The 57,671-nt window shown below is 69.7% G+C and carries 47 protein-coding genes and 2 tRNA genes (2 of these 49 running past the window's edge); 32 read left to right on the top strand and 17 right to left on the bottom strand.

Annotation, left to right across the window (positions count from 1 at the left end; translation table 11 throughout):
• The 5 genes from EY822_RS02510 to EY822_RS02490 form a co-directional block, all read right to left on the bottom strand.
• Positions 1-735, bottom strand: the 5' portion of a protein-coding gene (locus EY822_RS02510) for a dicarboxylate/amino acid:cation symporter (RefSeq protein WP_150306832.1). The gene continues 573 nt to the left of window position 1, outside the view; 735 of the gene's 1,308 nt are visible here — the first part of the coding sequence; its start codon is at positions 733-735; its stop codon lies beyond the left edge, outside the window.
• A 270-nt stretch (positions 736-1,005) separates the two neighbouring features.
• Positions 1,006-1,077: transfer RNA gene (locus EY822_RS02505), tRNA-Gln, on the bottom strand.
• Positions 1,078-1,180: 103 nt separating this feature from the next.
• Complete coding sequence (locus EY822_RS02500; RefSeq protein WP_150306831.1) at positions 1,181-3,580, bottom strand: glycoside hydrolase family 127 protein; 2,400 nt, start codon at positions 3,578-3,580, stop codon at positions 1,181-1,183.
• A gap of 237 nt (positions 3,581-3,817) precedes the next feature.
• Entirely contained in the window at positions 3,818-4,738 is a 921-nt protein-coding gene (locus EY822_RS02495) for an aldose 1-epimerase family protein (RefSeq protein ID WP_150306830.1), read from the bottom strand.
• Complete coding sequence (locus EY822_RS02490; RefSeq protein ID WP_150306829.1) at positions 4,735-6,582, bottom strand: glycoside hydrolase family 2 protein; 1,848 nt, start codon at positions 6,580-6,582, stop codon at positions 4,735-4,737. The genes EY822_RS02495 and EY822_RS02490 overlap by 4 nt, the downstream gene beginning before the upstream one ends.
• A 162-nt stretch (positions 6,583-6,744) precedes the next feature.
• Between EY822_RS02490 and mobA the strand changes: the two genes are divergently transcribed.
• Genes mobA through EY822_RS02475 form a run of 3 tightly spaced genes read left to right on the top strand, consistent with a single transcriptional unit; the run spans position 6,745 to position 8,968 of the window.
• The gene (gene mobA / locus EY822_RS02485; RefSeq protein WP_150306828.1) at positions 6,745-7,437 is read left to right on the top strand and encodes a molybdenum cofactor guanylyltransferase; all 693 of its coding nucleotides are present in this window, start codon (positions 6,745-6,747) and stop codon (positions 7,435-7,437) included.
• Positions 7,434-7,712, top strand: coding sequence for a DUF6457 domain-containing protein (locus EY822_RS02480; protein WP_150306827.1), 279 nt, complete (start codon positions 7,434-7,436; stop codon positions 7,710-7,712). Before mobA ends, EY822_RS02480 begins: the two co-directional genes overlap by 4 nt.
• Complete coding sequence (locus EY822_RS02475) at positions 7,709-8,968, top strand: molybdopterin molybdotransferase MoeA (protein WP_150306826.1); 1,260 nt, start codon at positions 7,709-7,711, stop codon at positions 8,966-8,968. The genes EY822_RS02480 and EY822_RS02475 overlap by 4 nt, the downstream gene beginning before the upstream one ends.
• Positions 8,969-9,220: 252 nt before the next feature.
• Here EY822_RS02475 and EY822_RS02470 read toward each other — a convergent pair whose 3' ends face one another.
• From EY822_RS02470 to EY822_RS02460, 3 genes are read right to left on the bottom strand one after another with little or no spacing between them, the layout of a single operon-like run.
• A complete protein-coding gene (locus EY822_RS02470) occupies positions 9,221-9,802 on the bottom strand; it encodes an MOSC domain-containing protein (RefSeq protein WP_150306825.1) in 582 nt (193 codons plus the stop codon).
• A gap of 14 nt (positions 9,803-9,816) precedes the next feature.
• Positions 9,817-10,212 (bottom strand): DUF3592 domain-containing protein, encoded by a 396-nt coding sequence (locus EY822_RS02465; protein WP_150306824.1) that lies wholly within the window; start codon positions 10,210-10,212, stop codon positions 9,817-9,819.
• Positions 10,213-10,244: 32 nt separating this feature from the next.
• Complete coding sequence (locus EY822_RS02460; RefSeq protein ID WP_150306823.1) at positions 10,245-10,883, bottom strand: MBL fold metallo-hydrolase; 639 nt, start codon at positions 10,881-10,883, stop codon at positions 10,245-10,247.
• Positions 10,884-10,949: 66 nt separating this feature from the next.
• Between EY822_RS02460 and EY822_RS02455 the strand changes: the two genes are divergently transcribed.
• Both EY822_RS02455 and EY822_RS02450 read left to right on the top strand, forming a co-directional pair.
• Positions 10,950-11,918, top strand: coding sequence for a diacylglycerol/lipid kinase family protein (locus EY822_RS02455; RefSeq protein ID WP_150306822.1), 969 nt, complete (start codon positions 10,950-10,952; stop codon positions 11,916-11,918).
• A 104-nt stretch (positions 11,919-12,022) separates the two neighbouring features.
• Positions 12,023-12,095, top strand: a tRNA-Glu gene (locus tag EY822_RS02450).
• Positions 12,096-12,232: 137 nt separating this feature from the next.
• Here the strand turns inward: EY822_RS02450 and EY822_RS02445 are convergent.
• Both EY822_RS02445 and EY822_RS02440 read right to left on the bottom strand, forming a co-directional pair.
• Positions 12,233-13,630, bottom strand: a complete 1,398-nt coding sequence (locus EY822_RS02445) for an MFS transporter (protein ID WP_150306821.1) — start codon at positions 13,628-13,630, stop codon at positions 12,233-12,235.
• Between the two features lie 67 nt (positions 13,631-13,697).
• The gene (locus EY822_RS02440) at positions 13,698-14,300 is read right to left on the bottom strand and encodes a TetR/AcrR family transcriptional regulator (protein WP_150306820.1); all 603 of its coding nucleotides are present in this window, start codon (positions 14,298-14,300) and stop codon (positions 13,698-13,700) included.
• Between the two features lie 630 nt (positions 14,301-14,930).
• Between EY822_RS02440 and EY822_RS02435 the strand changes: the two genes are divergently transcribed.
• The 9 genes from EY822_RS02435 (at position 14,931) to EY822_RS02395 (ending at position 25,159) form a co-directional block, all read left to right on the top strand.
• Entirely contained in the window at positions 14,931-15,962 is a 1,032-nt protein-coding gene (locus EY822_RS02435) for a TerC family protein (RefSeq protein WP_150306819.1), read from the top strand.
• 68 nt (positions 15,963-16,030) lie between these two features.
• On the top strand, positions 16,031-16,978 hold the full coding sequence (locus EY822_RS02430) for a PP2C family protein-serine/threonine phosphatase (RefSeq protein ID WP_150306818.1): 948 nt from the start codon (positions 16,031-16,033) through the stop codon (positions 16,976-16,978).
• 11 nt (positions 16,979-16,989) lie between these two features.
• A complete protein-coding gene (locus EY822_RS02425; RefSeq protein ID WP_150306817.1) occupies positions 16,990-18,141 on the top strand; it encodes an FHA domain-containing protein in 1,152 nt (383 codons plus the stop codon).
• 560 nt (positions 18,142-18,701) lie between these two features.
• On the top strand, positions 18,702-20,219 hold the full coding sequence (gene leuC, locus EY822_RS02420; RefSeq protein ID WP_150306816.1) for a 3-isopropylmalate dehydratase large subunit: 1,518 nt from the start codon (positions 18,702-18,704) through the stop codon (positions 20,217-20,219).
• Positions 20,219-20,815: a 3-isopropylmalate dehydratase small subunit gene (gene leuD, locus EY822_RS02415; protein WP_150306815.1), complete on the top strand. Its 597-nt coding sequence runs from the start codon at positions 20,219-20,221 to the stop codon at positions 20,813-20,815. Before leuC ends, leuD begins: the two co-directional genes overlap by 1 nt.
• 46 nt (positions 20,816-20,861) lie before the next feature.
• The gene (gene murA / locus EY822_RS02410; RefSeq protein WP_150308722.1) at positions 20,862-22,190 is read left to right on the top strand and encodes a UDP-N-acetylglucosamine 1-carboxyvinyltransferase; all 1,329 of its coding nucleotides are present in this window, start codon (positions 20,862-20,864) and stop codon (positions 22,188-22,190) included.
• Between the two features lie 73 nt (positions 22,191-22,263).
• Complete coding sequence (locus tag EY822_RS02405) at positions 22,264-23,016, top strand: lysophospholipid acyltransferase family protein (protein WP_150306814.1); 753 nt, start codon at positions 22,264-22,266, stop codon at positions 23,014-23,016.
• On the top strand, positions 23,009-24,034 hold the full coding sequence (locus EY822_RS02400) for an NAD(P)H-dependent glycerol-3-phosphate dehydrogenase (protein WP_227496960.1): 1,026 nt from the start codon (positions 23,009-23,011) through the stop codon (positions 24,032-24,034). Before EY822_RS02405 ends, EY822_RS02400 begins: the two co-directional genes overlap by 8 nt.
• A 3-nt stretch (positions 24,035-24,037) precedes the next feature.
• Complete coding sequence (locus EY822_RS02395) at positions 24,038-25,159, top strand: D-alanine--D-alanine ligase family protein (RefSeq protein ID WP_150306812.1); 1,122 nt, start codon at positions 24,038-24,040, stop codon at positions 25,157-25,159.
• A 462-nt stretch (positions 25,160-25,621) separates the two neighbouring features.
• On the opposite strand, the gene EY822_RS02390 is transcribed toward EY822_RS02395, so the two are convergent.
• Entirely contained in the window at positions 25,622-26,152 is a 531-nt protein-coding gene (locus EY822_RS02390) for a DUF3515 family protein (protein ID WP_150306811.1), read from the bottom strand.
• Positions 26,153-26,175: 23 nt separating this feature from the next.
• Between EY822_RS02390 and EY822_RS02385 the strand changes: the two genes are divergently transcribed.
• Positions 26,176-27,246 (top strand): thiamine-phosphate kinase, encoded by a 1,071-nt coding sequence (locus tag EY822_RS02385; RefSeq protein ID WP_150306810.1) that lies wholly within the window; start codon positions 26,176-26,178, stop codon positions 27,244-27,246.
• A gap of 64 nt (positions 27,247-27,310) precedes the next feature.
• On the opposite strand, the gene rsmD is transcribed toward EY822_RS02385, so the two are convergent.
• Complete coding sequence (gene rsmD / locus EY822_RS02380; protein WP_150306809.1) at positions 27,311-27,901, bottom strand: 16S rRNA (guanine(966)-N(2))-methyltransferase RsmD; 591 nt, start codon at positions 27,899-27,901, stop codon at positions 27,311-27,313.
• Between the two features lie 272 nt (positions 27,902-28,173).
• Between rsmD and EY822_RS02375 the strand changes: the two genes are divergently transcribed.
• The 7 genes from EY822_RS02375 to EY822_RS02345 all read left to right on the top strand — a co-directional run bounded on the left by EY822_RS02375 (position 28,174) and on the right by EY822_RS02345 (position 40,585).
• On the top strand, positions 28,174-29,886 hold the full coding sequence (locus tag EY822_RS02375; RefSeq protein WP_227496959.1) for an acyl-CoA dehydrogenase family protein: 1,713 nt from the start codon (positions 28,174-28,176) through the stop codon (positions 29,884-29,886).
• Positions 29,887-30,023: 137 nt separating this feature from the next.
• The gene (locus EY822_RS02370) at positions 30,024-31,067 is read left to right on the top strand and encodes an AAA family ATPase (RefSeq protein WP_150308721.1); all 1,044 of its coding nucleotides are present in this window, start codon (positions 30,024-30,026) and stop codon (positions 31,065-31,067) included.
• An 8-nt stretch (positions 31,068-31,075) separates the two neighbouring features.
• Positions 31,076-32,380 carry a DUF58 domain-containing protein gene (locus tag EY822_RS02365; protein ID WP_150306807.1) on the top strand — a complete coding sequence of 435 codons (1,305 nt, stop codon included), beginning with the start codon at positions 31,076-31,078 and terminating at the stop codon, positions 32,378-32,380.
• Complete coding sequence (locus EY822_RS02360; RefSeq protein WP_150306806.1) at positions 32,377-34,698, top strand: transglutaminase family protein; 2,322 nt, start codon at positions 32,377-32,379, stop codon at positions 34,696-34,698. The genes EY822_RS02365 and EY822_RS02360 overlap by 4 nt, the downstream gene beginning before the upstream one ends.
• A gap of 51 nt (positions 34,699-34,749) precedes the next feature.
• Positions 34,750-36,039, top strand: a complete 1,290-nt coding sequence (locus EY822_RS02355; protein ID WP_150306805.1) for a DUF58 domain-containing protein — start codon at positions 34,750-34,752, stop codon at positions 36,037-36,039.
• Complete coding sequence (locus EY822_RS02350) at positions 36,026-38,386, top strand: transglutaminase family protein (RefSeq protein ID WP_150306804.1); 2,361 nt, start codon at positions 36,026-36,028, stop codon at positions 38,384-38,386. Before EY822_RS02355 ends, EY822_RS02350 begins: the two co-directional genes overlap by 14 nt.
• A gap of 9 nt (positions 38,387-38,395) precedes the next feature.
• Positions 38,396-40,585: an ATP-dependent DNA helicase RecG gene (locus EY822_RS02345; RefSeq protein WP_150306803.1), complete on the top strand. Its 2,190-nt coding sequence runs from the start codon at positions 38,396-38,398 to the stop codon at positions 40,583-40,585.
• 92 nt (positions 40,586-40,677) lie between these two features.
• Here the strand turns inward: EY822_RS02345 and EY822_RS02340 are convergent, their stop codons facing one another.
• Positions 40,678-41,067 (bottom strand): VOC family protein, encoded by a 390-nt coding sequence (locus tag EY822_RS02340; RefSeq protein WP_150306802.1) that lies wholly within the window; start codon positions 41,065-41,067, stop codon positions 40,678-40,680.
• 155 nt (positions 41,068-41,222) lie between these two features.
• Here EY822_RS02340 and coaD point away from each other — a divergent pair, with 155 nt between their 5' ends.
• The 5 genes from coaD (at position 41,223) to mutM (ending at position 44,382) form a co-directional block, all read left to right on the top strand.
• On the top strand, positions 41,223-41,714 hold the full coding sequence (coaD, locus tag EY822_RS02335; RefSeq protein ID WP_150306801.1) for a pantetheine-phosphate adenylyltransferase: 492 nt from the start codon (positions 41,223-41,225) through the stop codon (positions 41,712-41,714).
• A 93-nt stretch (positions 41,715-41,807) separates the two neighbouring features.
• Positions 41,808-42,395 carry a YceD family protein gene (locus tag EY822_RS02330; protein WP_150306800.1) on the top strand — a complete coding sequence of 196 codons (588 nt, stop codon included), beginning with the start codon at positions 41,808-41,810 and terminating at the stop codon, positions 42,393-42,395.
• A 2-nt stretch (positions 42,396-42,397) separates the two neighbouring features.
• Positions 42,398-42,601, top strand: a complete 204-nt coding sequence (rpmF, locus tag EY822_RS02325; RefSeq protein ID WP_150306799.1) for a 50S ribosomal protein L32 — start codon at positions 42,398-42,400, stop codon at positions 42,599-42,601.
• A 27-nt stretch (positions 42,602-42,628) separates the two neighbouring features.
• Entirely contained in the window at positions 42,629-43,333 is a 705-nt protein-coding gene (gene rnc, locus EY822_RS02320; protein ID WP_150306798.1) for a ribonuclease III, read from the top strand.
• A 2-nt stretch (positions 43,334-43,335) separates the two neighbouring features.
• Positions 43,336-44,382, top strand: coding sequence for a bifunctional DNA-formamidopyrimidine glycosylase/DNA-(apurinic or apyrimidinic site) lyase (gene mutM / locus EY822_RS02315; protein WP_150306797.1), 1,047 nt, complete (start codon positions 43,336-43,338; stop codon positions 44,380-44,382).
• Between the two features lie 85 nt (positions 44,383-44,467).
• On the opposite strand, the gene EY822_RS02310 is transcribed toward mutM, so the two are convergent.
• Entirely contained in the window at positions 44,468-45,547 is a 1,080-nt protein-coding gene (locus tag EY822_RS02310) for a GNAT family N-acetyltransferase (RefSeq protein WP_150306796.1), read from the bottom strand.
• A 120-nt stretch (positions 45,548-45,667) separates the two neighbouring features.
• Here EY822_RS02310 and EY822_RS02305 point away from each other — a divergent pair, with 120 nt between their 5' ends.
• Together EY822_RS02305 and EY822_RS02300 are read left to right on the top strand one after the other, a co-directional pair.
• Positions 45,668-46,429, top strand: a complete 762-nt coding sequence (locus tag EY822_RS02305; protein ID WP_150306795.1) for an SDR family NAD(P)-dependent oxidoreductase — start codon at positions 45,668-45,670, stop codon at positions 46,427-46,429.
• A gap of 193 nt (positions 46,430-46,622) precedes the next feature.
• Positions 46,623-50,285, top strand: a complete 3,663-nt coding sequence (locus EY822_RS02300; protein ID WP_150306794.1) for an AAA family ATPase — start codon at positions 46,623-46,625, stop codon at positions 50,283-50,285.
• 56 nt (positions 50,286-50,341) lie between these two features.
• Here the strand turns inward: EY822_RS02300 and EY822_RS02295 are convergent, their stop codons facing one another.
• Together EY822_RS02295 and EY822_RS02290 are read right to left on the bottom strand one after the other, a co-directional pair.
• Positions 50,342-52,012 carry an alpha-amylase family protein gene (locus EY822_RS02295; protein ID WP_150306793.1) on the bottom strand — a complete coding sequence of 557 codons (1,671 nt, stop codon included), beginning with the start codon at positions 52,010-52,012 and terminating at the stop codon, positions 50,342-50,344.
• Positions 52,013-52,014: 2 nt separating this feature from the next.
• A complete protein-coding gene (locus EY822_RS02290; RefSeq protein ID WP_150306792.1) occupies positions 52,015-52,977 on the bottom strand; it encodes a TIGR03885 family FMN-dependent LLM class oxidoreductase in 963 nt (320 codons plus the stop codon).
• Positions 52,978-53,073: 96 nt separating this feature from the next.
• On the opposite strand from EY822_RS02290, the gene ftsY reads away from it, so the two are divergent.
• Positions 53,074-53,952 (top strand): signal recognition particle-docking protein FtsY, encoded by an 879-nt coding sequence (gene ftsY / locus EY822_RS02285; RefSeq protein ID WP_150306791.1) that lies wholly within the window; start codon positions 53,074-53,076, stop codon positions 53,950-53,952.
• A 225-nt stretch (positions 53,953-54,177) separates the two neighbouring features.
• On the top strand, positions 54,178-55,737 hold the full coding sequence (ffh, locus tag EY822_RS02280; protein WP_150306790.1) for a signal recognition particle protein: 1,560 nt from the start codon (positions 54,178-54,180) through the stop codon (positions 55,735-55,737).
• Between the two features lie 265 nt (positions 55,738-56,002).
• On the opposite strand, the gene EY822_RS02275 is transcribed toward ffh, so the two are convergent.
• Positions 56,003-57,139: a glutamate--cysteine ligase gene (locus EY822_RS02275; RefSeq protein ID WP_150306789.1), complete on the bottom strand. Its 1,137-nt coding sequence runs from the start codon at positions 57,137-57,139 to the stop codon at positions 56,003-56,005.
• A 215-nt stretch (positions 57,140-57,354) separates the two neighbouring features.
• Between EY822_RS02275 and EY822_RS02270 the strand changes: the two genes are divergently transcribed.
• Positions 57,355-57,671 carry the 5' portion of a DMT family transporter gene (locus tag EY822_RS02270; protein ID WP_150306788.1) on the top strand. Its footprint extends 601 nt past the window's final position, so 317 of the gene's 918 nt are visible here — the first part of the coding sequence; its start codon is at positions 57,355-57,357; its stop codon lies beyond the right edge, outside the window.

The raw sequence follows: 57,671 nt of genomic DNA, 5'->3' as shown, positions 1-57,671 counted from the left end.
CGCCGGGTTCAGTCCCGTGCGTGCTGCGACGACCACCACGAACAGGGCGGTGAGGAGAGCCACGCCGAGCGCGGTGGTGCCGAGGTAGGCGAGCGCTGTCGTGACCACGGCGAAGCCCACGTCGCCGGCGAGAGCGGCGAGCAGGGCGAAGACGCCGATCGGCGCGATGTACATCACGAAGCGGATCATGGTGAGCACGATCTGCTGCAACTGCTCGAAGAACTGCAGGACGAGCGTGTTACCGGTCGCGCCCGCGTAGCTGTTGAGGGCCGCGCCGAAGATCAGCGAGAAGATGATGATCGGCACCATCGTGGCGGTGGACATCGACGCGAAAATGTTCGTCGATACGAAGCCGAGCACCGTGTCCTGCCACCCGGCCGCGTCACCGGAGGCATCCGCCAACGCCGGGTCGGTCTCGCCGCTGAAATCCATGCCGACCCCGGGCCGGAGAAGCACGCTGAGGCCCCAAGCGAGCACGGCGGCGATGATCGAGAACCCGATCATCCAGCCGAACGTGCGCACGGCGAGCCTGCCCGTGCCCTTGCCGGACATCGCACCGGTCGCCACGATGACCGACGACATCACGAGCGGCACGATCGCCATTTGGATGAGCCGGATGAAGATGTCGCCGACGAACTTGATGTTCGCCGCCCATTCGCCCACGATCAGGCCGAACAGGATGCCGGCGACCGCCGCGATCCCGATCTGGGCTGCTGGATTCTTCAGTGCCGTCATGCGCGTCCCCATCCGCTGTCGTACACGTTCGCGAGGAACGGATACCGGTGCGGTGTCCCACGCACGAGCGCGTGCGACTACCGCGGTTCCATGAGATCGGTCGCACGTTACGGTCGCCCGTTCGTCGTGTTTCCCCGGCGTAAATTCAGCAGGGGGCTGCGGGTGCGGAAAATCAGTGACCGGGGCTGCGCGCTGGAGAGGACCGCGACTTCGGCACTGCGGCCGGAATGCGAAAAAGCCCCCGGCTCCCGAAGGAACTGAGGGCTGTTGCTGGGGTACCTGGACTCGAACCAAGAATAAGAGAATCAGAATCTCTCGTGTTGCCAATTACACCATACCCCAAGAGGCTCAGCCGGAACCGGGCCGTGGACGAGTTTAGCCTACCCGCGCGGCGCGGACCAACCCGACGCCCCGCACTCGGCCGAGCGCTCGAGCACAACCGGCCTCACAGCGCGGCGAGGAGCCGTATCTCGCGGATGCGGGCGGAAGGCCGACCGCGGAGCGCTCGCACCTCGACCGTCAGCGTGTCGCGCTCGGCCGGCGGAATGTCGACCTCGCGGGAGTGGGAACCGCGAGGTGCGGCGTCGCCGTCCGTGTCCGTATCGACGTTCGGCGCGGCGGTCGACTCGTCTTCGGCGGAATCGAACGCGAACACGTCCTCGCCGTCGACGGAAACGGTGAACGCCGCCGGAGCGTCGGTCGCCAGCCAGACCACCCGCAGCGATCGGGCTGCACCGTCGTGGGTGCGGATCCGGACCGCGAACCGGTCGGTGGTCTCGCGCCAGTGCACGCCGTCCGTCGATCCCACTCGGGTGTCGGAGCCGGTGAAGGCGTGATCCGATTCGGGTTGCTGCTCGCCGAACCCCACCGAGTCGAGCGTGCGCACGTCGAGCGCGAGCGACTCGTCCAGTTCGGCGAGCAGGCTGCGCATGCCGGACACCGCCCCGCCGTCCGCGTCCGATGGCACCAGCGGCCAGTACATCGTGTATCGCGCGTCGTGCAGACCGAAGAACGGTTCGAGTTCGACGCGGGTGCCGTCGACGGCGCGGATCGCAAACCGCAGCGCACCTCGATCCACGACCTCGAGGTCGACGGGCGTCTCCAACGCGCCTGCGCCGGCCGACGCATTCGCATCGGCACCGGCAACGGCGAGCCCCGGCACGGCGAGGATCGGCGTGCCGGCGAACGGAACGAGTGGTCCGCTCGCCACATGACCCATGCGGCTGTCGTCGGCGATCAGCCCGTCCAGCGCGTCGGTACCCGTGCGCGCCGCCAGCACGATCGGGCCGAAGCACACGGCTCCCCACGGGGACCCGTCGGGCAGCGGTTCCACCCGCGCTGCCATCGGCGTCGTCACCTCGATCACGTCCCCGGAGTGCCAGGCGCGCTCCACCCGGATGCGTCCGGCCGGGCTTCCCGCACCGGCCGCCGCATCCACCGCCTCGCCGTTCACGAGCACGGTGATGGGCGCCGACGCCCACGACGGAACGCGGATGCTGACGCCGAACGTTCGCGGTTCCGCCACGTCCACGGTGAGGCGGCTGATGTCCTCGAACGGGAAGCGCGTCTCCTGCCGCAGGGTGAGCCCGAGCTCGGCATCCTCGAAGGTGGAGGCGACGAACAGGTTCACCTCGACGTCGCCACCGGTGCGGGTGTAGACCAGCTCGCCGAGCTTCGCATGGCTCTCGAGCCCCGTGCCTACGCAGCACCAGAAGCCGTCCTCCGGTGCGGAGTACACGCGGTAATGGCCCGGACGCACGGGCGTGAAGTACACGAAGCCGCCGTGCTCCGGATGCTGCGCCGACAGGATGTGGTTGAACAGCGTGCGCTCGTAGTAGTCGAGGTACTTCGGGTCGGCGCTCGCCGAGTACAGCGACTCGCTCAGGCGGAGCATGTTGTGGCTGTTGCAGGTCTCCGGGCCCTGGCGCTCGATCAGCATCGGCGTGAAGTCGGCGGAGTCGTGGAAGTGTTCCCGGGCGCTGTTGCCCCCGAACGCCACGCTGCGGTTCGCCACCACGATGCGCCAGAACTCGCGGGCGGCGGTGGCCAGCCGTTCATCGCCGGAGAGCGCCGCCACCCGGGCGTAGCCCACCACCTTCGGTATCTGCGTGTTCGCGTGCAGTCCGGTGAGCGCGTCGCGTCCTTCGACCAGCGGGTCGGCGATGGTGGCGTGGGTGAACCGCTTCGCCATCGCGAGGTAGTCGTCGCTGCCCGTGCGGGCGGCGAGCTCGGCGAAGACCTCGTTCATGCCGCCGAACTCGGTGTCGAGCATCCGCTCGAAGCGCTCGTCGTCGATGTCCGCGGCGATGCCCAGCCACCAGTCGGCCAGGCGGATCACGACGTCCCGAGCGCGGTGCGAGCCGGCGTACCGTTCGGCGTCGAGCAACCCGGCGAACAGCTTGTGCAGGTTGTACCAGGGAACCCAGCGGCCGCCGAGCGAGAAGGAGTCCGACCCCACACGCCCGGCCCGCACGTCGGCCCAGAAGTCGAGGCCGTCGGGGATGCCGCCCACGTAGCCCGATCCGACCTCGCGCTGGCACGTCTCGAGCACGTCGACCATGTGATCGAGGCGGTCGAGCACCACCCGGTCGCCCGTTGCCGCGTAGAGCATCGCGGCGGCGGACAAATAGTGCCCGGCGGTGTGCCCGTCGAGACCCTCGTTCTCCCAGTTACCGTAGCTCGGCTTCACGCGCGGCAGCCCCGCCTCGCGGAGGAACGGCGCGAGCAGACGGTCGGGGTCGAGCCGGAGCAGATACTCCGCGTTGACGCGCTGCGACTCGGCGAGCGGACCGTCGAGCAGCCGGACGCGAGCCAGTGCCGGTGGGTCGAGGGGTGCCGTGGGCATGATTCTCCTTGGGTGCTGTGATTGCGGAGCGCGGTCCCTGAGCCCGTCGAAGGGCGGTCTTTGAGCCTGTCACATACGGTCCCTGAGCCTGTCGAAGGGCGATCCCTGAGCCTGTCGAAGGGACGTCACCCGATGTCCCTTCGACAAGCTCAGGGACCGTGGGAGTGGCTCAGGGACCGTGGGGCTCAGAGGTCGGACCGGACGTGGGGCTCACGGACGCACGCGGTCGCGGCGCGACTACAGGGCGGTGATGGTCCAGCCGGCCGAAGCGGATGCGCCGGGCTCGAGCCAGAGAACGTCGGTGCCGGAGTTGAACGCATCCGGCGGGCAGGTCATCGGCTCGACCGCGAGGCCGAGCCGGCTGATGGACGGCTCCGGCTGATCGGCGGTGTGGATCTGCACCCATCCGCACTCGGTGCCCCAGCGCATGGCCACTCCCGTGCCCGACGGCGCGGTCAGCCGCACCTCCGCGATGCCGGAGGCGTCCCGTGAGACGTCCGTGAAGGCGTGATCGATGAAGGTGTCGCCGATGGCGCGCGCGGCGCGGAAGTCGAACTCGCCGCCGTTCTCCTCCGCCACGTCGGCGAGGGCGACGGGGATGAGCCGGTCCTCGGTCACGGTGAGCACCTGGCCGGCGGGCAGGGTGAGGGTCCAGTCGTCCACGAGGCCGTCCCCGGCCACGAGGTACGGATGCGGCGCCGTGCCGAACGGGGCCGTCTCCGACCCGCTGTTGGTGCCGGTCACCGTGGTGTGCAGGCCGCCGTCATCGAGGGTGAACGAGACCGACAGGTCGATGCGGAACGGGTAGCCCGTCTGCGCGACCACGGTGGCGGACAGCCGCACGCTGCTCTCCGTCTGCTCCTCCACGGCGAAGTCGAGCCACACGGCGAGGCCGTGCAGCGCGTGCGCGCGCTCCGGCTCGGTGTGCGCGAGCTTCTGCGTCTTCCCGCGTGCCTCCCACAGACCGTCGACGATCCGGTTCGGCCAGGGCGCCAGCGTGGCGCCGCGGAAGAAGGGGCGTACCGAGTCGGCGTCGAACGGGACCACGAGGTCCCGCCCGTCGTGCTGCAACCGGCGCACGGTGGCGCCGATGCTCGCGATGGATGCGGTGTAGGCGCCGGAGCGCAGGTCGATGGCGGTGCCGGAGAGAGGGGTCATGACTCGATTGTCCCGCGGATGATGCCGGCGATCGTCTCGACCGGCAGTTTCGGCTTCCGGTTCTCGTCGCAGAGACCATTGGTCTCCTGCCGGGTGTCGGTGATCTGGGTGTAGCAGAAGCCCTGCAGGATCGGCGAGGCGTTCACCGCGTCGAGGATGTCGGCCAGCCGTCGACGGAAATCGTCCGCATCCTGCGCCGTGGAGTATCCCCAGTTGTCCTCCACCGTCTGCCCGGTGGTGTAGCTGACGCCGCCGAACTCGGTGAGCATCACGGGCTGGTCGCGGTCGACCCGACCGCCGGGCTGCACGCTCATCCGACGGCCGGCCGGCCCCATGCCGTCGAGCACTGCGTCGATCGACTCGCGGCTGCCGTACCGGGCCGACAGCACGCTGCCGGACGGCTCGTAGTCGTGGATCGACCAGATGTCGCTGTCGGTGTGCTCCCAGCCGTCGTTCGAGATCACCGGACGGGTGGCGTCGAGCGCCCGGGTGAGATTCACGAGCGCGAGACCGTAGGCCCGCTGCGCCGGGTCGGACGCGCCGTGCTGCACGCCCCACGACTCGTTGATCGGCACCCAGGTGATGATCGACGGATGCGAGCGGTCGCGCCGCACGATGTCGATCCACTCCGTGGTCAGGCGCTGCACCGCGGTGGCGGTGAAGGAGTAGGCACCGGCCGTTTCGCCCCAGATCATGAGGCCGAGGCGGTCGGCCCAGTACAGGAACCGCGGGTCTTCGACCTTCTGATGGATGCGGGCGGCGTTGAAGCCGAGCGACAGGATCAGCTCGACCTCCTCGCGCAGCGCCTCCACGGACGGCGGCGTGAGGTGCGATTCGGGCCAGTAGCCCTGCTCGAGAACCGAGCGCACGTAGATGGGCCGGTCGTTGAGCAGGAAGCGGCCGTGCTCCACCGCGGTGGTGCGGAGCCCGAAGTAGCTGGAGACCTCGTCGGTGGTGGAGTCGGGCGCCGCTTCACCGGACTCGTTCAGCTCGGTCAACCGCACGGTGGCGTCGATGAGACGCGGATGCTCGGGCGACCACAGTGCCCGCTCGTAGTGCTGCCCGTTGCGCAGTTCGCCGAGCGCGATGTCCACCGTCACCTGGTCATCGGTGGTCGTGACGCTCTGGTGCGCCAGCACGCGACCGTCGAGGGAGACCTCCACGTCGATGCGGGCGGCGGGGAAGGGGCGTGAGCTGAGCTCGATCTCGGCGCGCACCGTGGCGCGGGGCACGTCCGGCGTCCAGGCGAGGTCGGTGATGTGCACGCGCGGCACCGCCTCGAGCCACACGGTGCGCCAGATGCCCGTGGTGCGGTGGTACCAGATGTCGTGGGGCTCGGGCAGCCAGTCCTGCTTGCCGCGGGGCATGGTCACGTCGAGCGGGTCGTCCTTCGCGCGCACCACGATCGAATGTTCGGTGGTCACCGGGTCGAGGGCTGCGGTGATGTCGGCACTGAACGGCGTCTGACCGCCGACGTGGGAAGCGACGTGCATCCCGTCGACCCAGACGTCGGCTTCGTAGTCCACGGCACCGAAGTGCAGCAGCATCCGGCTGCCGCGGTCGTCGCCGCCCGCCTCGGCGAGCATGTCGTCGGTCACCGGGATGCGGTACCAGACCACCGGGTGGAACGACGTGTCACCGATGCCGGATGCCGGAGACTCGGGCGGGAAGGGCAGTTGGATCTGGTGCGCGAAGGCCTGGGTGTCGTTCTCCCAGTGCCGGTCGCGGCCCACGTCGGCGTCGTCGTAGCGGAAGCCGGCGAGCACGTCGAGCGCGAGATGCTTTCCCCGGATCAGCTGCGGACGTGGATACGTGCCGTCTTGACGGCTCGCGACAGTGGGCATCTGATGTCTCCTCGGTGAGTCGCCATTGCAACGGTGAAGCGGACGGCGGGAGGTGGAACTTCCCGTTCCCGCGTACCCTCGACGATACCGTCCGACGCGCGACCGTGTGCTCGGAACCGCGGCCGTGCGACCCGGCCCGCTCGACCCTCGGAGGCCCTCGACATGGCGAAGACCCGCTCGCGCTGGAACGCGATCGTGATCTCCGGCGGGCGCGCATCGAGACTCGGCGGCATCAACAAAACCGCGCTCCGGTACCGGGGCCGAAGCCTCCTCGACCTCGCTCTCGACGCGGTCGAAGGTGCGGAGTCCGTGGCGTTGGTCGGTGATGTGAACGGCGTGACCGGTCGCCCGAATGTGGCCGCCACCATCTGGGAGGACCCGCGCTTCGGCGGACCCGTACCGGCGATCGACACCGGACTTCTGGTGCTGGGGGAGGAGTTCCCGCCGGAGTGGACCGTGGTGCTGGCAGCGGATCTGGTGCGGGCACCCGAGGCGCTGACCCTCGTCCTCGCTGCCCGGTCGGCGGCGGATCGCGCGGTCGCCCGGTCGACGTCCGTTTCACCACCCGGCACGGACGGAGTCATCGCCGTGGACGACGACGGTCGACGCCAGCCGTTGCTGGCCGCTTACCGCACCCGCTCGCTGGAGCGAGCCGTCGCGCGACTGAGACGGGACGGGCGACTCCCGGGGCGGTCACTGCGGGAACTGCTCGCGGAGATGTCGCTCCGCGACGTGGCGGTTCCGAGCGAGCTGTGCCGCGACGTCGACACCCCGGACGACGCCGCTGAGCTCGGCATCCGCCTCGATTCCACACCTCAGCACGACACCGACGGATCGCAGGGAGAGAACTCATGACCTCGGAACCACCCCTCCTCGACGCGTGGGCCGCGGAACTCGCGCGTGCCCTCGACCTTCCGCAGGACTTCGCCACCGACGTGCCGCTGGTGCTCGACCTCGCCCGCGATGCCGCGCACAGTGTCGCCAGGCCCGCCGCTCCGGTGACCACGTTCCTGGTGGGGTATGCCGCGGCGCTCCGCGGCGGCTCGGTCGAGGACGTGGAGCGAGCCACGGAGATTGCTACCCGGCTGGCGCTCGCCCACGCCGATCCGGAAGAGCCCTCGGGGTCGTGAGCCGTACGGCGATCCCCTGGGACGCGGCGCGTGACATCACCCGCCGAGCGGGTGATGACCGGCGCACGGAGTCCGAGGACGTACCGCTCGACGCTGCGGGCGGCCGCACCCTCGCCGAGGACGTGCGCGCACTGCTCCTTCTCCCCGGCGCATCGACATCGGCCATGGATGGTTGGGTCGTCGCGGGAGATCCGCCGTGGCGGCTGGGCGCTTCGATCACCGCGGGACCGCTCGGCGCATCCGCGCCGCTCGAGGCCGGTGAGGCGCGGCCGATCACGACCGGTGGCCCCATCCCCGCCGCCGACACCGCTGTCGGAAGTGCTGTCGCCGGGAACGCCGCCGCAGCTGAGGACTCTGCGGGAAACGTCGCGGTGGGAGTGCTGCGCTCCGAGCACGGCACTGTCGCCGACGGTTCGCTGACCCGCACGGTCACTGCCCGCGCCGATGAACCACGGCCCGGTGAGCATGTGCGCTTCGCCGGTGAGGAAGCGATGACGGGGGAGGTGCTCGTCGCCGGTGGTGCGGTGCTCACACCGCCGCGCATCGCCCTCGCCGCGATCGCGGGCCACGACACCGTGGCGGTGCGCATGCGGCCCGAGGTCGCCTTCGTCTTCCTCGGCTCCGAGGTCGTGTCGAGCGGGGTCCCCGCGCCGGGATTGGTCCGCGACGCCTACGGTCCCCAGCTGCCCGACCTGCTGCGCTCCCTCGGTGCTGCGGTCTCGTCGGTGCAGCGCGTGCCCGACGATCTCGACGAGACCATCCGTGCCATCGGCGGGACGTCGACCGCCGACATCGTGATCACCACCGGCGGCAGTGCGGGTGGTGCCACCGATCACCTCCGTGCCGCGCTCGCGAGCCTCGGGGCCACGCTGCTGCTCGACGGTGTGGCGATGCGGCCCGGGCACCCGGCGATGCTCGCCGAACTGCCCGACGGGCGGTTGCTGCTCGGTCTGCCCGGCAATCCGCTCGCCGCCATGATGACGCTGCTCAGTCTCGGCGCGCCGCTTCTGGATGGGCTGCTCGGCCGCGGAGTGCATCCGCTCGGCCGCGTCCGCCTCGCCGTCACCGTGCCGAACGACCGTCCGGTCACCCTCGTGCTCGCCTACCGGGAGCGGAACGGCGAAGCCGAGCCGATGCCCCATCAGGGTTCCGCGATGCTGCGGGGCCTCGCCGACGCCGACGGCGTCTTCGTCGTCCCGCCCGGCGGTGCTCCCGCAGGCTCCTGGGTCGTCCGCCTCCCTGTCCCCTGGCTGTGACGCCCCGGTGCCTGAGCCCGTCGAAGGGACGCTGCCGCGGTGGGCCTGTCGGAGTGACGCAATGTACGGTCCCTGAGCCTGTCGAAGGGACGCTGCCTGAATGCCCCTTCGACAGGCTCAGGGACCGTGTGGTTCGGTCGAAGGGACGCAGCCGGGAGCCCCTTCGACAGGCTCAGGGACCGTGTGGTTCGGTCGAAGGGGCGCTACCGAAAGGCCCCTTCGACAGGCTCAGGGACCGTATTGCGCCGCGCGTCAGAAGAGGCGCACGTCACCCGCGTCGAGCGGTGCCGCCGACCGCAACACGGCCGGCCCGAGCGCGAGGGTGCCGTCGCTGAGCGGCTCGCACCGGATCCCGCCGCGGCCGCGCAGCGCGCGGTGGGCGCCCTCGGCGAGCACCCCGTTCATCCACGCGCACGGATTGGCCGGTCGGTGTCCGCGGAACATCACCGCTCCGGCCCCCGAGTCGAGGGAGAAGTCCACCCCGCGCAGACGATCCACGTCGGCACCTCGCAGCAGGATGTTGCGCCGCGTCGCGAGCGGGTCCAGCGCCACCTCCAGTGTGAGCTCGCGCTCGACGTGCTCCACCGACTCGATCGCCATGACGGTGACGGCGGCGTTGCGGTGAGCGCGATGCCCGAAGTACCGGTCGCCCACGATCCCGAGCCCGGCACGCACATCGATGGATGCCCGCCCCTCCTTCTGCCCGGTCGGAGCCGGCCGTGGTCCGTCGGCGGGACGACCCTCGTACCGATGCAGCGACGACGCCAGCAGGTGCGTGATCTCCACCTCGTACACGTGCGGGAGCGCGGTGACGGCGACCGGAGCGGAGGACATGAGTGGGGAGCGGCTCAGGCGAACAGCAGCGCGAGGCCGACGATCGCCGCCAGGATGCCGAGACCCAGCAGCACCCAGCCGGTCGCGAGGATCGCGCGCCCGTCGTGATCGGGTGAATCGGTGCGGCTCACCTGCGGCCGACGTCGACGGAAGTACACGGTCACGTCGCTGCCGGGCTCGAGGCCCTCGCACTCGTGACTCGTCGCATCCGTCTGGTGCACGTCACCGTCGGTGTCGAACCAGCGCAGCACGTTGCCGCCACCGCCGGTGCCGATCACCCCGGTGGTTTTCTCCCAGGTACCCGACGTCGCGCGAATGAGGAACCCGATCGCGAGCAGCACGGGGCCACCGAGCAGGCCGATCCAGGTGAAGAGCTCGCTGATGACGGCGAGGGTGTCGATGGCATCCAAATGTTCTGAGGATATCGCCTACCGCGACTCGCTCAGATGTCGAGCGAGTCCAGCGGCTCCAGCGCGAAGAACTCGCCGCCGTTCATCTCGGTCACGGCCTGGATGCGTCCGTTCGACATTCCCTTGCCGGCGACCGAGAGCACCATTTCGTGCACCGGGAAGCTGCGGCGCGGCTTCACCGCGTCCACGTAATCCATGACCTCGCCGATCTTCAGCCACGGGGCGCCCGCGGGAACCGCGAGCACGTCGACAGCCACGCCCTCCGGCACCGTGAACGCGTCACCGGCGTAGTACAGGGAGTCGTTCACGAGCACGCCGACGTTGTCGATGGTCGGGATGCTGGGGTGGATGACCGCGTGCTGACCGCCGAAGAACCGCAGGGTGAACGGGTCGGCGTCGATGGTGTCGCCGGGGGCGACCACCGTGATGGCGAAGTCCTCCGCTGCCGCTGCCACGCCCGCCGGTGCGAAGATCGGGATGTCGGGGTTCATATCGAGGATGCGCGTGAGCTGCTCCGGCGTCCAGTGGTCGGGATGCTCGTGCGTGATCACCACCGCGACCGTGTTGGCCGTCTCCGTGAGCGGGGTGGTGAAGGATCCGGGGTCGACGAACAGCTTCTTGCCGCCGCTCTCGAGCAGCAGACAGGAGTGTTCGAACTTCGTGAGGCGCATGTTCCGACTCAATACCCCCGCGGGGTGCCGTGCAAGGGCGGCTCGTCGGCGGGCCATAATCGGGGCATGCAGCCCGCCCCGCCCGTGATCGTGGTGGCGGTGAACCCCGAGGCGGCGTTCGGCCGGCATCGGGGCGTGGGCGACGAGGTGGCCGCCGCGCTCACGGCGGCGGGATGGCGCGTGACGCTGGTGCGGGAATCGAGCGCCGAGCGGCTGCGAGTGGCCGTCGCGGCGGAGCTGGGTGTCGGGGATGCGGGTAGGGCGATCGGAATCGTGAGCATTGGCACGGACGGTGGCGTGGCGCCCGGCAATCACCCGCACGCCTTGGTCGTGGTGGGCGGCGACGGCATGGTGAGCCTGGCGGCCAACCTCGTCGCGCGTACGGGCATCCCCTTCGGGATCGTGCCCACGGGAACCGGCAACGACATGGCCCGCTCGTTGGGCGTGCCGGTGGGTGACCCTCCGGCGGCGATCCGACATCTCGTCGGCGCTCTCCGCCGCCCATCGCGCGCCATCGATGCCGGGCTCGTGCACTCGTCCGCCGGATCCACGTGGTTCGCCTGCGTGCTCTCCGCCGGTTTCGACGCGGTGGTCAACGAACGCGCCAACCGGATGCGTCGGCCGCGCGGCGCTTCCCGGTACGTGCTGGCGCTGCTCCGCGAGATCACCACATTCTGTCCGCTTCGCTACTCCCTGACCCTCGACGGCGTGCGCACCGATACCCGCGCCATGCTCGTGTCCGTCGGGAACGGCGCATCCATCGGCGGCGGCATGCGCGTGACACCGGATGCCATGGTCGACGACGAACTACTCGACGTGCTCGTGGTCGCCCCGCTCGGTCGCCTCGCCTTCCTTCGCGTCTTCCCGAGGGTGTTCGCCGGCACCCACACGGCCCTGCCGCAGGTGACCGTGACCCGTGCGATATCCGTTCGCATCTCCGGCCCCGACGTCGTCGCCTACGCCGACGGTGAGCGCATCGGCCCGCTTCCGCTCGATATCAGAGTGGTGCCGTCCGCCCTTCGCGTCTTCGCCTGACGCGGCCCACCCGCGTGACGCCGCCAACCGCTTCGCGTTGGGGCATCTGCTGGCTCAATTTCGTTCGGCCGTCATGGGTGTGGCATACTCGTTGAGTTGCAAACGGCCCCATCGTTTAGCGGCCTAGGACGTCGCCCTCTCACGGCGGTAACACGGGTTCAAATCCCGTTGGGGTCACAACACCGAGAAGGCCCCCGGCATAGCGCCGGGGGCCTTCTTCCGTTCCTGCGTCTCGAGTCGTCCTGCGCCTCGTCGCTGAAACGGGTCGCGGCCTTACTTCAGGATGCTCTGCGGTCGACCAGGTCCCGGTCCGCTCAATTCTGGTGAGGAGCGATCGAGGCCTCGTCGGCGGGCGCCGCCTCGATCGGATTCCGCCGGATGCCGATCCACGACACGACGCCACCAACGAACAACGATGCGGCGGTGACCCGAGCGGCATTGTGGAAACCATCGAGGTCGAGTGTGCCACCGACGATCGTGGACAGCATGGCGACGACAAGGAGCCCGGCAATGCGGGCTACTGCGTTGTTCACGGCGGAGGCGATGCCCGAGTGGTCTTCGTCGATGGCCCCGAGGATGGCGGCGGTCAGCGGTGCCACGGTGACGGAAAGACCGAGACCCAGAACGATCATCGCCGGGAGCACTTGCCACCAGTAGTCGAAGTCAGCAGCGACGGAGAGGAGCATCAAGGAGCCTCCCGCCATCACGAGCGGCCCGACTGTCATGAAGATGCGCGGGCCCCACCGTCCGGCCCAGGCTCCGGCGCGCGAGCTGAGCAGGATCATGAGGATGGTGATGGGCAGGCTCGCGAGCCCGGCGGCGGTGGCGCTGAGACCCGCGCCTTGCTGCAGGTAGACGCCGATGACGAATCCGTTGAGCGAGAGAGCGGCGTAGACGAAGAGCGTGGCGAGGTTGCCCCAGCCGAAGTCGCGCACGCGGAATAGCCACAGCGGCATGAGCGGTGAGACGGCCTGCCGCTGCCGGAGCAGGAAGAGGGTGAACAGCACGACGCCGGCGACCGCGGGGATCACGATCGCTGGCGATTGCCAGCCGAGGTTGGGCTGCTCGATGAGGGCGAATACCACGGCGCCGAGCCCCAGAGCGCAGAGGATGCCACTCCACCAGTCGATAGCGACGCGCCGTTGCTGTTCGGGTAGGTGGAGGCGGCTGAGGAGGATGAGGGTGATACCGATGGGGATGACGTTGATGAGGAAGACGAATCGCCAGGAGAGGAAGTCGACGAACACTCCCCCCAGCAGCGGACCAACGAGCATGGCGGCGGTCGTGAACGCCGTCCATATGCCAATGGCTCTGGACTGCACGTCGCTGCGCATCGTCGCGGTGATCAATGCCAGCGAGCTCGGCACCAGCAGTGCTCCCGCCGCTCCCTGCGCGGCGCGGGAGATGATCAGCATGGGCGGGTCGATCGACACCGCGACCGCGACCGAGGAGATGGCGAACGCGATGAGCCCGATCCGCATCACCAGGACGCGGCCGTAGGCGTCGGCGACGGAACCGGCGAGCAGGATGAGCGCGCTGAGGGTGATCAGGTAGGCGTCGATCACCCACTGCTGGGTCGTGATGCCGCCACCTAGTTCTTCGCTGATCGCGGGGAGCGCGACGTTCACGACTGTGCCGTCGAGGAACGTGACGAACGACGCCAGCACCGCGATCGTGATCACCAGTCGCTGAACGGAGGCGAAGTTGGCCACGGGCCTGACAGTACTCCGGGGGAGAAAGCGACGACGCGTTTCCCGGTCGGCAGGTGCGGTAACGCCCCTAGAACGGCAGCGGCTCCGCCAGGTAGCGCTGCACGGCGGGACCGTGCGATGCGAGGATCTGCTCGCGCGACAGGCTGGCCAGCGGCTCGAACTTCCACACGTAGCGGGCGATGCCAAGGCCGACCGTGACGGAGTTGATGAGTCCCGTGCGCATCGCCAGTTCGTCGGCGGAGACGGAGTCGGGCAGTGCCAGGCGGATGCCCTCGGTCATCATGCCGATCAAGTGCCGGTACGCCACGCTGTCGCGTTCCGACGCGAAGGTGAGCCAGTGCATGATCGTGATGCCCATGGGGTGCTCCCACAGGTCGAGGCACGCGCTGAGGAACGCGGCGCCGCGCTCCTCGATCGGCACGTCCCCGATACCGTTGAAGGCAGCGCTCAGATCCTCCGGAATCTTCAGCGCCTCCTCGAGCAACGCCTCGGTGGAGTTGAAGTAGTAGCGCACGAGACTCGGGTCGACATCGGCGGTGCTGGCGATGCGGCGGGCGCTCACCCGCTCCACTCCGTACTCCATGAACAGGGCTCGGGCGGCGATCACGATCGACTCGCGTGCATCACCGGTGGTGCGTGGTCCGCGCTTGCGCGGCGTGGGATTGGTCATGTGGGACTCCTCGGGTGGTTCCACGGGCGGATCCCGGACTGCTCCGGGATTGAGAGAACGGTAGTGGGTGGCGGTGTGCGTCTGTCCATTCGGAGCGACGACGCCAGCGGGTCGAGCGCAGCAATCGGGGGAAGGGGTGGCTGCAGAAACGAAGGCAGGGATGCTGGGGCTCGGATCGAACGAGCGCTGTTCGATCGGTCGGGCCGCTAGGGGATCATGACGCGCCTTTCGTCGCCCCCGTCCTTCCCAACGTAGTGCCCGGGACGCCCGCGCGGTCGATCAGGACGCGCCCCAATTCCTCGCCCCCGTTCGGAAGAACCCGTGGTCGCACCGACGGCTCGCCCTGAGACGCCCCTCCCAAGGGTTATGGGGGAGGAGGCGGCCGTTTCTTCCGCGAGTACGCGCGCGCCGACGACATCAGGTGCACCGGCGCCGGTCGGCGCATCTCGGAGTACCATGGGCGAAGCGAAGGGGAGTATCCCACCACGCCGTGTTCGTCAGTACGGGTTCCTATGGTGCAACCCCGGAGCGGTGGCACCCCTTGGGGTGTGGGAGAGACTTTCGAGCGTCAGCGTGTCCGCGGGCGTCAGCGTCACCTCACATCCGTTCCCCTTCTCAGAGGATTCTTCCGTGGAACTTGCCCTGCCCGTATGGTTCGAAATCGGCTCGCTCATCGTGCTGGTGCTGATCCTCGCCGCCGACCTGCTCATCGTGTACCGCCGTCCGCACGTTCCTTCGGTGCGGGAGTCGAGCCTGTGGGTCGGCTTCTACGTGGGACTGGCGCTGATCTTCGCGCTCCTCATGCTCATCCTCGGTGACGCCGAACACGCCGGGCAATTCCTCGCCGGTTGGCTCACCGAGTACAGCCTCAGCATCGACAATCTGTTCGTGTTCGTGATCATCATGGCGCGCTTCTCGGTACCCCGTAAGTACCAGCAGGAGGTGCTGATGGTGGGCATCGTCATCGCCCTCATCTTCCGCGGTGTCTTCATCCTCCTCGGCGCGCAGCTCATCGCGAACTTCAGCTGGATCTTCTACATCTTCGGCGCGTTCCTGCTTTACACGGCGATCCACCAGGCACTCGCGAAGGAGGGAGACGACGAGGAGGCCGAGAGTAAGATCATCGTCTTCCTGCGCCGGCACATCGCCATCTCGAACGAGTACGACGGGTCCAAAGTGCGCACCGTCGTCGACGGCAAGAAGCTCTTCACCCCGATGATCATCGTGTTCATCGCCATCGGCACCACCGACCTGATCTTCGCGCTCGACTCGATCCCGGCGATCTTCGGCATCACGCAGAGCCCGTTCATCGTGTTCACGGCGAACATCTTCGCCCTGATGGGTCTCCGCCAGCTCTACTTCCTGCTCGGTGGCCTGCTCGACCGCCTGCACTACCTCAAGTACGGCATCGCGTTCATCCTCTTCTTCATCGGTGTGAAGCTCGTGTTCCACGCGATGCACGAGAACGAGCTGCCCTTCATCAACGGCGGCCAGCACATCGAATGGGCGCCGGAGATCGACACCTGGACCTCTCTCTACGTCATCATCGGCACCATGGTGGTGGCCACGGTCGCGAGTCTCATCAAGATGCGGATCGACGGTCGCAAGGTCGTCACCGACGAGGCCAAGGGCGAGGTCACGAGCGAGCCGGTCGACCGGTGATGTGCAGCGCGGCGACGCGGACTCCCTGAGCGCGGTACGGTGTTGAGCCGATCCGCGGGGAGGAACACATGACGGTAGACGCGTCTCGCGTGATCGCGCTGCCCACCGGCACGCTCACCGTGAATGCCTGTGCGGCATCCGACCGTGGGCTCGTGCGCAAGGTGAACGAGGACAGCTTCCTCGCCAAGGCGCCGATCTACCTCGTCGCCGATGGCATGGGCGGGCACTCGTTCGGCGACCTCGCCAGTCAGACGCTCGTCGCCACGTTCGACGCGCTGTTCGCGGAGGACAGCGTGGCCCGCGTGGACGACATCGTGTCGGCCATCGGCGCCGCCAACACCAACATCATGGGGCTGATCGACGAGACCCAGCCCGCCGGATCGGTCGCGGGCACCACCCTCACCGGCGTCGCGCTGGTCGAGCGCGACAGCGCCGGCACACTCGACGGCGGTGAACCCGGGACCGGGAGCGGCGTCGGCGAGACGGCGTGGATGGCGTTCAACGTGGGCGATTCGCGCGTCTACGGCTGGAACGGGGCCACCCTCGCTCAACTGACGGTCGACCACTCCGCCGTGCAGGAGATGGTGAACCGCGGATTGATCACCGAGGCGCAGGCCGCCGTGCATCCGGAGCGCAACATCATCACCCGGGCCGTGGGATCGCATCCGCGGGTGCAGACGGATGTCTGGCTGCTCCCCGTGCGCGGCCACCAGTTCTTCCTCGCCTGCTCCGACGGGCTCACCAAGGAACTGAACGACGACGACATCGCCGCCGTTCTGACGGAGCATGGGACGTCGACCGACCCGGTGTCCGACATCGCGCAGGCCCTCGTCGACGCGGCCGTCACCGCGGGGGGCCGCGACAACATCACCGTCGTGGTCGTCGAGTCGCATTTCGCACCCATGGCCGGCGGGGCGAGCGGCGTCGGGGCGGGCGATGCGCACAGCGGTGCGTCCGACGTGGACGCACGGCGGCGACGTGGCGTGAGCCTCGAAGACACAGCTCCGCGCTCGTAGGGAACGACGCCGTGACCCTGCACTATCGCCCGGCCTCGGTCGATGCGTGGGTCGCCCTGGCAGATGGTGCACGGCTGCTCCTCGTGGGAACGGCCGGGAACGCTCCGAGCGTCGAGCGGCTGTGGGCGGGGATCTCCTCCCTGGCCGGGTTCCAGGAGGTTCTCGATGAGTTGACGGGCCACGGGCTCTCGAACACGCCGCCCTTCGCGCTGCTCGAGTGGAGCGACCCGGCCGCGGAGCACTACAGCGTGCGCGTCATCGTGCGCGGCGGTGTCACCGTGCGTATCGCGCCCGCGACGGGCGCGGCGCAGGCGCTCTCGGGCATGGACGTGTCGACGTGGCTCGAACGCAGTTACTCGAACGCGGTCGGCTTCGAGGTGCTGGTGGATGACGACCCCTCCGCCGACGTGCAGGATGCGGACGTGCAGGATGCGGACGCACTGATCCCGCTTCCCCTTGCCTCGGGGGCCGCGTGGACCCGCGCGGTGTGGTCGAGCGGCGGTGGTTGTTCGCACGCCACCTCGACGGTGCCGCTCGAGGAGTCGTCCGTCGAGGATGCTGTTCTCGGCGACGCGCTCGGTGCCGAGGCACCGCGGAGCGTGGATGCCGCGCCCGCGCGTGGCGGTTCCGGTGCGCAGCCGGGGTCCGGATCGCTCGAGGGCGTTCCTGTCGAGGAGCCCCCCGCGGACGAGCGAACCGTCGTGTCGGCACCTGTGTCAGTTCCCGACGGCGGCGGTGTCGGCGGCGGCAGTGAGGACGGCGAGGAGCCCGCGGAGCCCGCTCGAGGCGGGCAAGAGGGTGCGGAGAGCAGTCAGCACCGCTCTCGGCCCTCGGGGTACCAGTTGCGGTTGTCCACGGGAAGCAGCCACGACCTCGATCGACCGGTCATCGTGGGCAGATCTCCCACCGCCGCATCCGGCGGACTCGCACCGGAACTCGTGTCGGTACCGGGCGACCGGCACATCTCCCGCAATCACGTGCGGTTCGCCCTCCAGGGCCACCATGTGGTCATCACCGATCTGCACTCGCGCAACGGCACGCTGGTGATCCTGCCCGGGCAGTCCGCCCAGCGGCTCCGTCCGGGCGAGCCCATGGCGGTGGTGGCGGGCACCGTGGTCGACCTCGGCAGCGGTGTCACCATCGACGTCCGCCGCGCCGGCTGACCGCCGCCCTCACGGTCCACCCTCGGTCCCTGAGCCTGTCGAAGGGGCGTATCCCGTTTCCTGCGTCCCTTCGACGAGCTCAGGCACCGTGTGGCTACGTCACCCCGCGAGCTCAGGGACCTCATGCACGGTTCCCTCCCGGTCCCTGAGCCTGTCGAAGGGGCGTTTCCCGTGTCCTGCGTCCCTTCGACGTGCTCAGGGACCGTATGGACGATCCCCCCCGAGGTCCCTGAGCCTGTCGAATAGACATTCCCGCGCGTGCCTCCCTTCGACGAGCTCAGGGATCGTATGGCTGCGTCACCCCGCGTGCTCCGGAGCGTGTGGCTGCGTGACGTGGAGGTGCCGCCGGACCGCGCCCGTTTCAGTCGTCCGCCGCCCTGTCGATCGCTGCCGCTGTCCCTTTCGTCAATCGCCGCCCCTCCTGCTGCCGCGATTGACGAAAAGGGCGGCGCGAGCACCGGCAACGCGACGGCCGACGGAATAGTGCGCAGGGCGTCGCGGTTGGCATTTCTCGACCGACGGTAGAATCGTGGGATTGGTTCCAACAGTTGAGGGTGATGATGGGTAAGACGCTTGCCGAGAAAGTGTGGGACGACCACCTGGTCGCCAAGGGTGAAGACGGTGCCCCGGACCTCCTCTACATCGACCTCCATCTCGTGCACGAGGTCACCAGCCCGCAGGCGTTCGATGGTCTCCGCATGGCAGGCCGCCCGGTGCGCCGCCCCGATCTCACCATCGCGACCGAGGACCACAACACCCCCACACTGGCCATCGACCGGCCCATCGCCGACCTGACCAGCCGCACCCAGATCGAGACCCTGCGCCGCAATGCGAAGGAGTTCGGCGTCCGCCTCCACTCCCTCGGCGACATCGAGCAGGGCATCGTGCACGTGGTCGGCCCGCAGCTCGGCCTCACGATGCCGGGCATCACGGTGGTCTGCGGCGACTCGCACACCTCCACCCACGGCGCGTTCGGGGCGATGGCGTTCGGGATCGGCACCAGCGAGGTCGAGCATGTGCTCGCCACGCAGACCCTGCCGCTCACGCCGTTCAAGACCATGGCCATCACGGTCGAGGGCGAACTGCGCCCCGGCGTGAGTGCGAAGGACATCATCCTCGCCGTGATCGCCAAGATCGGCACCGGCGGCGGTCAGGGCTACGTGCTCGAATACCGCGGCAGCGCTATCCGCTCGCTCTCCATGGAGGGCCGGATGACCATCTGCAACATGTCGATCGAGGCCGGCGCCCGCGCGGGCATGGTCGCGCCCGACGCGATCACCTACGACTACCTCCACGGCCGCCCGCACGCTCCTCAGGGCGAGGACTGGGATGCCGCCGTCGCCTACTGGGACACGCTCGCCACCGACGACGACGCCGTCTTCGACGCCGAGGTGTTCCTCGACGCTGACGAGCTCGAGCCGTTCGTCACCTGGGGCACGAACCCCGGGCAGGGCGTTTCGCTCAGCGAGTCGGTGCCGAACCCGGCCGAGATTACCGACCCCAACAGCCGTGCCGCGGCCGAGCGCGCGCTCGAGTACATGGACATCGCCGCAGGCACCCCGATGAAGGACATCGCGGTCGACGCGGTGTTCATGGGCTCCTGCACCAACAGCCGCATCGAAGACCTCCGCGCCTTCACCTCGATCATCGCTGGCCAGAAGAAGGCCGACGGCGTGCGCGTCATGGTCGTTCCGGGCTCGGCCCGCGTGCGCATCGAGGCCGAGGCCGAGGGCCTCGACAAGATCGTCACCGACTTCGGCGGGGAGTGGCGATTCGCCGGATGCTCGATGTGCCTCGGCATGAACCCCGACCAGCTCGCCCCGGGGGAGCGGTGCGCCTCCACCAGCAACCGCAACTTCGAGGGTCGGCAGGGCAAGGGCGGGCGCACCCACCTCGTCTCCCCGCTCGTCGCGGCGGCCACCGCCATCCGCGGCACCCTCTCTAGCCCCTGGGATCTCGTCAACGCGGATGCCGACACCTTCGTCGACCCGAACGCGATCGACGAGGCCGCGGCGCAGCAGGATGCCGCAGAGCAGAACGGGACGCTGCGGAACGCACGCCAGGGAGCGAACGTCTGATGGAAAAGTTCACCCGCTTCTCGGGCGTCGGCGCACCGCTCCGTCGCTCCGACGTCGACACCGACCAGATCATCCCCGCCGTGTTCCTGAAGCGCGTCACCAAGACCGGCTTCGAGGACGCACTGTTCTACTCGTGGCGGCAGGATCCCGACTTCGTGCTCAACCGACCTGCGTACTCGGGCGCGTCCGTGCTCGTCGCCGGCGCCGACTTCGGTACCGGCTCGTCCCGCGAGCACGCGGTGTGGGCGCTGCGCGACTTCGGCTTCCGGGCCGTGCTCAGCCCCCGCTTCGGCGACATCTTCCGCGGCAACTCCGGCAAGCAGGGCCTGCTCGCCGGTCAGATCTCCGAAGAGGACGCAGTACGCCTCTGGGACGAGCTCGAGGCCCATCCCGGAACCGAGATCACCATCGACCTCGTGGAGCGCGTCGCCACGATCGGCGCGCTGTCCGTGCCTTTCTCCATCGACGATTACACTCGGTGGCGACTGATCGAGGGCCTGGATGACATCGGCCTCACCCTGCGCGACGAAGAGCGCATCACAGAATTCGAATCCCGCCGGGAAAACTGGCGGCCCAAGACATTGCCGGTGAAATAGCGTGACTACTTCTCTACTGCAGGACGCGAACAGGGCGGGTGCCAGCGTGGGACTCCTCGGTGACAAGATCACCATCCATGGCGGTCAGCCTTTGATCGGCCGGATCGAGCTCAAGGGTGCGAAGAACCTCGTCACCAAGGCGATGGTCGCCGCCCTCCTCGGCGAGAGCCCCAGCATCCTGCGCGACGTGCCCGACATCAGCGACGTGCGCGTGGTCTCCAGCCTGCTCGAGATCCACGGAGTGAAGATCACCAACGGCACGGAGGAGGGCGAGCTCGTCCTCGACCCCAGCGCGGTCGAGAGCGCGCACTTCGCCGAGATCGACGCCCACGCCGGTTCCAGCCGCATTCCGATCCTCTTCTGCGGCCCGCTGCTGCACCGCCTCGGCGAAGCGTTCATCCCCGACCTCGGCGGCTGCCGCATCGGCGACCGCCCCATCGACTACCACCTCGAGGTGCTGCGCAACTTCGGCGCGGTCGTCGAGAAGCAGCCGAGCGGCATCCGGATGTCGGCACCCAACGGCCTCAAGGGCACCAAGGTCGAGCTGCCGTACCCGAGCGTCGGCGCCACCGAGCAGGTGCTCCTCACCGCGGTGCGGGCCGAGGGCATCACCGAACTCAAGGGTGCGGCCATCGAGCCGGAGATCATGGATCTCATCAACATCCTGCAGAAGATGGGCGCGATCATCTCGGTCGACACCGACCGGGTCATCCGCATCGAGGGCGTCGAGCGCCTCGAGGGCTACACGCACCGTGCGCTCTTCGACCGGAACGAGGCGGCCAGCTGGGCCTCCGCCGCGCTCGCGACCAACGGCGACGTGTTCGTCGGTGGCGCGCGTCAGCAGGAGATGACCACCTTCCTCAACGTGTTCCGCAAGGTCGGCGGCGCGTTCGACATCGAGGACGACGGCATCCGCTTCTACCACCCCGGTGGCGAGCTGAAGCCCGTGGTCATCGAGACGGACGTGCACCCCGGCTTCATGACCGACTGGCAGCAGCCCCTCGTGGTCGCCCTCACCCGCGCCAAGGGCGTATCGATCGTGCACGAGACCGTGTACGAGCAGCGATTCGGGTTCGTGGACGCGCTCGTGGAGATGGGCGCGACCATCCAGATCCACAAGGAGTGCCTGGGCGGTCAGCCGTGCCGCTTCGGCCAGCGCAACTTCAACCACTCCGCCGTGATCTCCGGGCCGTCGAAGCTGCACGGCGCCGACATCGTGGTTCCCGACCTCCGAGGCGGCTTCAGTCACCTCATCGCCGCGCTCTCCGCCGAGGGTACGTCGACCGTGAGCAACGTGGGCATCATCAGCCGCGGCTACGAGAACTTCATCCAGAAGCTGGAACAGCTCGGGGCCGACTTCGTTCTCGAGAGCTAAGCGGCACGTGGCCGAAGTCACACCACAGGGCTCACGACGTCGGCGCCCGACGAAGGATCGCGCGAAGGATAAGGTGCGGCGCCCGCGCTGGACCGACGAGAAGCGCAAGCCCTCGATTTTCTGGTTCCTCGCCGCGATCGCAGAACCGATTTTCGGCACGGCCACGCGCTACCGCGTGCACGACGCGCACCGGATGCCGCGGGAGGGTGCGTTCGTACTCGCGCCCAACCACTACAGCGAGATCGACCCCGTCGTGATGGGGCACGTGGTGTGGCGGCTCGGTCGCGCGCCGCGGTTCCTCGCGAAGGCCGATCTTTTCACGGTTCCCGTGCTGGGCGGACTCCTCCGCGCATCCGGCCAGATCCCGGTGGAGCGCGCGGGCACGGTGCGGGGGAGCGAGCCGCTCACGGCCGCGCGCCGGCTGGTCGAGGAGGGGCGCCTGCTCATCGTCTACCCCGAGGGATCGCTCACCCGTGATCCCGACCTGTGGCCGATGCGGGGCAAGACCGGTGCGGTGCGCATCGCGCTGGAGCAGAACATCCCCCTCGTGCCCGTCGCGCACTGGGGGACGCAGCAGTTGATGGGGCGCTACTCGAAGAAGCTGCACCTGCTGCCGCCGAAGACCATCGACGTGAAGTTCGGCGAGGCGGTGGACCTGTCCGCCTACCGCGATCGGCCGCTCGATTCCGCTACTCTCAACGCGGCGACAACCGTCGTCATGGATGCCATCACCGCGCTCCTCGAGGACTTGCGGGGCGAGAAGGCCCCGTCGGAGCGGTGGAATCCGAAGGCCAACAACCAGAAAGAGACCGGACGGTTTGAGTAACCTCCCGAGCGGGCGACCCGAGAAGATCGTTGTGCTTGGCGCGGGCAGCTGGGGCACGACCTTCGCGAAGGTGCTCGCCGACGGTGGACGCCCGGTCACGCTGTGGGCCCGTCGACCGGAACTCGCGCACGAGATCACCATCAGCAAGCGCAACAGCGACTACCTCCCGGGCATCAACCTGCCCCGCAACCTGCGGTCCAGCCCGTTCCTCGACGAGGTGCTCCGCGACGCCACCCAGGTGTACGTGTCGGTGCCGAGTCAGGTGCTCCGCGCCAACCTCGAGGACGCGGCATCCCACATCCCCGACGACGCCATCGTCGTCAGCCTCATGAAGGGCGTGGAACGCGGCACCCTGCTGCGGATGAGCCAGGTCATCGAGCAGACGCTGTCCATCGATCCCGCGCGCATCGCGGTGGCATCCGGCCCGAACCTCGCCCTCGAGATCGCGAAGCAGCAGCCGACCGCCGCGGTGGTGTCGTCGAGCAGCATGGTCACGGCCCACGCGGTGGCGGTCGTCGCGTCGAACCCGTACTTCCGGTCGTTCGTGAACACCGACGTGATCGGCACCGAATTCGGTGGTGTGCTGAAGAACCTCGTCGCCGTGGCCATCGGCATCGTCGACGGCGTGGGCTACGGCGAGAACACGAAGGCGTCGATCATCACGCGCGGGCTGGCGGAGATGACCGAGTTCGCCGTCGCCTACGGCGCCCGTCCCGAGACGCTCGCCGGCCTCGCCGGCCTCGGCGACCTCATCGCCACCTGCGAGTCGTCGCTCTCCCGCAACAACACGGCCGGACGCCTGCTCGGTCAGGGTTACAGCTTCTCCGACGTCGTGAACACCATGCAGCAGACCGCCGAGGGGCTCGCCTCCGTCGCGCCCATCCTCGAGCTCGCCGCCGCGCGAGGGGTGTCCATGCCCATCGCCGAGCAGGTGCGCCAGGTGCTGGACGGCACCCTCGCACCGCGAGACCTCGCCCCGCACCTCACGACCGACTCCGACACGCCCCAGGGGGAATGAGACATGTCAGAAAAGATCACCGTTGCGCTGCTGTTCGGCGGACCGTCGAGCGAGCACTCGATCAGCTGCGCCACCGCGGGAGGGGTGCTGGGCGCCATCGACCGTGAGCGCTACTCGGTGATCCCGATCGGCATCACCCGCGACGGCGCATTCACCCTGCAGGAGGACGACCCGCAGCGCTTCGCTCTCGACGCCATCGACCTGCCCAACGTCGTCGACAACGGCACCCGCATCGTGTGGCCCGACAGCACGGCGACGCGCGAGCTCGCGGTGACGGATGCTGACGGCACCCGCCGCTCGCTCGGCGACATCGACGTGGTCTTCCCCATCCTGCACGGCCCCTTCGGCGAGGACGGCACGGTGCAGGGGAAGCTCGAGCTGCTGGGCCTGCCCTACGTGGGGTCGGGTGTGCTGGCTTCCGCCCTCGGCATGGACAAGCACTTCACCAAGACGGTACTGGCCGCCGCGGGTATCTCGGTCGCGCCGTGGACCACCGTGCTCGACCGCGAGTGGCAGGACGACCCGGAGGCGGTGCGCACCCGCGCGGCGGCCCTCGGCTCGCCGGTGTTCGTGAAGCCCGCCCGTGCCGGATCGAGCGTGGGCGTGAGCAAGGTCTCGCGCCCGGACGAGCTGGATGACGCCATGCGCATCGCGTTCGCCGAAGACGACAAGGTGCTCATCGAGGGCGCGATGGTCGGCCGCGAGGTGGAGTGCGCCGTGCTGGGCGGACGGCCCGGGGAGGCGCCACGCGCATCCGTCGCCGGCGAGATCGTGGTGTCGGGGCGCGAGTTCTACGACTTCGACGCGAAGTACCTGGATGCGCCCGGCATCGACCTCGTCTGTCCCGCGGATATCTCTGCGGCCGAGCTCGCCGAGATGCAGGAGCTCTCGGTGCGCGCGTTCGAAGCCATCGACGCGCAGGGTCTCGCCCGCGTGGATTTCTTCCTCACTGCCGACGGCTTCGTGATCAACGAGGTGAACACGATGCCGGGGTTCACGCCGATCTCGATGTTCCCCAAGTGCTGGGAAGCGTCGGGCCTCAGCTACCCGGCTTTGCTCGACGAGCTCATCGATGTGGCGCTGAAGCGGGCGAAGCCCCGCCGCGTCCCGGTCCCCGCCGCCTGACCCCGGTCCTTGAGCCTGTCGAAGGGCGGTCCCTGAGCCTGTCGAAGGGCGGTCCCTGAGCCTGTCGAAGGGCGGTCCCTGAGCCTGTCGAAGGGACGCTTCCCTCGCCTCGGGCGATGGTCTCGTCTCGTAGCCGTGTCCGCGGCGGGCGGCGCCGCAGGGCTCCGCCCATAGATGCCCACCGACCCCCGAGCCCTCCGGCGCCGCCCTCCGCTCGGTTCCGAGCGTTGGCACGCGTCGAGCGATCCACGGGTCTGTTCTCCATGGTCCCTGAGCCTGTCGAAGGGCGGTCCCTGAGCCTGTCGAAGGGACGGGAGGCGCGGGAACGTCGCTTCGACACGCTCAGCGACCGTATCCACCGACGCGTCCCCACGGTCCCTTTGCCTGTCGAAGGGACGCCGCCCACGGTCCCTGAGCCCGTCGAAGGGACGAGACGGACAAGCAGCGCCGACGCCGCAACCCCTAGGGTGCGGGAGTCTCCGACGGCGCGACGATCTCGGGGTCGGTGCAGCCGCCGGTGGGGTCGATCGTGCCCACCGCATCCGTCAACCCGATCAGCACCGAGGAGGCGGACACCCCGCTGCCCGGCGTCTCGTCGACGAACACCTCGACCGCCGGCACACGGCCGTAGGTGGTGTACGTGTTGAGCGGGGTGCGGGAGGCGTCCTGCACCCAGTCGATGCCGTCGATGCCGAAGCAGCGGTCGGTGGTGGGCCCCGGCGGCGTCACGCCGCACCGCAGCAGAGCCTTCGCGGGGTCGCCCCACGCTGCGGTCGCCTGCGCGTCGGTCTCCCGGATGGCGAGGTCGGCCACCTCAACGGGCAGACGCACGATCACCGCGGCGCAGTCCGGATCGGTGGCGTCCTCGGCGGCCTCCATCGGCACCGCGGAGGTGCACGCCGACAGCAGCGTGACGCCGCACAGTGCACCGAACAGCGGCAGGAGACGGGACTTTCCGGCCCGCGTTCGAGCGGAACGGCGGGGAGGCTTCATCCCTTTCAGGCTACCGTGGACGCGTGACCTCGAAGAACACGCTCGGCACGGTGGGCGAGCGTGCCGCCCTCGCGCGCATCTTCCCGCGACTGCCCGCCGCGACCACCACGCTGGTGGGCCCGGGCGACGACGCCGCCGTTCTCGCGGCCCCCGACGGACGCTTCGTGGTGACCACCGACATGATGATCCACGGGCCGGACTTCCGCCTCGCGTGGTCGACGGCACACGACCTCGGCGTGAAGGCGGCCGCGTCGAACCTGGCCGACGTCGCCGCGATGGGGGCGGTGCCCACATCGCTCGTGGTGGCGCTCGCCGTGCCGCGCAGCACGTCCGTCGAGTGGCTCGAGCAGTTCGCCGACGGCCTGCGCGACGGTGTGACCGCCCTCGCCGACGGATGCGGAGTGGTGGGCGGTGATCTGTCCGTGTCCGACACCCTCACCATCGTCGTCACCGCGTTCGGCGACCTGCAGGGCCGCGCGCCCGTGCTCCGATCCGGCGCGCGGACGGGCGACGTCGTCGCGGTGGCCGGGGCGCTCGGGATGGCCGGCGCGGGAATCCGCCTGCTGTTCACCGAGGCCGTGACGTCGGGAGACGGAAGCACGCCGCCCGAGCCGAGTGCCGACCTCGGCCGCGCGCTCCGACGCCGCTACCCGGCCGTGCTCGACGCGCAGCTGGCGCCGACGCCGCCCATTCACCGCGGACCCGAGGCGGCGGATGCGGGTGCGACCGCCATGCTCGACGTCTCCGACGGTCTCCTGCTCGATGCGTCCCGCATCGCCGAGGCGAGCGCAGTGGGCATCGACCTCTCGTCGGCGGCTCTGGACGATGACGTGCGCGCCGTGGCCGCCGCCCACCCGTCACTCGCCGACTTTGCGCGAGGACTGGTCTACGCCGGCGGCGAGGACCACGCTCTGCTCGCGACGTTCCCGGCTTCGGGGGCGCTGCCCGACGGGTTCCGCCGCATCGGCGTCGTCGTCCCCGCGGCCGCGGGCGGGCCCGCGGGTGCCGGAAGCGCGGTCACCGTCGATGGCGCACCGTACGACTCGCCGGGCGGGTGGGACCCCTACCGCGACTGGAACGGCTCCACCGGCTGACGCCCATCCCTCGCCGTCGACGTGACTGGTGTCAGGCGGGCGCGGGTCAGGCGGGCGGCGCGGGTCAGGAGGACGAGGCGTCGGGGGGTGATGCGGCGGAAGCCCACCAGAGCGAGGTGTCGCCGTAGTCCTTGCGACGATCGAGGGTGAGGGTGTCGGGCCACGACGGTTCCGGCGAGCGGACTCCGCGCTCCACCAGCACGATGCCGCCCGGAGACATCAGCCGGCCGAGCGCCTCGAGGTTGTGCAGGAGTTCCATCTCGCCGAGGTCGTAGGGCGGGTCGAGGAACACGACGTCGAAGCCGCCCACCGCGCCGCCGAGGAACGCCTGCACCGGTGCGGAGGTCACGGTCACCCGCGGTCGACGGGCGGCGGGGGCCGCCCGAGTCACCACGGCGGCGTTCGACCGGCATGCGGTCGCTGCGTGTGGAGAGCGGTCGACGAGCGTGACGGATGCCGCGCCGCGGCTCGCGGCCTCCAGGCCGAGCGCGCCGGACCCCGCGTACAGGTCGAGGACCTCCGCGCCGACCAGGGCATCCCGCGCCTCGAGCGCCGAGAAGATCGCTTCGCGCACGCGGTCGCTCGTGGGCCGTGTACCGGAGCGCGGCACCCGGAGCGGCAGAGAACCGGCGAAGCCGGCGATGATCCTTGTCACCATCCCGAGCTTAATCGCCCGCCGCCTGAGCGATTGATCCCCCACCGGGGCGCCGAGTGTGGGATTTAGCGCTCACTGCCGGGACCGAGTGTGGGATCAAGCGCTCACTGCCGGGACGACGGACGCACCCGTCGACGGGACCGGCCGCCCCCTGCGTCCGCAAACCCCCGCGCGCCGAAACCGACAGGCGGATTCGGTGCCCCCGACGGGCGGATCGGAGGATTCCTACAACGCATTGGGGACGGAACCGCAGTCCTCGAACAATGTTGAGCATGGCACGAGTCGATCGGGCGCAGCAGCCCTCCTTCACCAAGAATCTTTTCCTCGGATCCGTCTCATCCGACCTCGTCATGCCGTTCCGGCTCTTCGAGGGTGAGGAGAAGCGCAGAGTGGAGGCGCTCGCCTGCACGGCACGCGACTACCTCGAGAACGAGTACGACCCGGCACGTGCCGAGGCCGAACGCTGGGTCGGGGACGACACCATCCGCGATCTCGGCGAACGCGGACTCCTCGGCCTGTTCGTCGATACGAAGTACGGCGGCCAGGGCCTCAGCCAGAGCGGGTACTGCCGGGTCATGGAGGAGTTCGGCCGCGCGGACGGCGGGCTCGCCGTGGTGATGGGCGTGCACCAATCCATCGGCACCAAGCCGATCTACCTCTACGGCACCGACGAGCAGAAGGCGCGCTGGCTGCCCGATCTCGCCTCCGGGCGCAAGCTCGCCGCGTTCGTGCTCACCGAGCCGAACGTGGGATCCGATGCCTACAACCTGGAGACCTGGGCCGAGCGCCAGAGCGACGGCAGCTGGCTGCTCAATGGCGAGAAGCGCTGGATCGGCAACGGCGACAAGGACGTGCTCACGGTCTTCGCCCGCAGCGACCTCGGGCACGTGGCCCTCGTGGTCGAGAAGGGCGCCGACGGGCTCTCCACCGGCCCGCGGTTCGACACCCTCGGTCTCCGCGCCAACAGCCTGCAGCGAGTGCACTTCCGCAACGTGCGGGTGCCCGCGGAGAACCTCCTCGGCGAACCGGGGGACGGCTTCCGCATCGCCATGAACACGCTCAACAACGGGCGGATGTCGATGGGCACTTCGATCGCGGGCGGCATGAAGCGGTTCCTCGAGCTGGGCCTCGAGCATGCGACGAAGCGGCACCAGTTCGGACGGGCGCTCATCGACTTCGAGCTGGTCGAGGACAAGATGGCGTGGCTGCAGACCCAGATCTACGGACTCGAGTCGATGTCCTACCTCACCACCGGTCTCGTCGACCGCGGCGACAGCGACTTCTCGCTCGAGTCGGCGATGACGAAAATCGTCGCGAGCGACGTGGGCTGGTACGGACTCAACCGGTCGTTCCAGGTGCACGGCGGGGAGGCGTACATGTCCGATCATCCGCTCTCCAAGGCACTCCGCGACTTCCGCATCTTCCCGATCTTCGAGGGCTCGAACGACGTGATGCGGGCGTTCGTGGCGCTGAACGGTCTCAAAGGGCTCTCCGAGGACCTGCCCGACGTGAAGAGCCTCAGCATCAGCGACCCGGCGAAGTCGATCGGTGTCCTGGCGCCGTATCTCGCCGGACGGGTGAACCGGGCGATGCGGCCCGAGCGCCTCGTCGGAGCGCATCCCGCCCTCGTGCGGCAGAGCGCCGCTGTCGCGGACCAGACTGCACGACTGCGCGGCGCGGCCGAGACCGCACTGCGCAAGTACGGCAAGCGGGTGCAGGAGAAGCAGTTGCTGCAGAAGCGGCTCACCACCGTCGCGTCGGGCATTTACGCCCAGACCGCCGTCATCTCCCGCGCCTCGGCGGTGTTCACCCGCGACGGTGCCACCGCGTCGGCCGCGGAGCGCACCGTCGCCATCAACTTCTGCAAGAGTTCGGCACGGGAGGTGGGGCGCGCCCTCCGAGCACTCGAGATCAACGACGACGTGCACACCCGTTCGATCGGGGAGTCGGTGCGCCGGGCGGGCCGCTACGACTTCACCCTGTGAGCCCCGATATCCAGCCCGGGACAACGTCGGATGCGTGACGTAGGATCAGGGAACCCCACCCCCTGGAGACGCGCGTGAACAACTCATCGACCGAGGCTGAGACCGTTTCCGACGCGCGGGGCACGGGCGAGGCGGACATGTCGCTGGCGGACGTGCGGGTGCTCGCCGACCGCATCCTCGCCAATGTCGAGTCCGTCATCACCGGGAAGCACGACGCGGCCGCGATGGCGCTCACGGTGCTGCTCGCGGAGGGTCACCTGCTGATCGAGGACGTGCCCGGCGTCGGCAAGACGATGCTGGCGAAGGCCCTCGCGAAGTCGGTGCACTGCACGGTGAACCGCATCCAGTTCACGCCCGACCTGCTGCCGTCCGACGTGACCGGCGTGTCGATCTACAACCAGGTGGAGCGACGGTTCGAGTTCCAGCCCGGGGCCGTGTTCGCCAACATCGTCATCGGCGACGAGATCAACCGTGCCAGCCCGAAGACCCAGTCCGCGCTGCTCGAGTGCATGGAGGAGCACCAGGTCTCCGTCGACGGCGTGACGCATCTGCTCGCGTCACCTTTCACCGTCGTCGCCACGCAGAACCCGGTCGAGATGGAGGGCACCTACGCGCTGCCGGAGGCGCAGCGCGACCGCTTCATGGCGCGCATCTCCATGGGCTATCCCGATGCCGCATCCGAACTCGACATGCTGCACTCCCGCGACCTGTCGAGCCCGCTCGATGCGATCGACGCGGTGGCGACCGGTGCGGAGCTCGTGGCCATGATGGCCGCCGCGCGCACGGTGTTCGTCTCCTGGCCCGTCAAGCAGTACGCCGTGTCCATCGTGCAGGCCACCCGGCACCACCCCGAGCTCCGGCTCGGGGCCAGTCCCCGAGCCACCCTGCATCTCGTGCGCGCGGCGAAGGCCCGTGCCGCGCTCGAGGGGCGGGAGTTCGTGCTACCCGACGATATCGACGCCCTGGTGATCCCGGTGCTCGGACACCGTCTCGTGCCCACGAGCCGCGCGCTCGGATCCCGTGGCCAGGGTGCCGCCGCGGCGTCCGACATCCTCGAGCGCATCGTGCGCTCCACCCCCGTTCCACTCGGCGGAGCGACGACCGGTGCCGACCCGGCGGCGAACGGGAATGGTCGCCCGGCTCGCGCGAGATCCGCCACCGGCGCCGGCGTGACCGGCTGACCGAAGCCATGTCCTCCCGGGGGCGCCTGATCCGCACCGACGCGATTCCGAGGCTCACCCTGCGCGGCGCAGCCTTCACGGTGCTGGCGGTGCTCTCCATCACCTTCAGTTACGCCCTCGATCGCATCGAACTGCTCTACCTCGGTTGCTTCCTCGCCCTCTTCCCGGCCCTCAGTGCACTCCTGCTGCTCGTCACCCCGCCGAAGCTCAGCGTCGTCCGACGATTCGTGCCCGACCTGGTGGAGGTCGACGGCACCGTTCGCGTCACCCTCGCCCTGCACAACTCGGGCGCGCGGCTTCCCCCGGAGTCCACCTGGTCGGACGCGCTGCCGGATGCGGTCGGCACCGCCTCCACCGGGCACCTGTCCGCAGGAACCGTCGCGACCGGCGCCGCCGAGCGGACGACCGTGCACTATTCGCTGTGCCCGCCCCGCCGCGGCATCTTCGACATCGGCCCTCTCTCGGTGGTGAGTCGCGATCCATTCGGCCTCGTCGCCCGCACCGCGACGGCACCCGGCACGACCTCTCTCACCGTTACCCCGAGCGTCACGCGGCTGCCGGACATGCCGTTCGGCACCGCACTGAGCGACGGGTCGGCGACGCAGCTCCCGCGATCGGGCTCGCTCGGTGATGACGACCTGATCACCCGTGAATACCGCCCAGGTGACGCGAAACGGCGCGTGCACTGGCGAGCCACCGCCCGGCACGGGGAGCTGATGGTGCGGCAGGAGGAGCCGCGCAGCAACCCGGAGGCGGTGGTGCTGATCGACACCCGGCCGCGGAGCTACCCCGACGCCCGCGGCATCGCCCTGTTCGACGACGGACTCGCGCTCGCCGATGACTTCGAACGGGCGGTCGCTCTGGGCGCATCCGTCGCGCTGCACCTCCAGCGCACCGGGTACGGCGTCGATGTGCTGCACACGACCTCGGGTCGGCGATCCCGCCTGCGTCCGCACGATGCGGCCGGGGACGGCGGCGCCGGCGCATTCCTCACGCGTCTCGCCGCGCTCGACGCTTCCGCCCGCACCCGGGACATCGACTTCGCGGTGCGGCTGACGGGGGAGTTGCGCCGCTTCGGAACGACTCCGCTGTTCGCGGTGCTCGGTTCGGTGACGCCGGAGGATGCGGCCAGGCTCGCCGCCCTCCGCGCCCTCGCCGAACCGGCCGTCGCCTTCGTCGTCACGAACGACACGGGGGGCGATGACCTCGTCCCGTTGCGGGATGCGGGCTGGCTGTGCGTGCGGGTGGGCACGATGGACGACCTGAACCGGGCGTGGTCGACCATCGGCGAGAGGGTCGAGGCTTCCGAATGAGCGCGACCGTCCGGATGGCGTGGCCCGTGGCGCTCCGCGAGCGTCCGCGCGGAGCACCGGTGCCATGGCGCCTGTCCGGTGCGGTCGCGCTCTGCGTGCTGGCGTCACTGCTCGCCCTCGCGCCGGTGATACGTCCGGGCGCGTGGATGATCGTCAACGGCGCCGTCGTCGTCGCCGTGCTCGGAATCCTCGCCGTGCTGCGCCGGCGGGGCGTCGCCGGTCCGGTCGCCTTCGCCGGTGCGGGCTTCACGGGCGGTGCGGTGCTGGTGCTCGCCTACGCCGGGGACGGTATGGCCCTCGGCCTCATCCCCACCGGGGACACGGTCGCGCTCATCGACGCTCTCGTGACCGAGGGGATCGGTGCGATCCGCAGTGGATCCGCACCGGTCGACGCCCCGGCCGGACTGTCGCTTCTGCTCGGCGTGGGGGCGGTGCTGCTCGCGCTCCTCCTGCACGCCGTCGCCATCTCCGCCCGGATGCCCGCATTGGCCGGGATCCCGCTGCTGATCGTGATCGCGCTGCCGAGCGTGCTCGTGCCCGACGGCTTCTCCGTGCCCGCTTTCGCACTCGGTGCCGGGGTGTTCACGCTGCTGCTGCGGGTGGGCTCCCTCCCCGCAACCGCTGCACCGGCCCGCGTGCGGAGCGGCACACGCGCCCTCGCGGTCGGCGCGGCCACGGTCACCGGGGCCGTACTTCTCCCGCCCCTCCTGCCCCCGTCGTCCTTCGTGCTTGCCGGGCCCTATGGTTCGGGCGGCGTCGGCGCGGCGCCCGCGGGCACGATCGCCGCGAATCCCATCGTCGCTCTCGGTGACGACCTGCGGCAACCCGCGGCGCAACCGGCGCTCAGCTACACCACCACCGACACCGACCCGGGCTACCTGCGGATGGCGGTGCTCACCGACTTCGACCCGAGCACCTGGGTGCCGAGCGCGTTCCGGCTCAACCGGTCCCGCACCGTGGACGAGATCGCCAAGCCGCCGGGGCTCACGTCGGCGATCGACACCGCGCAAACCGTCACGGACATCGAGATCACCGGTGCATACAGTCGATGGTTGCCGGCACCGTACCCGGCCCGCTCGATCACCGGGCTACAGGGCGACTGGTTCTGGGAGCCCGACGCGCTCGCCGTCCGAGCCACCGACAGCACCACCCGCGGTCAGCGCTACCGGGTGGAGGGCATCGACGTGCGGCCCACACGGGAGGACCTCGTCTCGGCCGGACCGGTCGACGGCTCGGCCTTCCTGCCGGAGCTCCGCGTTCCCGAGGGCCAGGTCCCCGCCGTCGTCTCGGACACGGCCCGCGAGGTCACCGCGGGGCTCACCTCCGACTACGACCGTGCCGTCGCCCTGCAGAACTTCCTGCGCAGCGAGCGCTTCGTGTATTCGGAGTCGGCCCCCTTGGACGGCGGCTACGACGGCAGCGGGCCGGAGATCATCGCGCGCTTCCTCACCGAGCGGAGCGGATACTGCGTGCACTTCGCATCGGCGATGGCGCTGATGGCACGCGCGGTGGGCATCCCCGCCCGAATCGGAGTGGGATACACCGCCGGTGATCCGGTTCGCGGGGCCCTCGGCAGGGCCGCCGAGGAGGAGGGTGCATCGGCGTGGGAGGTCGACACCCGGGACGCGCATGCCTGGCCGGAGTTGTACTTCGACCGGGTCGGCTGGGTGCCGTTCGAGCCCACTCCCGGCCGGGGACGCCTGCCCGCTTACGCCGCCCCGGTCGTCACCGCCTCCCCGCAGAGACCCGCCGAGCCCGCCCCCGACGCGTCCGCCCCGGCCGCGGTGCCGCAGGAGTTGGCGGAGGAGGCCGCCGCCGTTCCCGGCACCGAGGGGGGCAACGCCCCGGGCGGTGCACCGATCGGCATCCTCGCCCTCATGGTGGTCGCGCTGGTGCTCGCACCGGCGATGGTCAGGATCGTTCGGCGCGGTTCGCGACTCGACCGGCTTCGCGCAGGGCGCGGCACGGCGACGGATGCCTGGCGCGAGTTGTCCGACGCGGCGCTCGACTACCGTGTCGCCGTGCCGGCCACGGACACCCCGCGCGAGTTCGGCGACCGGGTCGCCGCGGGGCTCGGGCCCGGCGGGAGCGACGCGGTCGCCCGCTTGCGAACCGCGTTCGAGCGGGAGAGCTTCGCCCGTCCGGTGGGGGACGAGCCGCTGCCCCTTCCGGCCGAGCAGGGAGCCGCGCTCGCCGACGCCTGTCGCACGGTACTCGCGAACCTCGATGCGGCCGCGCCCGCGGCGGACCGCGCTCGAGCGCGCCTCCTGCCGCTCTCGCTGCTGTCCTCCCGGAAGCGCTTCAGCCATGCGACCTAAACTCCTTCGCATGACCTGCATCCCGCGCGCCGCGAATCGCGGGGTGCCGTCATGAAACGACTCCTCCGTCGCGTGCGGAACGCCCGCGTTCCGCGGCCCACCCTGCGGGGGCTCGGGCTGGTCGCCGCGGCGATCGCCGCCCTCGCGGTCGCGTACGCGACGGGTCGGCGGGAACTCCTGTTCGTGTCGATGCTGCTTCTCGCCCTGCCGCTCCTCGCGGCCGCCTACGTGCTGGTGGGTCGCGCCCGACTCGGTGTCACCCGCATCTTCGACTCGGCGATCGTGGAGGCCGGACGGCCCGCCGCCGTGCGGGTGACGGTGCAGAACAGGGCGGCACTCGCCGCGACGCCCCTCGTCTGGCGCGATGTGCTCCCGAGCGGTGCCACCCCGGCCGGGCTTCTGCCCGCCCTCGAGGGGGGACTGTTCGCCCCCGACCGCGTCGGCGGCCAAAGGATGGTCCGGTACACCCTCACGCCAGGCCGGCGCGGCGTGTATCCGATCGGCCCGCTCCTGATCGACGAGCAGGATCCGCTCCGGCTGTGCTCGATGCGTCACGCGGTAGGGGGATCGGACGACCTCGTCGTGACCCCTCGGATCACCTCCCTTCCGCAGGGAAAGCTGCGGCACGCCCTCACCGACGGGACGTCGCATCGCGTGGATCACCGCTCGAGCGCCGGTGAGGACGACCTGATCACCCGCGAGTACCAGCTCGGCGATCCGCTCCGCCGGGTGCACTGGCGGGCGACCGCCCGCCACGGCGAGCTGATGGTGCGGCAGGAGGAGCAGCGCAGCAATCCTGAGGCGATGGTGCTGCTCGACTCCGACTCGCGCCACTACCCGGGCGCGGATGCCCGGAGCAGCGATGCGTTCGAGCGCGCGGTCGAACTGGCCGCGTCCGTGGCCCTCCACCTCCGAGCCGCCGGATGCGGGGTGCAGGTCATCGAGACGGCGCGCCCCACCGCGAGCTACCTGCACGCGCGGGACTCCGCGAGCGGAGACGGAGAGAGGGCGCTGCTGGTGCGACTGGCCGAGATCGACCTGCGAGACGCCCGGGGCGAGCGCGACTTCGCCACCCGAGCATCGGCCGAGCTTCACCGCAGCGGCTCTTCGGTTCCGCTGATCGCGGTGTTCGGTGCGCTCGACGCGGGTGAGACGGCCTCGGTCGCCGCGCTGCGACGCTGGTGCGAACCCGCCATCGCGTTCCTCGCCCACGATTCCGGCGGAACGGCGCGTGCCCTGACCGCGGCCGGCTGGTTGTGCGTCGACCTCGACCGCACCCCGGACCTCGCTGCGGCATGGGCCGCGATCGATGCATCGGCGGTGACCCATGACCGCGTATGAGTTCCCGGCGTTCGCGGCACCCCGGGTCGGTTCGCGCAGGCCCCGAGGCGTGCCGGGGTCGTGGCGCATCATTCTTCCCCTCCTGCTCGGGCTCGCCATCGGCAGTGCCACCCTGCACTCGGTGCTGCAACCGGGCGCCTGGTGGCCGCTGTCGTTGATCGTGGTCGCCCTCGTGCTCGGCGCCGCCGCCGCGACGCGCTGGTTCGGTGCACCCCGGATCGTCGGCACCGGCGTCGGCGCCGCCGCCGGTTTCGGGGCGATGACGCTGATCTTCGGCCAGTCCACCGCCTTTCTCGGCGTCGTCCCGACCCTCGAGACTTTGCGCCTGTTCGGACGCGTGGTGCAACAGGGTGCGCAGCAGGTGTACACGCAGGCGCCGCCCGCCGACCCGGTTCCCGAACTGGTCTTCCTCGTGGTGGGCGGGATGGCGGTCGTGGCGGTGCTGCAGGACTTCCTGGCCTTCGTGCTCCGCGTTCCCGCGCTCTGCGGAGTGGTGTTCCTCACTCTCCTGGCCATCCCGGGCGGGGTGGTCATCGGCGAGTTCAACGTCATCGCCTTCGTCCTGCTGGCTGCGGTGTACGTGTGGCTCCTGCGGGGCGACGTGCGGCTGCGGGAGCTCGCCGAGTCCGCTCCTCTCCCTGATGCCGGGGGAGCTGTCGGCGGCCCGGGATCCGGTCGGGTGTCGGCGGGACTCGGCCTCCGGGCGGCGTCGCTGGGCGCGGCCGCGATCGTCGTGTCGCTCGTGCTGCCGAACGTGGTGCCCGCGTTCACGGAGACGGGATTCACCAGTGCTGCCGGGGTCGGTGGCGGAGCCCTCAGCAGCGGCCGGGTCAATCCGATGTTGAGCCTCGGTGACGATCTGCGGCGGCCGGGCAACATCGACGCCCTGTCCTACACGACCGACGCCGAGGAGTCGCTCTACTTCAAGCTCACGACCCTGTCCCGCTTCACCGGGCGCACGTGGGCGCCATCACGACCGGATTACGACCCCGCCAACTCGATCGACGCCATCGGCCCCGCCCCGGGGGTGACCGATCCCGCCTCCGGCACGGAGGTCACGGTCGACGTGCAGGTGCAGGGGTCGAACACGCGGTGGTTGCCGGCGCCGTACCCGGCCGCATCCGTCTCGGGCCTCGCCGGGAATTGGTACTGGGAGCCCGACGGGCTCACCATCGCCACCACCAACTCGTCCACGCGGGGCCAGGACTACCAGATCGTCAGCAGGCTGCCCGCACCGTCCCGTGAGCAGCTCGCCGCCGCACCGCGAGCCCTCACCCCCTACCTCGAGGAGAATCTGGAACTGCCCGACCTCCTCCCCGAGGTGATCTCCGCCACCGCGCGGGAGGTCACCGCGGCGTCCGGCAACGATTACGAACGCGCCCTCGCCCTGCAGGACTTCCTGCGATCGAACGAGTTCCGCTACTCCGAGCAGGCGCCCGTGGATGACGGATACGACGGCAACGGCATGGGCGTGATCGCGCGCTTCCTCGACGAACGCGCGGGGTACTGTGTGCACTTCTCCTCCGCCATGGCGGTTATGGCTCGCACCCTGGGGATCCCCGCCCGCATCGCCGTCGGGTACCTGCCGGGGACCCGCACCGGCACCGAGGATGGCCGCACGGTGTATCAGGTGGGCACGCAGGATCTGCACTCCTGGCCGGAGCTCTACTTCGAGGGCGCCGGCTGGCTGAAGTTCGAGCCGACCCCCGGCCGGGGCAGCCTCGCGGAGTACGCCTCACCCGCACCCGTGGAGGAAACGCCGGACACTCCCGCGCCGGAGGCGTCCGCCGCGGAACCCGTCGCCCCCACCCCGGCCCCCGTCGCCGAGGCGCCCGAGGCGGGCGGCAGCGCCGGTGTCGAGGTGGAGGATGCTGCGGGCAAGTCGCTGGCCGTGGGGGTCGGCATTGCCGTCCTCGCCCTGCTCTTCCTGCCGGCACTGGCGCGGGCCGTCCGGCGGGCCGGGCGGCGTCGCGCGCTGCTCGGGGGACGCGGATCCGCCGCCCTGGCCTGGCGGGAGGTGCAGGACACCGCCCGCGACCTCGGGATTCCGGTGCGCTCCACCGACACCCCGCGCGCGTTCGCGGACCAAATCGGTACCCTGCCGGGCATCGGATCCGACACGCGTGCGTCGCTCGACGCGCTCCGATCCGCCTTCGAGCGGGAGAGCTTCGCTCCGTCGTTCGGGTCCGACCACGGGCCCGCGCTCGCGGGCTGGGTGGGTGACGTCACCACGGATCTCACCGCTGGTGCGTCGCCCGGAGCGCGGGTTCGCGCGACGCTCGCTCCCGCCTCCCTGCTCGCGGGAAGGCCGAGTCGTGGCCTCTCCCGTGTCGCTCGCGCCGCCTAAAATCGAGGGATGGCCGCATCCGGACTCGACGCGAAGCTGTCGTCGGTGCTCGGCGGGCGCACCGCGACCGTGCTCGAGAAGGCATTCGGTCTGCGCACCGTCGCCGATCTGCTGAGCCACTACCCGCGCCGATATGCGCGGCGCGGCGAGCTCACCGTGCTCAGCCAACTGCCCATCGACGAGAACGTGACCATCGTCGCCGAGGTGCGGGAGGTGCGGGAGCGGTCGATGAAGGCACGCAAGGGATCCATCGTCGAAGTGAAGATCTCCGATGGTCTCGGCTACCTCACGCTCACGTTCTTCAATCAGCGCTGGCGTGCCGATCAGCTCAAGCCCGGCATGCGCGGCATCTTCGCCGGCAAGGTCACCGACTACCGGGGTTCCCTGCAACTCGCGCACCCCGACTACACCCTGTTCGGAGACGATGAGGACGGTCCCGAACGGCCCGACCGGTCGGCCGAGGAGTGGGCGAAGAAGCCCATCCCGATCTACCCCGCCACCGCATCGATGGCGAGCTGGCAGATCCAGAAGTCCATCGAGATCGCCCTCGACGGTCTCGGCGCCGTCGACGACCCCGTGCCGGATGCGGTGCGCCGGGAACGCAGGGTCATCGGCTTCGCAGCGGCCCTCGACGGCATACACCGGCCCGAGCGCGACGCCGACTGGCGGAAGGCGCAGGACGCGCTCCGCTTCCAGGAGGCATTCGTGCTGCAAGCCGCCCTGCTGCAGCAGCGTGCCCAGAATCGAAGCGCCCCGGCGATTCCGCGGGTGCCCGCACCGGGTGGGTACCTCGAACGCTTCGAGAAGCACCTGCCGTTCACCCTCACTGCCGACCAGGAGCTCGTCGGGGACGAGATCGCGACGGACCTCGCCCGAACCGCGCCGATGAATCGGTTGGTGCAGGGCGAGGTCGGCTCCGGCAAGACCCTGGTGGCGCTGCGGGCGATGCTCGCGGTGGCGGACTCGGGCGGCCAGGCGGCGCTGCTCGCCCCCACCGAGGTGCTCGCCGCTCAACACCTCCGGTCCATCGCCCGTGTGCTCGGCCCCGACCTGTCGGCCCAGCTGATGCCGGTGCTCATCACCGGTCAGCTGCCCCTCGCCCAGCGGAAGCGCGCGCTGCTCCGAGCCGCCAGCGGGCAGGCGCGGATCGTGGTGGGCACGCACGCCCTGCTCAGCGACACGGTCGGGTTCTACGACCTCGGCCTCGTGGTGATCGACGAACAGCACCGGTTCGGCGTGGATCAGCGCGAGGCGCTGCGCCAGAAGGGCACTGCACCGCACCTCCTGGTGCTCACGGCCACCCCCATTCCCCGCACCGTCGCGATGACGGTGTTCGGCGACCTCGACATCTCCACCATCCGCGAGCTCCCCGCCGGGCGTCAGGGCATCGAGAGCTTCGTGGTGCCCCTCGTCGAGCACCCGTCCTGGGTGAACCGCGTGTGGGTGCGCATGTCGGAGGAGATCGCGAAGGGCAGACAGGCGTTCGTCGTGTGCCCGGCCATCGAGCCCGGCGCCACCGAGCCGGGCGCCTCGGAGTCGGGGGACGGGGATGCCGTGCCGGAAGCCTCCAGCGGGCCGCCCGCCCCACCCGCGAACGTGCTCGAGCTCACCGCCGAGCTGAGGCGTCATCCGTCACTCGCGTCGGCGCGCATCGAACCCCTCCACGGCCGCATGTCGAGCGATGAGAAGGATGCCGTGATGCGGGCGTTCGCCGCGGGCGACATCGACGTGATCGTGGCGACGACGGTCATCGAGGTGGGCGTGGACGTGCCCAACGCGTCGACCATGGTGGTGATGGATGCCGACCGGTTCGGCGTATCGCAGTTGCACCAGCTGCGGGGTCGGGTCGGGCGGGGGAACGTGCCCGGTCTCTGCCTGCTGGTGACGCGCTCCGAGGACGGCAGCCTCGCCCGTGAACGTGTGGACGCCGTGGCCGCCACGCTCGACGGGTTCGAGCTGGCGCAGGTCGATCTGGAGCTCCGCCGTGAGGGAGACGTGCTCGGCAGCTCGCAGGCCGGTGGGCGCTCGCAGCTGCGCCTCCTCCGGGTGATCAGGGACGGCGACGTGATCGAGGAGGCGCGCGGGCTCGCGTCGGAAGTCCTCGACGCCGATCCCGCCCTGACCGAGCACCCCGCCCTCGCCGAGGCGATCGCCCGGCGTCTCGACGAGTCCACCCGCACCTTCCTCGCCAAGGCCTGACCCGCGCCCACCCCTCACGACCCTCTCGTTCCGGAGACCCGCACGTCCGCTCCTCCCGGGCGCACCGACGGGCAAGGGTGGGAACCGATCGGCTACGCGGGCATCACGCAGAACTCGTTGCCCTCCAGATCCGCCATGATCACGTGGCCGTCGTCGAAGCGCTGCAGTTCCCGACCACCGAGGCTCACGATGCGCGCCAGCTCGCCTTCGACATCCGCCGTGTCCACATCCATGTGCACCCGATTCTTGACGACCTTCGACTCCGGCACGAGCGTGAAGAACAGGCGAGGGCCGACCCCGGAGCGGGGCTGGACCAGTACGGAGGGGTCGTCCTCCACGTCGAGGATGCCGAGGCCCCGCAGGCGCTCGACCTCGGCCGCGTCGTACGGCGCGACCTCGTAGCCGTCGAGCAGCTCCGCCCAGAATCGGGCAAGGGCAGACGGGCGGTGGCAATCCACCACGATGTCCCGCAACCGAGCCATGGTCGATGGTCGCACGGTCGGGACCTCGGCGCAGCCCGGAACCAGGTCGGGCTCACCCTGGGCTCCGGACGGGACCGGACCGTGTGCCTCGGAGCGGACCCAGGGGAAGGGAGGAGCACTCAGGTGAGGCGACGCCGCCCCGATACGCTGGAGCAATGAGCAGGATCGCCGTAGTCCCCGGGTCGTTCGATCCCATCACCCTCGGCCACCTGGACGTGATCGAGCGCAGCGCCGGCATCTTCGACGAGGTGCACGTGGTCGTGGTGCACAATCCGGCGAAAACGGCACTGCTGCCGATCGCCGAGCGCGTCTCCCTCATCGAACGGGCGCTCGTGGACGGGGCCTACCCGCGCAACATCCAGGTCACCTCGTGGAGCATGGGCCTGCTCGTCGACTACTGCACCGACGTCGGGGCGAGCGTGCTGGTGAAGGGCATCCGGTCGCAGGTCGACGTGGCCTACGAGACGCCCATGGCCATCGTGAACCGCAACCTCGCCAAGGTGGAGACCGTGTTCCTCCTGCCCGACCCCGCGCACGCGCACGTCTCCAGTTCGCTCGTGCGACAGGTCGCGTCTCTGGGCGGCGACGTCTCGCCGTACGTGCCCCGCGTGGTCGCCGAACTCCTTGGCGGGGAGAACGTGGCCTGACCGAGGTCCACCGCTCCGCCACGGACTCACGGATGCCCCGCCACTGCAGCGCACGACGGGAGTCACCAGCGGCGCGGAGTACACTCGTTGCCCGTGCCCAAGTTCAGGAAGACTCCCTACACGGTCAACGTCCGCGACCTCGTGAACCGGCCGGGCGAGATGCGCGAGCAGGACTTCACCATCCAGGCGCCCGAGCATCTCGGCGAAGGTCTGCTGCAGGTGCGGGAGGGTCGTGACATCCGCATCTCCGCCCGCTTCGAGTCGGTGCACGAGGGAATCTACGTCTCCGGCGAGGCCCGCACAGTGGCCGACGGACACTCCGCACGCACGCTCGCGGAGATGCAGCAGACCGTCCAGGTCGAATTTCAGGAGCTCTTCGCGTATTCTCTTGATGAAGCCTTCGACTATCAGGTTCTCGACGACCACGTCGACCTAGAACCTGTGATCCGGGATGCGGTGGTTTTATCACTCCCATTCCAGCCAGAACTCCCCAATGAGGAACTCGATTTCGAGTTGGGGGACGGCATCAATCTGGTCCTGTCGGATTCGCAGAACGACCAGCCCCTCGTCGACAGTCGATGGGCCGCGCTTGCGGAGTTCCAGGCTTCCACAGACAGCAGTGCGGGGGACGCCCCCGACACTGGCACGGCCGAGACCGGCCCGAATACAGAAAAGAGTTAGCCATGGCAGTTCCCAAGAGGAAGATGTCCCGCTCCAACACGCGCGCCCGTCGTTCGCAGTGGAAGGCCGAGGTTCCCAACCTGGTCAAGACGGTCGAGAACGGCCGCGTCACCTACAGCCTCCCGCACCGCGCGAAGGTCGTCGAGGACTCCGCCGGCACCCCGCTGTACATGGAGTACAAGGGCCGCAAGGTCGCCGACGTCTAGTCGACGACCTCTTCCACGTCGTATCCCGTGACCGGGGCAGCGCCCGACCGGGCACCTCTCCTCGAGGCGCTGTCGACGGATCTCGATCCCGATCTCCTCGAGCTCGCTCTCACGCACCGTTCTTTCGCGTACGAGAACGGCGGTATCCCGCATAACGAGCGCCTCGAGTTCCTCGGCGACTCCATTCTGGGGCAGGCCGTCACGGTGATGCTCTATCGCGAGAACCCGACGCTCGACGAGGGCGAGTTGGCCAAGCGGCGTGCGAGCCTCGTCAGCAGCGTCGCGTTGGCCGAGGTCGCTCGCTCGATCGATCTCGGACGCTTCCTCCGTCTCGGACGCGGCGAAGAGTTGACCGGCGGGCGGGAGAAGTCGTCGATCCTCGCGGACGCGGTCGAAGCGCTCATCGGGGCGGTGTACCTCGACGCGGGTGGCGACGTGGCCACCACGGTCGTGCTGCGTCTGCTCGCCCCGCTCCTGGCCGACCCGGAACGCTTCGGTGCGGCCATGGACCCCAAGACGAGCCTGCAGGAGATCTCCGCGCGGCGAGGCGTTGGGCTACCCGCCTATTCCGTGACGGACAGCGGTCCCGACCACAGCAAGCGATTCCACGCCACCGTGACGGTCGGCACGCTCATCACCGCCGAGGGCGACGGATCGAGCAAGAAGCAGGCCGAGATGGCCGCCGCCCTCGAAGCCTGGACTCGTCTGCAGCAGTCCGGCGCCCGGAAGTAGCGATGCCCGAGCTCCCCGAGGTGGAGGTCGTGCGTGCGGGACTCGAGCCCGCCGTGCGCGGTGCGCTGATCACCGGCGTCGAGGTGTTCGACACCCGATCCCTGAAGCGGCACGACGCCGTCCGCGGTCCGTTCGACGACCTGCTCGTCGGCAGACGCATCACCGCCGCCGTTCGGCGCGGCAAGTTCCTCTGGTTCCCCCTCGCGGTCCCCGACCCTGTCGAAGGGGCGCACCACCCGGTCCCCGACCCTATCGAAGGGCCGCACCACCCGGTCCCCGACCCTGTCGAAGGGCCGCACCACCCGGTCCCCGACCCTGTCGAAGGGGCGCAACCGACGCACGCCCTCGTCGCCCACCTCGGCATGAGCGGCCAGGTGCTCCTCCGCGCCGCCGGAGCGCCGGACGATGCGCTGCTCCGCATCCGGATGACCCTCGAGCATCCCGAACACGGCGAGATCCAGCTCGCCTTCGTGGACCAGCGCATCTTCGGCTCGATGGCCGTGGACGCGCTCGTCGACGGCGGCGACGACGTGCCCGCCGGCTACGGGTCGGACTCGCCGCTCATCCCCACGCAGGTGAGCCACATCGCCCGCGATCCCCTCGACCCGTCGTTCGACGAACGGGCGTTCTTCGCCGCTCTCGCCCGACGCAACACCGGGATCAAGCGCGCGCTGCTCGATCAGACCCTCGTGAGCGGCATCGGCAACATCTACGCCGATGAGGCGCTGTGGGCGGCGCGCATCCACTTCGACCAGCCGACCAACGCGTTGTCCCGTCCACGCGCGCGCACCCTCCTCACCGAGGTGCGCCTCGTGCTCGGTCGTGCTCTCGCCGAGGGCGGGACGAGCTTCGACGCGCAGTACGTCAACGTGAACGGTGCGTCCGGCTACTTCTCGCACAGCCTCAACGCGTACGGACAGCACGGCAAGGCCTGTCCGCGGTGCGGCTCCCCGATCGAACGCGTCGCATTCATGAATCGATCGAGCCACTTCTGCCCGCGCTGCCAGCGCATCCGCGCATCGCGCGCCGTGCCCGTCCGTCCGCGCTAGCGAGGGCGGCTCAGGGGGCGGCTTGCGTCCCTTCGACAGGCTCAGGGACCGGGTGGGACGTCCCTTCGCCGGGCTCAGTGACCGCCTAGCGGGTCACCTTCTTCCAGGCACCCTCGTGGCCGATCGGGATGAAACCCACGGCCTCGTTCACGCTCAGCATCGGCCGATTCTCCTCGGCGTTGAACGTGAACACCATCGGGGTCTCGGGCACCTCGGCCGCCAGGAACTCGAGGTTCGCGGCCTTCAGCAGCATCCCGAGCCGGTGCCCGCGGTGCTCCTCGAGCACGAGCGTGTCCTCCTGACTGGTCGGACGCGTCCGATCGGTCGGCACCGAGAGTTCCGTGTATCCGGCCAACCGGCCCGAGGCCACATGCACCGCCGCCGCGGTGAGGTAGAGCCGGCCCGAGGCGAGGAGCTTCGCCTCGTACTTCCGCAGCCGGTCCTCGTCCCACCGGTCCTCGGTGGTGTCGAGCCCCGCGTGCGGGTCGGCCGTACTCATCGCCGTGTAGAGAGCCGCCATGTCCGCCACCCACTCGTCGGGGGTGCCCCCGAGCCAGCGCACCACCCGGTAGTCCGCTCCGGAGTGCGCCTCGGCATCCGCCCGGAGTCCCGCGAGCGTCGCGGGATGCACGGGCAACGGGATGGAGCTCGCGCGTGCGACCTGCTCGAAGGAGTAGCCGTGGGCGAGGAGGAATCGTACGCCGGGGTCATCGGCCGGTACGCTCCCGAACCCGGTGGGCGGCACGAGGCGCTCGCCGCTGTCGGACATCGCGTGCGGAACGTACCCCTGGATGGAGGTGCGACCGGACTCGGCGTGCATCGCCTCGATGAGGTCGAGCAGCCCGGCGCCGACGCCGCGGCGACGATGGTCGGGCAGCACCTCCGCGACGGCCCACGTCGTGCGGTCGTCCTCCTCCGGCGACCACTCCACGACCGCGCGTCCGACGATGCGCCCATCCACTCGCGCCACGAAGACGCGCTTGGGCTCGTACTCCTGCAACTGGTAGGCGGGCAGCAGCTCGGCCGGAGAGTAGGCGAACGCGTCGGTGCCGTACGCGGCGGCCTCGATGGCGTTCCGCACGTGCACCATCTCGGCGAAGTCGCCGCTCCCGGGGGTGTCCATGCTGTCGGGGATGGCCAGTTCGTCGATGCGAAAGGCGGGCATGCCGCCGATGATAGCGAAGCCGAGTAGCGTTCTCGATACCGTTTCGGCATCCGCATCGCACCTTCCCGCGGAAGCACGCGACGGTCGGAACGCCGCACACCCCACCGCAGAGGAGTCGCCATGCTCGAACGTTTTCGTCTCGATGGTCGCGTGGCGGTGGTCACCGGATCCACCCGTGGACTCGGCCGAACCTTCGCTCTCGCCCTGGCCGAGGCGGGGGCCGACATCGTGGTCACCGGTCGGGACGGCGCGGCCGCTCAGCACGTCGTCAGCGAGATCGAGGCCCTCGGCAGCCGGGCGCACGTGGTGCTCGGCGATGTGACCGTGCGGGCGGATGTCGAGCGCCTGCTCGCCGAGACCCTCGCGCAGTTCGGCCGGGCCGACGTGCTCATCAACAACGCCGGTACCTGCATCCACAAGCCGGCACTCGACGTGACCGACGACGAGTGGCGACAGGTGATGAACGTGAACGTCGACGGGGTGTGGATCTGCTCGCAGGTCTTCGGAAGGCACTTCGTGGCTCAGGGCGAAGGCTCGATCGTCAACATCGGCTCGATGTCGGGCGAGATCGTCAACCGTCCGCAATTCCAGCCCGCCTACAACGCATCCAAGGCTGCGGTGCACCATCTCACCAAGAGCCTGGCGGCGGAGTGGGCCCCCCTCGGGGTGCGGGTGAATGCACTCGCTCCCGGGTACATGCGCACCGACATGGCGCCGGTCGATGAGCCGCGGTTCCGACGGCACTGGATCGAGGATGCACCGATGGAGCGCGTGGGTGAGCCGGACGAGCTGGGGCCCGCCATCGTGTTCCTCGCGAGTGACGCGTCGTCGTACATGACCGGGTCGGTGCTCACGATCGACGGCGGCTACACCGCATACTGACGCCGGTACGCAGCCGCCCGCGGCGTTCGGCCCACCGCGCGGCGGGCGGCGCCGCTTCGTGCGGCATCCACCGTGCGCCGCCCGATTCCGCTGTGCTCCGCTCGCCTGCCGGGCGAATCCGCGCCCGTCGGTTACCGTGGGGGCGGGATTCGAGCGCGCGCCCACGCGCACGGCGTCGGAAAGGGAACGGATCGTGCACCTGAAGAGCCTGACCCTCAAGGGGTTCAAGTCTTTCGCACAGTCCACCACCTTCGCCTTCGAGACCGGGGTCACCTGCGTCGTCGGACCGAACGGGTCGGGCAAGTCCAACGTGGTCGACGCGCTCGCCTGGGTGATGGGGGAGCAGGGCGCGAAGACCCTTCGCGGCGGCAAGATGGACGACGTCATCTTCGCCGGTACCTCCACGCGCGGCCCGCTCGGACGGGCCGAGGTCACCCTGACGATCGACAACTCCGACGGCGCGCTGCCCATCGACTACACCGAGGTCACGATCAGCCGCACGCTCTTCCGCAACGGTGGCAGCGAGTACGCCATCAACGGGTCGAACGTGCGCCTGCTCGACGTGCAGGAGCTCCTCAGCGATTCGGGACTCGGCCGCGAGATGCACGTGATCGTCGGACAGGGTCGCCTCGACAACGTGCTCCAGGCGACACCGGAGGACCGGCGCGGCTTCATCGAGGAGGCGGCCGGCATCCTCAAGCACCGGCGACGCAAGGAGAAGACGCTCCGCAAGCTCGACGCGATGCAGGCGAACCTCACGCGCCTCAGCGACCTCGCCGGCGAGGTGCGCCGCCAGCTCAAGCCGCTGGGCAAGCAGGCCGAGATCGCCCGGGAGGCGCAGACCGTGGCCTCGGTGGTGCGGGACGCCCGGGCCCGGCTCCTCGCCGACGACGTGGTGGGCCTCCGCAAGGCGCTCGACGACCACGCCCGCACCGAGAGCGAACGCACCACCGAGCGGATGGTGCTGCAGGAACGACTGGACGCGGTCACCCTCCGCACCGAGCGGATCACCGCGGCGCAGAGCGGAGACGCGGTGGATGCTGCACGGCGCACCGCGTTCGCGCTCGAGCAGGCGCAGGATCGGTTGCGCAACCTCTTCGCGCTCGCCAACTCGCGGCTCACGTTGCTCGAGGAGCAGACCGAGGTCTCCGACGGCGCTCAGGGTGTGACCCCGCACATGCTGTCGGATGCGGCCGCCGAAGTGGAGCGCCTCCGCGGGCTGGTGACGAGCGCGGAAGCGGCCTGGGCCGCCGCTCAGAGCGGTACGGGGAACGCCCGGCGAGCCCTCGACGCGGTGGACGAGGAGATCCAGGCCCAGGCGGAACTGGTGTCGCGGCACGACCTCGAGATCTCGAAGCTCACCGGCCAGGCCGACACGGCGCAGTCCCGTCTCGCCGCCGTTCGCGGCGAGGTGCTGCGCCAGCAGAACGCGCTGGACGCGGCGTCCACTCGCCGCGAGGCGGCCCGCGCGGCCTTCGCGTTGCACGAGGCGGAGGCAGCGACGGCGGATGCGGGGGAGACCGACCTCGATGAGGCCTACGAGACGGCGCAGAACGCCGTCGTCGAGGCCGAGGCGGGGATCGAGCGTCTCCGCGAGGCGCTGCACGTTCAGGAACGCGAGCGGGACGCGCTCGCCGCCCGCACATCGGCCCTTTCCCTCGCGCTCGATCAGAAGGACGGCTCGACGGAACTGGTCGCCGCCCGTCTGTCGGGGATCCGCGGCTTGGTGGCCGATTCCGTGCACGTGGAACCCGGCTTCGAGGCGGCGATCGCCGCAGCTCTCGGTTCCCTCGCCGACGCCGTGCTCGCCGAGACCCACGACGACGCGGCGGCGGCCATCGAGCACGCCGGCCAGGGGGAACTCGGACGCGTGGAGGTGGTGGTCGCGGCCGCCGACGCGCGGGCCGACGCGGGAGGCGACGGGCCGGTCGATGTGGCATCAGCGATTCCATCGACCATTCGCCGGGCCGCCGACGTGGTGCGCGCACCGGACGGGGTCCTGCGCATCCTCGGGCACACGCTCATCGCCGACGACCTCGACTCCGCCCGCACCGCGTGGCGCGCGCTCGACGACCCGACGGCCACCACCATCCTCACCCGCGAGGGCGACGTGCTCACTTCCTACGTGCTCCGCGGCGGATCCGGCGCCAAACGATCACGGCTCGAGCTCGTGGCCGACCGGGATGCCGCCACCGACCGCCTCGCCACCGTCGCCGCCGACATCGACCGCTCGACGTTCGCCCTCGCCGAGCAGCGCGGCATCCTGCAGAGCGCGAAGGACCGGTCGAAGCGCGCGCTGACCGCACTCCGCGAGTTCGACTCCGAGCTGGCCGCCCGAACTGAACGGTTGAACCGCGCCCGCGTGCAGGTCGAGGCGGCCGGAGCCGAGTTCGACCGGTTGAGCGCCTCCCTCGCCCTGGCCAGCGAGGCCGTGCCCGCCGCGGAGTCGGCGGCGGCGACGGCGCGTTCGGCGTTGGACACCGCGCGCTCGCGCCCGCGTCCGATCCTCGACGCCAGCGCGCGCGACGCGCTGTACGCCGAACTCGAGAAGGCGCGCGAGACCGAGGTGGAGACGCGCCTGCAGGTGGAGACGGCGAAGGAGCGGGTGCGTGCCGAACAGGTACGAGGCGAGCAGCTCGCCGAGCAGCTCGAACGCGAACGGGCGAAGGCGGAGGCCGCGGCACGTCGCGCCGTGCTGCGTCGTCGGCAGGCGGATGCCGCCACGGCGGTACTCACCGCGCTTCCCCCGGTGCTCGACCTGGCCGACCGTTCGGTCGCCGACGCGCGATCGGTGCTCGCGCGCGCGGAACAGCAGCGCGCCAGTCAGAACGAGGAACTCACCGGCCTCCGCCGCGAGGAGGGGACGCTGCGGGAACGCCTCGCCGCGATCACCGAGAACGTGCACGGGCTCGAGTTGCAGATCTACGAGAAGAAGCTGCACCTGACGTCGCTGCTCGAGCGCGCGGGCAGCGAACTCGGGCTGGTGGAGGACGTGCTGGTGGCGGAGTACGGCCCGCACGTGCTCGTCCCGGATGACGGCGCGTCGGACGGCGCTGACGGCGCCGCCCCTGAGCTCGTCGAAGGGGCGGCCCGTGCGCCTGTCGAAGGGGCGGAACGTGATGTCCCTTCGACAGGCTCAGCGGCCGTGGGAAGCTCAGGGACCGTCGCCGAGGCGACCGGGACGCCGTACAACCGGGAGCAGCAGCAGCGCAGACTCGCCCGCGCCGAGCGGAGTCTGGCTCAGCTCGGCCGTGTCAATCCGCTCGCGCTCGAGGAGTTCGCCGCGCTCGAGCAACGGCACAGGTTCCTCACGGAGCAACTGACCGACCTCACCGACACCCGCAAGGACCTCCTCACCATCATCGACGAGATCGACGAGAAGATGCAGGACATCTTCGCGTCGGCCTTCGACGACACCCGGCAGGCGTTCAACGAGGTCTTCCCGGTGCTCTTCCCCGGCGGCTCGGGCAGCATCCACCTCACCAATCCCGACGACCTGCTCAACACGGGCATCGAGGTCTCGGTGAAGCCGGCGGGCAAGAAGATCGAGCGGCTGTCGCTGCTGTCCGGCGGGGAGCGGTCGCTCGCGGCGGTCGCCCTCCTCATCGCCATCTTCAAGGCGCGCCCCAGCCCGTTCTACATCATGGACGAGGTCGAGGCCGCGCTCGACGACGCCAACCTCGGGCGTCTACTGACGATCTTCGAGGACCTGCGGCGAACATCCCAACTCATCGTGATCACGCACCAGAAACGCACCATGGAGATCGCGGACGCCCTCTACGGCGTGTCCATGCGCCAGGACGGCGTCTCGGCGGTCGTGGGACAGCGCGTCGCCACGGAGCGCGTCGCGAGTTAGCCGCGGCCCGACCCGGCCCGACCCGAACGGCACGGGTGAGCGCCGACCGCGGCGCGCTAGTACTGCGTGGTGTCGGGCTCGTGCACCACCCGCAGCCAGCGGTAGCCGTACCCGCCGAGCGTCACCGAGGCCGCGCCGTCCTCCACCGGAAGCGACTCGCCGGTCAGCAGATCGCTCAGTCGCGTGTGCGCGTCCGCCTCCGCGATCGGCAGCGGAACCTCGAAGGACTCGGTGCCGAAGTTGTGCAGGGCGATCACCTGATCCGACTCCCAGGTGAGCGTGTGCGCCAGCACGGAGGCGTGCGGCTGGTCGATCACCGCGAACTCGCCCCAGCCGAACTCGGGGGCGTTGCGGTAGTGCCGCACGAGGGTCTGGACGAAGCTGAGCAGCGAGTCCGGGTCGCGGCGCTGCTGCTCCACGTTCACGTGCTGCGGACCGTAGCCGCCCTCCACCACCGCACTGCAGAGGTCGTCGGCGCCCGCCGCGGAGAACCCGCCGTTGCGCCCGCCGTTCCACTGCATGGGGGTGCGCACCGCCATCCGGCCCTCCTGCTCGAGGTTCTCGCCCATGCCGATCTCCTCGCCGTAGAAGAGCACCGGGGTGCCGGGCAGCGAGAACAACAGGCTGTAGACCATCCGGATGCGGCGCGGGTCGCCCTGCAGCATCGGGGGAAGCCGCCGCACGAGACCGCGGCCGTACACCTGCATGCGTTCCTCCGGTCCGAAGGCCGCGAACACCTCGCCGCGTTCCTCGTCGGAGAGCTTGTCGAGGGTCAGCTCGTCGTGGTTGCGTACGAAGTTCGCCCATTGCGAATCCGATGATCCGCCGGTCCTCGACGTGAGGGCCTCCACGAGCGGTGCCGCATCCTGACGGGCGAGCCCCAGGTAGAGCTTCTGCATCGAGATGAAGTCGAACTGCATGGTCAGTTCGTTGCCCTCGGCGCCGCCGAAGTAGGTGGCCTGCTCGTCTCGTGGCAGATTCACCTCGCCGAGGAGCACCCCGTCGCCCGACCGCCGGCCGAGAAAGGCCCGGAGTGACCGCAGGTAGGAGTGCGGATCCGGTAGCGCGTCGTCCCCGCCGACCACCGCATCGGTTTCGAGGAGGAACGGCACGGCATCCACCCGGAAGCCGGAGAGCCCGAGTTCGAGCCAGAAGCCCATGATCTTGGCGATCTCATCGCGCACGACCGGGTTCGTCACGTTCAGGTCGGGCTGGTGCTTGTAGAAGATGTGCTGGTAGTACTGCTTCGTCTTCTTGTCGTACTCCCAGTTGCTGGTCTCCTGGTCGGGGAAGACCGGGGGGCCCTGCTGCTCGGGCGGCTCGTCCCGCCACACGTAGTAGTCGCGGTGGGGCGAATTGCGGTCCGACTTCGCGGACACGAACCACGGGTGCTGGTCCGACGTGTGGTTGATCACGAGATCGGCGATCACCCGCATCCCGCGGTCCTTCGCCGTGCGGATGACCTCCACCAGATCGCCGAGCGACCCGAGGCGGGAGTCCACCGAGTAGAAGTCGAGCACGTCGTAGCCGTCGTCGCGGTCGGGCGTCGGGTAGAACGGCATGAGCCACAGGCAGGTCACCCCGAGTTCGGCGAGGTAGTCGAGCCGGGAGGCGAGGCCCGGGAAGTCGCCGGTGCCGTCGTTGTTCCAGTCCATGAAGGTCTCGACGTCGAGGCAGTAGACCACGGCGGTCTTCCACCACAGGTCGCTGGTGTCGGTGATCCGCATGCTCAGAGTCCTCGGAGTCGCGGCAGCACGCGTTCGCCGAAGACGTCGATGAAGCGATCCTGCTCCTTGCCCACGTGGTGCAGGTAGATGCGGTCGAAGCCCAGCGACGCGAACTCCTCGAGACGCCGCACGTGCTCGTCCGGGTCGGCGGAGATGACGACGGAAGCGGCCATGTCCTCGGGCTTCACGTACGCCGCGGCCTCATCGAACCCTTCGACGGAGTCGATGTCCCAGGCCAGTGGCGGTCCGAAGACATTCGCCCGCCACTGGTCGTGCGCTATCGCGAGCGCCTCGGCATCCGTCTCCGCGTAGCTCAGGTGCACCTGCAGGGCCAGTTCCCCGCGCCCGCCGGCCGACCGGTAGGCGTCGACCCAGGCCCGCAGGTCGTCGATGGGCTGGTTGATGGTCGCCGCGCCGTCGGCCCACTCCGCGGCCCAGGCGACCGTCTCGGTGCTCACCGCGACCGCGATCAGGGGCGGTGGGGTTTCGGGCAGGGTCCACAGCCGGGCGCGATCCACTGTGACGAGGCCGTCGTGGCTGACCTCCTCGCCGCGGTGAAGCGCGCGGATGATGTCGACGCACTCGCGCAGTCGGGCGTTGCGGATGCTCTTCCGCGGCCAGCCGCCGCCCGTGATGTGCTCGTTGGCGGCCTCACCGCTGCCGAGGGCGACCCAGAAGCGCCCCGGGTACATCGACTCCAGGGTGGCCGCGGCCTGCGCGATGATGGCCGGGTGATAGCGCTGCCCGGGGGCGTTGACCACGCCGAACGACAGCGACGTGGCCTGCATCGCGGCGCCGAGCCACGACCAGGCGAATCCGGACTCGCCCTGCCGGGCGCTCCACGGCGCGATGTGGTCGGAGCACATCGCGGCGTCGAAGCCCACGCTCTCGGCCTTCTGCACGTTCCGGAGCAGAGTGCCCGGGTCGATCTGTTCGTGGGACGCGTGGAACCCGAAGGAAGTCATGCCCCATCTTTACGGGAACGGTGTTCCGCTGTCGATCGAACGCCGCCGGCGGGGGCGCGTGTCGTTCGCGCGCCTGCTCGCCTCTAGGCTGAATGCATGGCTGACCGTTCATCTCCGTGGTCGCTCGGTAGTGCATTGCGCGGCATGTTCGCCAAACCCACGATCGACGAGAATACCTGGGAGGATCTCGAGACCGCCCTCCTCACCGCGGACTTCGGTCCGGACATCTCCGAGGCGGTGATCGATGACCTCCGCTCGTCGGTGGAGCGATACCGCACCACCGATCCGCGCGACCTGCAGCGGATGCTGCGCGAGTCCATCGAGGAGCGCCTCGCGAAGTTCGATCCGACCCTGCACCTCAGCGAGCGACCCGCGATCATCCTCGTCGTCGGGGTGAACGGGGTGGGGAAGACCACGACGATCGGCAAGTTCGCGCGGTTCCTCGCCAACTACGGACGCTCCGTCGTCGTTGGCGCGGCGGACACGTTCCGCGCCGCCGCGGTGGAGCAGGTGGCGACCTGGGCCGAGCGCGCCGGCGCCGCCGTCGTGCGTCCCCAGCACCCCGGTCAGGACCCGGCGTCGGTGGCGTATCAGACCATCGAGTACGCCAAGCGAACGGGCACCGAGATGGTGCTCATCGACACGGCCGGACGCCTGCAGACCAAGGGCGGACTCATGGACGAGTTGACCAAGATCCGTCGGGTGATCGAGAAGCAGGCGCCGATCGCGGAGGTTCTTCTCGTGCTCGACGCCACGACCGGGCAGAACGGTCTCGCGCAGGCCCAGGCGTTCATCGAGCACGCGGGGGTCACCGGGCTCGTGCTCACCAAGCTCGACGGATCCGCCAAGGGCGGCTTCGTGCTCAACGTGCAGGAGAAGACCGGCATCCCGATCAAGCTGATCGGGCAGGGTGAGAAGATCGGCGACCTCACCGGCTTCACGCCCCACGTCTTCGCGCAGAAGCTCGTCGGCTGATCCCGTACGCTCCCTGAGCCTGCACGGTCCCTGAGCCTGTCGAAGGGTCGCACCGTCCCGAACGGTCCCTGAGCCTGTCGAAGGGCCGCACGGTCCCTGAGCCTGTTGAAGGGCCACACGGTCCCTGACCCTGTCGAAGGGACGCCCCCACTTCCCAGCGGCCGCGACGACGGGACGCACACCCCGGCACCGTCGACGACCGGCAGCGGTTAAACTGGCTGCACTATGGCCACTTTTGGAACCCTCTCCGACCGCCTCGCCGAAACGCTCAAGAATCTGCGCGGCAAGGGCAAATTGTCCGCGGCGGACGTCGACGGCACGGTCCGCGAGATCCGCCGCGCCCTGCTCGACGCCGACGTGGCGCTCGACGTGGTGCGGGCCTTCACCGCCAAGGTGCGGGAGCGTGCACTCGGCGACGAGGTGAACAAGGCGCTGAACCCCGCCCAGCAGGTGGTGCAGATCGTCAACGAGGAACTCGTCACCATCCTCGGCGGCCAGCAGCGTCGGCTCGAGTTTGCCAAGCGACCGCCGACCATCATCATGCTCGCGGGTCTCCAGGGCGCCGGTAAGACCACCCTTGCAGGCAAGCTCGCCAAGTGGCTCGCGAAGGATTCGCACACGCCGATCCTCGTGGCGGCCGACCTCCAGCGGCCGAACGCCGTGAATCAGCTGCAGGTGGTGGGCGAGCAGGCCGGCGTGCCGGTGTTCGCCCCCGAACCCGGCAACGGCGTCGGCAACCCCGTCCGGGTGGCGAAGGATGCGGTCAAGTACGCGGTCGATCGCCAGTACGACGTCGTCATCATCGACACGGCCGGTCGCCTCGGTGTGGACGCGGACCTGATGAAGCAGGCGTCGGACATCCGTCGTGCCACCCAGCCCGACGAGGTGCTCTTCGTCCTCGACGCGATGATCGGTCAGGACGCGGTCGCCACCGCGAAGGCCTTCCAGGAGGGCGTGGACTTCACCGGTGTGGTGCTCACCAAGCTCGACGGTGACGCGCGCGGTGGTGCGGCGTTGTCGGTGGCGTCGCTGACCGGGCGCCCGATCATGTTCGCCTCGACGGGTGAGACGCTCGACGACTTCGAGCCCTTCTACCCCGACCGCATGGCGAGCCGCATCCTCGACCTCGGTGACATCCTCAGCCTCATCGAGCAGGCGCAGGAGAACTTCGACGAGGCCGAAGCCCTCAAGATGGCCGAGAAGATCTCGACCGACACGTTCACCCTCGAAGACTTCCTGAAGCAGATGCAGCAGCTGCGCGGCGGGTCGATCAAGAAGATGATGAGCATGCTCCCCGGCATGGGCGGTATGAAGGAGCAGCTCGACAACTTCGACGAGCGGGAGATCGTGCGCACGGAGGCGATCATCCAGTCGATGACCCTCGCCGAGCGGCGCAACCACCGCCTGCTCAACGGCTCCCGTCGCCTGCGCATCGCGCGCGGGTCGGGTGTGACGGTCACCGAGGTGAACCAGCTCATTCAGCGCTTCGAGCAGGCCTCGAAGATGATGCGCACCGTGGCTCGCGGCGGGATGCCGCAGATCCCGGGCATGGGTCCCATGCCGGGGAGCCATGGCGGCGCCCGGAACAAGCAGAACACCAAGAAGAAGGGCTCGAAGTCGGGCAACCCGGCCAAGCGGGCGGCGGAGGATGCCGCACGTGCGGCGGGCAAGCAGGCCGCGCTGGCGGCCGGGGGAACCGGTTCCGGATTCGGGCTGGGTGCCGGGTCGAAGGATGGCCCCAGCGAGGAAGAGCTCGCGAGCCTGCAGAAGATGCTCGGCCGCTAACGTCCACGGTCCTGAGCTTGTCGAAGGGATGCCCATACGGTCCCCGAGCTTGTCGAAGGGACGCGATCGCGGTCTCACGCCGCGTCGAGGTGGTGCCCATGCGGTCCCTGAGCTTGTCGAAGGGACGCGAGGTGAGGAACGACCCTTCGACAGGCTCAGGGTCCGTGGGGAGACACGGAACGACCCTTCGACAGGCTCAGGGTCCGAGGGGAGACACGGAACGACCCTTCGACAGGCTCAGGGTCCGCGGGCCGTACGCCGAGCGCTACGCGGGGAGGCCGTCGCGGAGTTCGCGCACGAGCGACGCCACCACGGCCTTCAGGCTGCCGCCGTGCTCCCTGGCAACGGCCAGCTGGCGCTGGTAGCTCGCCCCGCGCTCGAGGATGCCCGCCACGTCGCGCAACTCGTCGAGGCAGCCGAGCCGCTCGGCGATCGGCTCGAGCCGGGCGAGCACGCGCCGGGTGTCATCGGACACCAGGCACTCATTGCCCGCGGCATCCTGGATGATGATCGCGTCCATCCCGTACCGGGCGGCTCGCCACTTGTTCTCGCGCACGAACCACGGCTGCATCTGCGGGATGTCCTTGCCGTCGTCGAGCGCGGTCGAGAACTCCTCGATCAGGCACTGCACGAGCGCGGCGAGCGCGGCGACCTCGCGCACCGACGAAACGCCGTCGAACACGCGCACCTCGATGGTGCCCCACTTGGGCGACGGCCGGATGTCCCACCGCAGCTCGCTGTAGTGGTCGATCACTCCGGTGTGCAGCATGTCGCCCACCATCTCCTCGTAGTTCGCCCACGCGCCGAACTGGGGAGGAAGGCCCGCGGTGGGCAACTGCTGGAACATGAGTGCGCGGTTCGACGCGTAGCCGGTCTCCTCGCCGACCCAGAACGGACTGGACGCCGACAGCGCCTGGAAGTGCGGGATGTAGGCGAGAAGGCCGTTGAGGATGGGCAGGACCTTGTCGCGGGACTCGATGCCGACGTGCACGTGCACGCCCCAGATCATCATCTGCCGGCCCCACCACTGGGTGCGGTCGATGAGCGTCGCGTAGCGCTCCTTGCCCGGCGTGACGTCCTGCGAGAACCACTGGCTGAACGGATGCGTGCCGGCGCAGAGAAGCTCCACGCCCATCGGGTCGACGACCTCGCGCACCGCATCGATGGTCACGGCGAGATCCCGCACCGCACCGGCCACGTCGTCGTGCACGTCGCTCACCACCTCGACGGTGTTGGTGAGCAGCTCGGCGGCGACGTGCGGGAACGTGTCTCCACCTCGACCGAGGGCGTCGAGCACCGCGGGTGCGGCGGGGGAGAGTTCGCCGCTGGAGTGGTCGACGCAGGCCAGCTCCCACTCGATGCCGATCGTCGATCGACGTGAGGGCGCGAACTCGATCTCCATGTGCCCACCCTTCGACATAGCCGCGCGGAGCGGATCGGGTCAATCCTGACACGCGAGCGGAGCTTCTGTAACGGGCGCGGATGCGCGGCGTAACAGCCCGCGCGGATGTTCGGCGATCGGCGCGACGGACCCCGGAAGCGGTCGAGGAACGTCGCTCGATTGCCATGTCCGATCAGCGCCGGAAGGATCGGTCTCCTCGGCGATACGGTGGGCCGATGACCACGACCACCCCGCTCACCGTCTCCCCGCCCGGGGAGTCGACACCGTCCCCGCGTGTGCTCGCCGCCATCGCGGTCACGATCGTGGCGTGGGCCAGCGCGTTCATCGTCATCCGGGGCGTGGGACACGACTTCTCACCCGGCTCACTCGCGCTCGGTCGCCTCCTCGTGGGCGCCGCCTGCCTCACCCTCGTGGTCGTGCGCCAACCCTGGGTGGCGCCGACCCGCCGCGAGTGGCTGCTCATCGTGCTGTTCGGCATCACCTGGTTCGGCGTCTACAACGTCGCCCTCAACACGGCGGAACTCACCCTCGA

The sequence above is a fragment of the Planctomonas psychrotolerans genome (assembly GCF_008642235.1).
In the GTDB taxonomy this organism is placed as follows: domain Bacteria; phylum Actinomycetota; class Actinomycetes; order Actinomycetales; family Microbacteriaceae; genus Planctomonas; species Planctomonas psychrotolerans.
Note: the sequence above shows the minus strand (reverse complement) of the source record. Positions and strands in the feature narration are given on the sequence as shown.

Coding starts and splice junctions, on each gene's coding strand:
- EY822_RS02500 (WP_150306831.1), bottom strand. CDS start 3,580: ATGCCCACGGCACCCCTCGACCCACCGGCACTGGCTCGCGTCCGGCTG.
- EY822_RS02495 (WP_150306830.1), bottom strand. CDS start 4,738: ATGACCCCTCTCTCCGGCACCGCCATCGACCTGCGCTCCGGCGCCTAC.
- EY822_RS02490 (WP_150306829.1), bottom strand. CDS start 6,582: ATGCCCACTGTCGCGAGCCGTCAAGACGGCACGTATCCACGTCCGCAG.
- mobA (WP_150306828.1), top strand. CDS start 6,745: ATGGCGAAGACCCGCTCGCGCTGGAACGCGATCGTGATCTCCGGCGGG.
- EY822_RS02480 (WP_150306827.1), top strand. CDS start 7,434: ATGACCTCGGAACCACCCCTCCTCGACGCGTGGGCCGCGGAACTCGCG.
- EY822_RS02470 (WP_150306825.1), bottom strand. CDS start 9,802: ATGTCCTCCGCTCCGGTCGCCGTCACCGCGCTCCCGCACGTGTACGAG.
- EY822_RS02460 (WP_150306823.1), bottom strand. CDS start 10,883: ATGCGCCTCACGAAGTTCGAACACTCCTGTCTGCTGCTCGAGAGCGGC.
- EY822_RS02455 (WP_150306822.1), top strand. CDS start 10,950: ATGCAGCCCGCCCCGCCCGTGATCGTGGTGGCGGTGAACCCCGAGGCG.
- EY822_RS02440 (WP_150306820.1), bottom strand. CDS start 14,300: ATGACCAATCCCACGCCGCGCAAGCGCGGACCACGCACCACCGGTGAT.
- EY822_RS02430 (WP_150306818.1), top strand. CDS start 16,031: ATGACGGTAGACGCGTCTCGCGTGATCGCGCTGCCCACCGGCACGCTC.
- leuC (WP_150306816.1), top strand. CDS start 18,702: ATGGGTAAGACGCTTGCCGAGAAAGTGTGGGACGACCACCTGGTCGCC.
- leuD (WP_150306815.1), top strand. CDS start 20,219: ATGGAAAAGTTCACCCGCTTCTCGGGCGTCGGCGCACCGCTCCGTCGC.
- EY822_RS02395 (WP_150306812.1), top strand. CDS start 24,038: ATGTCAGAAAAGATCACCGTTGCGCTGCTGTTCGGCGGACCGTCGAGC.
- EY822_RS02390 (WP_150306811.1), bottom strand. CDS start 26,152: ATGAAGCCTCCCCGCCGTTCCGCTCGAACGCGGGCCGGAAAGTCCCGT.
- EY822_RS02375 (WP_227496959.1), top strand. CDS start 28,174: ATGGCACGAGTCGATCGGGCGCAGCAGCCCTCCTTCACCAAGAATCTT.
- EY822_RS02370 (WP_150308721.1), top strand. CDS start 30,024: ATGTCGCTGGCGGACGTGCGGGTGCTCGCCGACCGCATCCTCGCCAAT.
- EY822_RS02365 (WP_150306807.1), top strand. CDS start 31,076: ATGTCCTCCCGGGGGCGCCTGATCCGCACCGACGCGATTCCGAGGCTC.
- EY822_RS02360 (WP_150306806.1), top strand. CDS start 32,377: ATGAGCGCGACCGTCCGGATGGCGTGGCCCGTGGCGCTCCGCGAGCGT.
- EY822_RS02355 (WP_150306805.1), top strand. CDS start 34,750: ATGAAACGACTCCTCCGTCGCGTGCGGAACGCCCGCGTTCCGCGGCCC.
- EY822_RS02350 (WP_150306804.1), top strand. CDS start 36,026: ATGACCGCGTATGAGTTCCCGGCGTTCGCGGCACCCCGGGTCGGTTCG.
- EY822_RS02345 (WP_150306803.1), top strand. CDS start 38,396: ATGGCCGCATCCGGACTCGACGCGAAGCTGTCGTCGGTGCTCGGCGGG.
- EY822_RS02340 (WP_150306802.1), bottom strand. CDS start 41,067: ATGGCTCGGTTGCGGGACATCGTGGTGGATTGCCACCGCCCGTCTGCC.
- coaD (WP_150306801.1), top strand. CDS start 41,223: ATGAGCAGGATCGCCGTAGTCCCCGGGTCGTTCGATCCCATCACCCTC.
- rpmF (WP_150306799.1), top strand. CDS start 42,398: ATGGCAGTTCCCAAGAGGAAGATGTCCCGCTCCAACACGCGCGCCCGT.
- mutM (WP_150306797.1), top strand. CDS start 43,336: ATGCCCGAGCTCCCCGAGGTGGAGGTCGTGCGTGCGGGACTCGAGCCC.
- EY822_RS02310 (WP_150306796.1), bottom strand. CDS start 45,547: ATGCCCGCCTTTCGCATCGACGAACTGGCCATCCCCGACAGCATGGAC.
- EY822_RS02305 (WP_150306795.1), top strand. CDS start 45,668: ATGCTCGAACGTTTTCGTCTCGATGGTCGCGTGGCGGTGGTCACCGGA.
- EY822_RS02295 (WP_150306793.1), bottom strand. CDS start 52,012: ATGCGGATCACCGACACCAGCGACCTGTGGTGGAAGACCGCCGTGGTC.
- EY822_RS02290 (WP_150306792.1), bottom strand. CDS start 52,977: ATGACTTCCTTCGGGTTCCACGCGTCCCACGAACAGATCGACCCGGGC.
- ftsY (WP_150306791.1), top strand. CDS start 53,074: ATGGCTGACCGTTCATCTCCGTGGTCGCTCGGTAGTGCATTGCGCGGC.
- ffh (WP_150306790.1), top strand. CDS start 54,178: ATGGCCACTTTTGGAACCCTCTCCGACCGCCTCGCCGAAACGCTCAAG.
- EY822_RS02275 (WP_150306789.1), bottom strand. CDS start 57,139: ATGGAGATCGAGTTCGCGCCCTCACGTCGATCGACGATCGGCATCGAG.